At 33.5% G+C, this 57,671-nt stretch carries 51 protein-coding genes (2 of these 51 running past the window's edge); 31 read left to right on the top strand and 20 right to left on the bottom strand.

Annotation, left to right across the window (positions count from 1 at the left end):
• The 11 genes from ACFQ1K_RS03395 to ACFQ1K_RS03445 form a co-directional block, all read right to left on the bottom strand.
• Nucleotides 1–957, bottom strand: the 5' end (the start) of a protein-coding gene (locus ACFQ1K_RS03395) for a VWA domain-containing protein (RefSeq protein WP_320555001.1). Its footprint begins 1,077 nt before the window's first position; only the first 957 of its 2,034 coding nucleotides appear in the window; it begins with the start codon at nucleotides 955–957; its stop codon lies beyond the left edge, outside the window.
• 5 nt (nucleotides 958–962) lie between these two features.
• Nucleotides 963–1,496, bottom strand: coding sequence for a hypothetical protein (locus ACFQ1K_RS03400; protein ID WP_320555002.1), 534 nt, complete (start codon nucleotides 1,494–1,496; stop codon nucleotides 963–965).
• A gap of 42 nt (nucleotides 1,497–1,538) precedes the next feature.
• Entirely contained in the window at nucleotides 1,539–2,285 is a 747-nt protein-coding gene (gene fabG / locus ACFQ1K_RS03405) for a 3-oxoacyl-[acyl-carrier-protein] reductase (protein WP_320555003.1), read from the bottom strand.
• 125 nt (nucleotides 2,286–2,410) lie between these two features.
• A complete protein-coding gene (sucD, locus tag ACFQ1K_RS03410) occupies nucleotides 2,411–3,283 on the bottom strand; it encodes a succinate--CoA ligase subunit alpha (RefSeq protein WP_320555004.1) in 873 nt (290 codons plus the stop codon).
• Nucleotides 3,284–3,379: 96 nt separating this feature from the next.
• Nucleotides 3,380–4,315: a UDP-3-O-(3-hydroxymyristoyl)glucosamine N-acyltransferase gene (locus ACFQ1K_RS03415; RefSeq protein ID WP_320555005.1), complete on the bottom strand. Its 936-nt coding sequence runs from the start codon at nucleotides 4,313–4,315 to the stop codon at nucleotides 3,380–3,382.
• Complete coding sequence (locus ACFQ1K_RS03420; RefSeq protein WP_320555006.1) at nucleotides 4,312–4,920, bottom strand: hypothetical protein; 609 nt, start codon at nucleotides 4,918–4,920, stop codon at nucleotides 4,312–4,314. Before ACFQ1K_RS03420 ends, ACFQ1K_RS03415 begins: the two co-directional genes overlap by 4 nt.
• Before the next feature lie 4 nt (nucleotides 4,921–4,924).
• A complete protein-coding gene (gene efp, locus ACFQ1K_RS03425; RefSeq protein ID WP_320555007.1) occupies nucleotides 4,925–5,491 on the bottom strand; it encodes an elongation factor P in 567 nt (188 codons plus the stop codon).
• Between the two features lie 18 nt (nucleotides 5,492–5,509).
• Nucleotides 5,510–6,295 (bottom strand): acyl-ACP--UDP-N-acetylglucosamine O-acyltransferase, encoded by a 786-nt coding sequence (gene lpxA, locus ACFQ1K_RS03430; protein WP_320555008.1) that lies wholly within the window; start codon nucleotides 6,293–6,295, stop codon nucleotides 5,510–5,512.
• A 91-nt stretch (nucleotides 6,296–6,386) separates the two neighbouring features.
• Nucleotides 6,387–7,793: a bifunctional UDP-3-O-[3-hydroxymyristoyl] N-acetylglucosamine deacetylase/3-hydroxyacyl-ACP dehydratase gene (locus tag ACFQ1K_RS03435; RefSeq protein WP_320555009.1), complete on the bottom strand. Its 1,407-nt coding sequence runs from the start codon at nucleotides 7,791–7,793 to the stop codon at nucleotides 6,387–6,389.
• Nucleotides 7,780–8,808 carry a UDP-3-O-(3-hydroxymyristoyl)glucosamine N-acyltransferase gene (gene lpxD, locus ACFQ1K_RS03440; RefSeq protein ID WP_320555010.1) on the bottom strand — a complete coding sequence of 343 codons (1,029 nt, stop codon included), beginning with the start codon at nucleotides 8,806–8,808 and terminating at the stop codon, nucleotides 7,780–7,782. The genes ACFQ1K_RS03435 and lpxD overlap by 14 nt, the downstream gene beginning before the upstream one ends.
• 139 nt (nucleotides 8,809–8,947) lie before the next feature.
• A complete protein-coding gene (locus ACFQ1K_RS03445; RefSeq protein ID WP_320555011.1) occupies nucleotides 8,948–10,177 on the bottom strand; it encodes an HD domain-containing protein in 1,230 nt (409 codons plus the stop codon).
• Nucleotides 10,178–10,210: 33 nt separating this feature from the next.
• On the opposite strand from ACFQ1K_RS03445, the gene porX reads away from it, so the two are divergent.
• From porX to ACFQ1K_RS03505, 12 genes are all read left to right on the top strand, one after another.
• A complete protein-coding gene (gene porX, locus ACFQ1K_RS03450) occupies nucleotides 10,211–11,764 on the top strand; it encodes a T9SS response regulator signal transducer PorX (RefSeq protein ID WP_320555012.1) in 1,554 nt (517 codons plus the stop codon).
• A 101-nt stretch (nucleotides 11,765–11,865) separates the two neighbouring features.
• Entirely contained in the window at nucleotides 11,866–12,330 is a 465-nt protein-coding gene (gene tsaE / locus ACFQ1K_RS03455; protein ID WP_320555013.1) for a tRNA (adenosine(37)-N6)-threonylcarbamoyltransferase complex ATPase subunit type 1 TsaE, read from the top strand.
• A 156-nt stretch (nucleotides 12,331–12,486) separates the two neighbouring features.
• Nucleotides 12,487–12,630: a hypothetical protein gene (locus ACFQ1K_RS03460; RefSeq protein WP_386133828.1), complete on the top strand. Its 144-nt coding sequence runs from the start codon at nucleotides 12,487–12,489 to the stop codon at nucleotides 12,628–12,630.
• A complete protein-coding gene (locus ACFQ1K_RS03465) occupies nucleotides 12,593–13,126 on the top strand; it encodes a hypothetical protein (protein WP_386133831.1) in 534 nt (177 codons plus the stop codon). The genes ACFQ1K_RS03460 and ACFQ1K_RS03465 overlap by 38 nt, the downstream gene beginning before the upstream one ends.
• Nucleotides 13,127–13,238: 112 nt before the next feature.
• Nucleotides 13,239–14,438, top strand: coding sequence for an alanine dehydrogenase (locus ACFQ1K_RS03470; RefSeq protein WP_320555015.1), 1,200 nt, complete (start codon nucleotides 13,239–13,241; stop codon nucleotides 14,436–14,438).
• Between the two features lie 13 nt (nucleotides 14,439–14,451).
• Nucleotides 14,452–14,829 (top strand): hypothetical protein, encoded by a 378-nt coding sequence (locus tag ACFQ1K_RS03475; protein ID WP_320555016.1) that lies wholly within the window; start codon nucleotides 14,452–14,454, stop codon nucleotides 14,827–14,829.
• Nucleotides 14,830–14,909: 80 nt separating this feature from the next.
• A complete protein-coding gene (locus tag ACFQ1K_RS03480) occupies nucleotides 14,910–15,932 on the top strand; it encodes an NAD-dependent epimerase (RefSeq protein ID WP_320555017.1) in 1,023 nt (340 codons plus the stop codon).
• A gap of 159 nt (nucleotides 15,933–16,091) precedes the next feature.
• The gene (locus tag ACFQ1K_RS03485) at nucleotides 16,092–17,471 is read left to right on the top strand and encodes a nucleotide sugar dehydrogenase (protein WP_320555018.1); all 1,380 of its coding nucleotides are present in this window, start codon (nucleotides 16,092–16,094) and stop codon (nucleotides 17,469–17,471) included.
• Between the two features lie 59 nt (nucleotides 17,472–17,530).
• Entirely contained in the window at nucleotides 17,531–18,634 is a 1,104-nt protein-coding gene (locus ACFQ1K_RS03490) for a glycosyltransferase family 4 protein (RefSeq protein WP_320555019.1), read from the top strand.
• Nucleotides 18,635–19,609 carry a hypothetical protein gene (locus ACFQ1K_RS03495; protein WP_320555020.1) on the top strand — a complete coding sequence of 325 codons (975 nt, stop codon included), beginning with the start codon at nucleotides 18,635–18,637 and terminating at the stop codon, nucleotides 19,607–19,609.
• Nucleotides 19,610–19,617: 8 nt separating this feature from the next.
• Nucleotides 19,618–21,051 carry an MBOAT family O-acyltransferase gene (locus tag ACFQ1K_RS03500; protein WP_320555021.1) on the top strand — a complete coding sequence of 478 codons (1,434 nt, stop codon included), beginning with the start codon at nucleotides 19,618–19,620 and terminating at the stop codon, nucleotides 21,049–21,051.
• A gap of 48 nt (nucleotides 21,052–21,099) precedes the next feature.
• A complete protein-coding gene (locus ACFQ1K_RS03505; protein WP_320555022.1) occupies nucleotides 21,100–22,233 on the top strand; it encodes an O-antigen ligase family protein in 1,134 nt (377 codons plus the stop codon).
• A 55-nt stretch (nucleotides 22,234–22,288) separates the two neighbouring features.
• Here ACFQ1K_RS03505 and ACFQ1K_RS03510 read toward each other — a convergent pair whose 3' ends face one another.
• A complete protein-coding gene (locus ACFQ1K_RS03510) occupies nucleotides 22,289–25,585 on the bottom strand; it encodes an Ig-like domain-containing protein (RefSeq protein ID WP_320555023.1) in 3,297 nt (1,098 codons plus the stop codon).
• Between the two features lie 484 nt (nucleotides 25,586–26,069).
• Here ACFQ1K_RS03510 and ACFQ1K_RS03515 point away from each other — a divergent pair, with 484 nt between their 5' ends.
• The 13 genes from ACFQ1K_RS03515 to ACFQ1K_RS03575 all read left to right on the top strand — a co-directional run bounded on the left by ACFQ1K_RS03515 (nucleotide 26,070) and on the right by ACFQ1K_RS03575 (nucleotide 43,243).
• The gene (locus tag ACFQ1K_RS03515) at nucleotides 26,070–27,614 is read left to right on the top strand and encodes a lipopolysaccharide biosynthesis protein (RefSeq protein ID WP_320555024.1); all 1,545 of its coding nucleotides are present in this window, start codon (nucleotides 26,070–26,072) and stop codon (nucleotides 27,612–27,614) included.
• A 127-nt stretch (nucleotides 27,615–27,741) separates the two neighbouring features.
• Nucleotides 27,742–29,175: an MBOAT family O-acyltransferase gene (locus ACFQ1K_RS03520; protein ID WP_320555025.1), complete on the top strand. Its 1,434-nt coding sequence runs from the start codon at nucleotides 27,742–27,744 to the stop codon at nucleotides 29,173–29,175.
• A 5-nt stretch (nucleotides 29,176–29,180) separates the two neighbouring features.
• Nucleotides 29,181–30,113 carry a hypothetical protein gene (locus ACFQ1K_RS03525; protein WP_320555026.1) on the top strand — a complete coding sequence of 311 codons (933 nt, stop codon included), beginning with the start codon at nucleotides 29,181–29,183 and terminating at the stop codon, nucleotides 30,111–30,113.
• A 1-nt stretch (nucleotide 30,114) separates the two neighbouring features.
• Nucleotides 30,115–30,699, top strand: a complete 585-nt coding sequence (locus tag ACFQ1K_RS03530; protein ID WP_320555027.1) for a serine O-acetyltransferase — start codon at nucleotides 30,115–30,117, stop codon at nucleotides 30,697–30,699.
• A 31-nt stretch (nucleotides 30,700–30,730) separates the two neighbouring features.
• Nucleotides 30,731–31,804 (top strand): glycosyltransferase, encoded by a 1,074-nt coding sequence (locus tag ACFQ1K_RS03535; RefSeq protein ID WP_320555028.1) that lies wholly within the window; start codon nucleotides 30,731–30,733, stop codon nucleotides 31,802–31,804.
• Nucleotides 31,805–31,918: 114 nt separating this feature from the next.
• Nucleotides 31,919–33,070: a glycosyltransferase gene (locus ACFQ1K_RS03540; RefSeq protein ID WP_320555029.1), complete on the top strand. Its 1,152-nt coding sequence runs from the start codon at nucleotides 31,919–31,921 to the stop codon at nucleotides 33,068–33,070.
• Nucleotides 33,071–33,076: 6 nt separating this feature from the next.
• Nucleotides 33,077–34,981: an asparagine synthase (glutamine-hydrolyzing) gene (asnB, locus tag ACFQ1K_RS03545; RefSeq protein WP_320555030.1), complete on the top strand. Its 1,905-nt coding sequence runs from the start codon at nucleotides 33,077–33,079 to the stop codon at nucleotides 34,979–34,981.
• Between the two features lie 4 nt (nucleotides 34,982–34,985).
• Nucleotides 34,986–36,116, top strand: a complete 1,131-nt coding sequence (locus ACFQ1K_RS03550; protein WP_320555031.1) for a glycosyltransferase family 4 protein — start codon at nucleotides 34,986–34,988, stop codon at nucleotides 36,114–36,116.
• Nucleotides 36,117–36,165: 49 nt separating this feature from the next.
• On the top strand, nucleotides 36,166–36,786 hold the full coding sequence (locus ACFQ1K_RS03555; protein WP_320555032.1) for a sugar transferase: 621 nt from the start codon (nucleotides 36,166–36,168) through the stop codon (nucleotides 36,784–36,786).
• A 245-nt stretch (nucleotides 36,787–37,031) separates the two neighbouring features.
• Nucleotides 37,032–38,159, top strand: a complete 1,128-nt coding sequence (locus tag ACFQ1K_RS03560; RefSeq protein WP_320555033.1) for a DegT/DnrJ/EryC1/StrS family aminotransferase — start codon at nucleotides 37,032–37,034, stop codon at nucleotides 38,157–38,159.
• The gene (locus tag ACFQ1K_RS03565; protein ID WP_320555034.1) at nucleotides 38,153–40,051 is read left to right on the top strand and encodes a polysaccharide biosynthesis protein; all 1,899 of its coding nucleotides are present in this window, start codon (nucleotides 38,153–38,155) and stop codon (nucleotides 40,049–40,051) included. The genes ACFQ1K_RS03560 and ACFQ1K_RS03565 overlap by 7 nt, the downstream gene beginning before the upstream one ends.
• Before the next feature lie 34 nt (nucleotides 40,052–40,085).
• Complete coding sequence (locus ACFQ1K_RS03570) at nucleotides 40,086–40,865, top strand: polysaccharide biosynthesis/export family protein (protein WP_320555035.1); 780 nt, start codon at nucleotides 40,086–40,088, stop codon at nucleotides 40,863–40,865.
• A 17-nt stretch (nucleotides 40,866–40,882) separates the two neighbouring features.
• Nucleotides 40,883–43,243 carry a GumC family protein gene (locus tag ACFQ1K_RS03575; RefSeq protein ID WP_320555036.1) on the top strand — a complete coding sequence of 787 codons (2,361 nt, stop codon included), beginning with the start codon at nucleotides 40,883–40,885 and terminating at the stop codon, nucleotides 43,241–43,243.
• Between the two features lie 21 nt (nucleotides 43,244–43,264).
• Here ACFQ1K_RS03575 and ACFQ1K_RS03580 read toward each other — a convergent pair whose 3' ends face one another.
• A complete protein-coding gene (locus tag ACFQ1K_RS03580; RefSeq protein WP_320555037.1) occupies nucleotides 43,265–44,437 on the bottom strand; it encodes a proline dehydrogenase family protein in 1,173 nt (390 codons plus the stop codon).
• 99 nt (nucleotides 44,438–44,536) lie between these two features.
• On the opposite strand from ACFQ1K_RS03580, the gene aroB reads away from it, so the two are divergent.
• A complete protein-coding gene (gene aroB, locus ACFQ1K_RS03585; protein ID WP_320555038.1) occupies nucleotides 44,537–45,607 on the top strand; it encodes a 3-dehydroquinate synthase in 1,071 nt (356 codons plus the stop codon).
• A gap of 51 nt (nucleotides 45,608–45,658) precedes the next feature.
• On the opposite strand, the gene ACFQ1K_RS03590 is transcribed toward aroB, so the two are convergent.
• Complete coding sequence (locus tag ACFQ1K_RS03590; protein ID WP_320555039.1) at nucleotides 45,659–46,138, bottom strand: Lrp/AsnC family transcriptional regulator; 480 nt, start codon at nucleotides 46,136–46,138, stop codon at nucleotides 45,659–45,661.
• A 74-nt stretch (nucleotides 46,139–46,212) separates the two neighbouring features.
• Nucleotides 46,213–47,358, bottom strand: a complete 1,146-nt coding sequence (locus tag ACFQ1K_RS03595) for a M14 family metallopeptidase (protein ID WP_320555040.1) — start codon at nucleotides 47,356–47,358, stop codon at nucleotides 46,213–46,215.
• Between the two features lie 302 nt (nucleotides 47,359–47,660).
• Between ACFQ1K_RS03595 and ACFQ1K_RS03600 the strand changes: the two genes are divergently transcribed.
• The 3 genes from ACFQ1K_RS03600 to ACFQ1K_RS03610 are packed head-to-tail and all read left to right on the top strand — an operon-like array spanning nucleotide 47,661 to nucleotide 49,248.
• Nucleotides 47,661–48,029, top strand: coding sequence for a helix-turn-helix domain-containing protein (locus ACFQ1K_RS03600; protein ID WP_320555041.1), 369 nt, complete (start codon nucleotides 47,661–47,663; stop codon nucleotides 48,027–48,029).
• Between the two features lie 38 nt (nucleotides 48,030–48,067).
• Nucleotides 48,068–48,460, top strand: a complete 393-nt coding sequence (locus ACFQ1K_RS03605; RefSeq protein ID WP_320555042.1) for a hypothetical protein — start codon at nucleotides 48,068–48,070, stop codon at nucleotides 48,458–48,460.
• Nucleotides 48,461–48,462: 2 nt separating this feature from the next.
• Nucleotides 48,463–49,248, top strand: coding sequence for a TerC family protein (locus ACFQ1K_RS03610; protein WP_320555043.1), 786 nt, complete (start codon nucleotides 48,463–48,465; stop codon nucleotides 49,246–49,248).
• A 14-nt stretch (nucleotides 49,249–49,262) separates the two neighbouring features.
• On the opposite strand, the gene ACFQ1K_RS03615 is transcribed toward ACFQ1K_RS03610, so the two are convergent.
• From ACFQ1K_RS03615 to ACFQ1K_RS03635, 5 genes are all read right to left on the bottom strand, one after another.
• A complete protein-coding gene (locus tag ACFQ1K_RS03615; protein WP_320555044.1) occupies nucleotides 49,263–51,947 on the bottom strand; it encodes a DNA gyrase/topoisomerase IV subunit A in 2,685 nt (894 codons plus the stop codon).
• Nucleotides 51,948–52,421 carry a hypothetical protein gene (locus ACFQ1K_RS03620; RefSeq protein WP_320555045.1) on the bottom strand — a complete coding sequence of 158 codons (474 nt, stop codon included), beginning with the start codon at nucleotides 52,419–52,421 and terminating at the stop codon, nucleotides 51,948–51,950.
• Nucleotides 52,418–54,277: a DNA topoisomerase IV subunit B gene (locus ACFQ1K_RS03625; protein ID WP_320555046.1), complete on the bottom strand. Its 1,860-nt coding sequence runs from the start codon at nucleotides 54,275–54,277 to the stop codon at nucleotides 52,418–52,420. Before ACFQ1K_RS03625 ends, ACFQ1K_RS03620 begins: the two co-directional genes overlap by 4 nt.
• A gap of 167 nt (nucleotides 54,278–54,444) precedes the next feature.
• A complete protein-coding gene (ychF, locus tag ACFQ1K_RS03630) occupies nucleotides 54,445–55,539 on the bottom strand; it encodes a redox-regulated ATPase YchF (RefSeq protein WP_320555047.1) in 1,095 nt (364 codons plus the stop codon).
• A gap of 363 nt (nucleotides 55,540–55,902) precedes the next feature.
• Nucleotides 55,903–56,163, bottom strand: coding sequence for a hypothetical protein (locus tag ACFQ1K_RS03635; protein ID WP_320555048.1), 261 nt, complete (start codon nucleotides 56,161–56,163; stop codon nucleotides 55,903–55,905).
• Between the two features lie 329 nt (nucleotides 56,164–56,492).
• On the opposite strand from ACFQ1K_RS03635, the gene ACFQ1K_RS03640 reads away from it, so the two are divergent.
• Both ACFQ1K_RS03640 and ACFQ1K_RS03645 read left to right on the top strand, forming a co-directional pair.
• Nucleotides 56,493–57,263, top strand: coding sequence for a TIGR02757 family protein (locus tag ACFQ1K_RS03640; protein ID WP_320555049.1), 771 nt, complete (start codon nucleotides 56,493–56,495; stop codon nucleotides 57,261–57,263).
• Between the two features lie 40 nt (nucleotides 57,264–57,303).
• A protein-coding gene (locus tag ACFQ1K_RS03645) for a S10 family peptidase (protein ID WP_320555050.1) crosses the window boundary here: on the top strand, nucleotides 57,304–57,671 show its 5' portion. 1,120 nt of this gene lie beyond the right edge of the window; the window shows 368 of its 1,488 coding nt (coding positions 1–368); its start codon is at nucleotides 57,304–57,306; its stop codon lies beyond the right edge, outside the window.

The raw sequence follows: 57,671 nt of genomic DNA on the forward strand, positions 1-57,671 counted from the left end.
AGATCGTTGTTCATTACTTTCAATAGCTTTTTTTAATGTTCCTAAATCTGGATGAAGTATATCCGAAACTATGGCTATATTAGTTTTCTGGTCTATAACTTCAACACCAAAATTTTTAGAATTATTTACCGTATTCTTTTCAAGGTCTAAAGGTGTTAATTCAACACTGTAGGTTTTCACGCCAACTGCATTGGCGAGTAAGGTTGTTGTAATGATTTCAGATTTTTTAGTAGCATCAAACTTTAATGGTTTACTGTACACTACAGAGTTACCTGATAAAATTTTTAATTCTGTAGTTATGGCAGCAGCACCATTATAATTGGCTATAATTTCAACCGGAAATCTATTCTTTAAAAATGCATAGCGATTAACATTAAGCTGTTTTATGCTTAAATCTGTATAAACTGTCGTGTCACCCAAAATCAATGGGTATATTGGCTGTTTTACTGAGCTGGAAATAAAACTATAATCTGAACCATAGGTTTGATTTCCATCACTAAGTAATATAATTGGTGCTATTTGTTTGTTATACACTTCTCCTAACTGCTTAAGCGTTTCAGAAATATTGGATTGCTGTTCTGAAAAACTTAAAGAATCTAGAGGTTTTAGAGACTTCCCAAAACTGTAGGATTTGATATTAAATCGTTTCTGAATATCAGAATTTGTAGTGATTGTTGTTAAAACATTATTTAAATTTTGGTCTTGCTCTAAATAGGTGACTGATTCTGAATCATCTACTGCTATTACAAGTGTTGGCTTTTCGGTATAGAAAGTCTTAGTTTCAAATTTTGGATTAATGAGCAACAGAAGAATACCAAACAATGATAAGGTTCTCAAAACAGACAAAACAAACCTGAGCTTTCCTTTTATACTTGACTTATACACATATTGAAACAGCGCTAGAAAAAGCGCTGTTATAAATGCTAATGTGATATAAATCAAGGTGTACTCTGTCAAAGTTCTTATTGTTTTACATTAATTATATCAAATGAATCTAGAAAATAGTTAAGATTTTTTGTATTTACCTTACCCTCTTCTGCTATTACTTGGTTGACATACATAACATTATCTACTAAGTAAGCATTCATGAACAATTCCATACCTGGTGCATTAATCTTTATTTTTCTTCCAGGATATCCATTTAGATTGATGTTTTCATCAGACTCTAATGTACCCTGTACATTATTGACGGCACCATTTACAGCACCATCTAGAATCGATTTTATTTTTTCATCAGTCATATCTGTAAATTGTTCTTTCGGATAATCACTACGAACCACAGCGTAATATGCGTTATCACCAGTCTGTGATGATCCATATCCAACCAGGTGCATATCAAGTTCGCCAACAGCAGTTTGTATTTGCTGCACCGTTCTTTGTGGTTTACCTGGAAATTCTGTTATAAATGCAAGGTCTTCTGATTTATACTTTTCCCAATCTTGGGCTGTCAATAATACCGTGAATAGAACAAAAGCAGAGGTAATAAATAATTTCATTTGATAATAATTTGAATTTGAATAGTCATTTTATTTGATAGACTATGTTAACATGCCTCCGTCTACGTTCAATGTTTGACCGGTAACATAAGCACTCATGTCACTGGCTAAAAATACACAAGCATTAGCTATATCTTCTGGTGTACCACCTCGTTTTAATGGTATTGCAGCTCGCCATCCTTTGACCGTTTCCTCATCAAGCTTCGCTGTCATTTCGGTTTCAATAAAACCGGGAGCGATCACATTACTTCTAATGTTTCGAGATCCCAATTCCAAAGCAACAGATTTTGAGAACCCTATAATTCCCGCCTTAGATGCCGCATAATTGGTTTGTCCGGCATTACCTTTCACACCAACAACCGAACTCATATTAATAATTGAGCCTTTTCGTTGTTTTAACATGGTGCGTTGTACAGCTTTGGTCATATTAAACACAGATTTCAAATTCACTTCAATGACTTTGTCAAAGTCTTCCTCTCCCATTCGCATAAGAAGATTGTCCTTAGTAATTCCTGCATTATTAACTAATATGTCTATAGAACCAAACTCTTTTAAAACATCGTCTGCTAGTTTTTGTGCTTCTTCGAAACTAGCAGCATTACTTTGATATCCTTTAGCTTTTACTCCTTTATCGTTAAGTTCTTTTTCAAGTTCATTTGCAGCTTCAACAGAAGAACTGTAAGTGAATGCCACATTTGCTCCATGATCAGCGAAAATTTCAGCAATCCCTTTACCAATACCTCTACTAGCACCAGTAATAATTGCTGTTTTACCTTCTAATAATTTCATTTTTTATAGTTGATTAGTTACGTTTACGTTGTTTGATGTTCATCAAATATAATAATTACAAATTGCATCAAATAAAAAAACCTCACAACATTTTGTAAGGTTTTTAACAGTTTATGAGAAGAGGATTAGCCTAAAACTTCAGCTACTTTCTTCCCTATTTCAGCAGGAGAATCAACAACGTGAATTCCACATGCTCTCATAATTTTTTTCTTAGCTTGAGCTGTATCGTCACTACCACCTACAATCGCACCAGCATGACCCATTGTACGACCAGCAGGTGCAGTTTCACCAGCAATAAAACCTACAATTGGCTTTTTACTTCCACTTTGTTTATACCAGTTAGCAGCATCAGCTTCTAATTGACCCCCTATTTCACCGATCATAACTACAGCTTCAGTTTCTGGATCATTAATCAACAATTCTACAGCTTCCTTGGTTGTAGTACCAATGATTGGGTCACCACCGATACCAATAGCAGTTGTTATTCCTAAGCCTTGTTTTACAACTTGGTCTGCAGCCTCATAGGTTAGGGTTCCTGATTTAGAAACAATACCAACCTTTCCTGATTTGAAAACAAAACCTGGCATAATACCTACTTTTGCTTCACCAGGTGTGATAACACCAGGACAGTTAGGACCAACTAATCTACAGTCTTTATCTTTTATATAATCTGCAGCTTTTATCATATCAGCTACAGGAATTCCTTCAGTTATGGTAATAATCACTTTTATTCCGGCGTCAGCAGCCTCCATAATAGCATCTGCAGCAAATGCAGGTGGAACAAAAATAATGGTTGTATCTGCACCTACTTTTTCTACAGCTTCAGCAACCGTGTTAAACACAGGTTTTCCTAAGTGTTCTTGACCACCTTTTCCAGGTGTTACACCACCTACCACATTTGTGCCATATTCGATCATTTGACCGGCATGAAACGTACCTTCACTACCTGTAAAACCTTGAACAATGATGTTAGAATTTTTATTTACTAAAACGCTCATTTGATATTGTAAATTTTAATTTTTATGAATTTTGTTGTGCAAAAATAAGTCTTTTGAAACGTAAATACGAGCCCTTTTTATTTTTTCTATTCGGAATTACAAATCTTTTAGTTTCTGAAGAATCTCTGGAATTTTTTTGATTGAGGCAAGTTCCTTATACTTTGATCTAAAGTCATCAGCAGGTATACCAAAATAATTTTTATGACCTTCTAAGGACTTACTAACACCAGACTTAGCTGAAATAACTGCTTTGGTACCAATCGTAACACCACTAGTTATTCCCACTTGACCCCATATTGTGACTTCATCTTCTATGATAGTGCAGCCCGCAATCCCAACATGTGAGGCAATGAGACATTTTTTACCAACAACAGTATCATGACCTATTTGAACCTGATTATCGATTTTAGTACCCTCTTTTATAGTTGTATCTCCCGTTACACCTTTATCTATTGTACAACCGGCACCAATATCAACATTGTTTTCAATAACTACACGTCCACCAGAGAGCAATTGATCAAATCCTTCTGGTCGCTTTTTATAATAAAATGCACTTCCACCTAATACTGTGTTGGCATGAATTATTACGTTATCACCAATTACGGTATCATCATAAATACTGACATTAGAGTGGATAACACAGTTTTTTCCGATAGTAACATTATGTCCCACAAAACAATTCGGCTGAATTATAGTTCCTTCACCTATTTTGGCGTCTTCAGCCATTGAAATATTTGCTGATTTAAACGGCTTAAAGTGAAGAGTTAATTTGTTAAAATCCCTGAAAGGATCATCTGAAATCAATAGGGCTTTGTTTTCTGGACAAGCTACTTCCTTATTGATAAGAACAATTGTTGCTGAAGATTGAAGGGCTTTATCGTAATATTTGGGATGGTCTACAAATACAATATCACCAGGCTCTACAACATGTATTTCATTCATTCCTAAAACAGGAAAATCATCAGAGCCTACATGTTTAGCACCAATTAAATTGGCGATTTCTTTTAACGAAAATTGTCTAGGAAATTTCACTTTTTATTTTTTTTAGATATGTAGTTATCTGGACTTTTAAATGTACTATTGATATACTCGAAAGTGTCTTTAAAACGTTTAAATCGATTATCAATAGTCCAATTCATAATCATGTATATATTTTCATCTCCTTCAATAAAAGCAACTACATAAGAAATATCTAGCCCATCTACTTTTCCAAAAACTTTTATTTGTCTAGCATTATGCCCATTTATATTTGTTAATTCATAGTCTTCTGTTTTGATTGAAGCAATACTTTCAGCAAACAGTTTTTTCTGAACTTCCTTATAATTTTCAACTACAGACAAATTAGTATCATATTCATCAATTTCAGTAAAAACATCTATAAATTCCTCTTTGTCTTCATGAATCACAATTACGTACGCTTCCTTATAAATATTTGCATACTCAAGAGATGCCTCTGGATGTAATGATGGCATTTCCTTCATATATTTTGGCACATCTAATTGATACAGTTTCTCAACAGAGATGGTTTTAAAGTCTATACCAGAAATCGAGTCAGAAGAGTTATTGGATTTTTCAGGTAATTCAATACAACTGTTAAAGGCCATAAAAGAAAATCCAAGTAGAAAAATTTTTTTCATGTAGCTATTCCTTTATACGCTCTTTATAAGTGCCTTTTTCAGTTTCTATTTTGATTTTATCCCCTTCATTAATAAACAATGGCACATTGACTTCTGCACCAGTTTCTACAGTAGCAGGTTTTGTAGCATTAGTTGCTGTGTTTCCTTTAACTCCTGGTTCTGTATGTGTTACTTCCAAAATAACTGTCGCCGGCATATCAACAGACAGAGGCATATTATCTTCTGTATTAATTTGAATCGTAACGACCTCACCTTCTTTAAGCAGATCAGACCTGTCTAATGCAGATTCTAATAGTCGAATCTGTGTATAGTCTGCCTCGTTCATAAAGTGGTAAAATTCACCGTCGTTGTACAAATATTGAAATTTATGGGTTTCAACACGTACATCATCAATTTTATGACCAGCAGAAAAGGTATTGTCAATTACTTTTCCTGTAGTTACGCTTTTTAATTTTGTTCTAACAAATGCCGGTCCTTTACCTGGTTTTACGTGTAAAAATTCAACGATTTTATAAATATCATTATTATATCTAATGCATAATCCATTACGGATGTCTGAAGTACTAGCCATTCTTATTTAATTTCTTTATTAGTTTGATTTAAAATAACCTTTCATGATGCCACGATGAGAATTCTTAATGAATTGAAGGATTTCATCACGCTCTGGAGTCGCTTCCATTTCGGCTTCAATAATTTCGGAAGCTTGCGTGTTGTTGTAATTTTTTTGATAAAGAATTCTATATATGTCTTGAATTTCTCTAATTTTTTCGGTTGTAAAGCCTCTTCTTCTTAATCCCACAGAATTTATACCAACATAGGATAATGGTTCCCGAGCAGCTTTAACGTATGGAGGCACATCTTTTCTTACTAAAGACCCACCCGTTACAAAAGCATGATTACCGATAGAGCAAAACTGATGTACAGCCGTCATGCCAGCTAAAACAACATAATCACCAACGGTAATGTGCCCGGCAAGTGTACTATTATTGGAAAAAATACAGTTATTACCAACTATACAATCGTGAGCAATGTGGCAATATGCCATAATTAAACAGTTATTACCGATTACAGTCTTCATTTTGTCGGTAGTACCACGATTGATGGTAACACATTCTCTGATGGTGACGTTATCTCCAATTTCAACTGTTGTATCCTCATCATTGTATTTCAAATCCTGGGGTACAGCAGATATCACAGCACCAGGAAATATATTACAATTTTTACCTATCCTAGCTCCTTCCATAATAGTAACGTTACTTCCAATCCATGTACCCTCACCAATTTTAACGTTATTATGTATGGTTGTAAATGGCTCAATAACCACATTTTTTGCAATTTTTGCTCCAGGATGTACGTATGCTAAAGGTTGATTCATTTTCGGAATTTTATTTTTGATAAATAGGTGAAAATGTATTCGCCTATTAACAAATTATGAACGGTTTGAAAAATAATATTCGCTCGGTTCATTACTTAACTTTTGTTATTTGTGCCATTAATTCGGCTTCTGCACATAGCTTACCATTGGTATAGGCATAGCCTTGCATGTGACAGATACCACGTCTGATTGGTGTTATAAGTTCACACTTAAAGATAAGAGTATCACCAGGAACTACTTTTTGTTTGAACTTTACATTGTCCATTTTCATAAAGAACGTAAGGTAATTTTCAGGGTCTGGAACTGTACTTAAAACTAAAATTCCACCTGTTTGTGCCATAGCTTCTACAATCAGTACGCCTGGCATTACTGGTGCACCAGGAAAATGCCCTTGAAAGAACTCTTCGTTCATAGTGACATTTTTCATACCGATGACATAATTCTCTGTCAATTCATAGACCTTATCTAAAAGTAAAAATGGCTGTCTGTGCGGTAACATATTCATGATTTGATTTACATCCATTAATGGTGGTGAATTCAAATCTATTTGTGGTACATTATTGCGTCTCTCATTTTTAATGATTTTAGACATTTTCTTTGCGAACTGGGTGTTCACAAAATGCCCTGGCTTATTCGCAATGACCTTACCTCTAATTCGCGTACCAATAAGTGCTAAATCACCTACAACATCTAATAATTTATGGCGTGCTGCTTCGTTAGGATGATGCAAGGTTAAATTGTCTAAAATTCCGTTAGGTTTTACTGCAATATTTTCTTTATTAAAGGCCTTACGAAGTTTATCCATAGTGCCTTCAGATAGTTCTTTATCAACGTACACTATGGCATTATTAAGATCACCACCTTTAATCAAACCATGTTCAAGAAGCATTTCCAATTCATGTAAAAAACTAAACGTCCTTGAGTCAGAGATTTGATCTTTAAATTCAGAAACTGAATTCATTGTAGCGTTTTGAGTACCTAATACTTTAGTTCCAAAATCTACCATTGTAGTTACCTTATAAGTATCGGACGGCATTAGGATAATTTCGCTACCAGTAGATTCATCTGCGTAAGACACCACTTCTTTTACTTCATACTCCTCTCTAAAAGCATCTTGCTCTACTATGCCAGCTTTTTCTAAAGCTTCGACAAAAAACTTTGAAGAACCATCCATGATCGGTGGTTCAGAGGCATCAAGTTGAATTACAGCATTATCTATATCTAGGCCTACCAAAGCAGCTAATACATGCTCACACGTTTGAATGGTTACTCCATTTTTCTCTAAACAAGTACCGCGTTGCGTATTTGTCACATAATTTGCATCTGCTTCAATCTTTGGGTGCCCTTCAAGATCTATACGCTCAAATAAATAACCTGAATTTTCTGCACCAGGCTTAAAGACTAAGGTGACATCGGCACCGGTATGAAGACCAACCCCTTCGAGTTTTACTTCTTTTTCAATGGTCTTTTGTTTTATTTCCGTCTTAATTATTGCCATCTACTTTTTTTTCAATTTCATTTATACTTTTAACGATCTTCGGTAAATTTTTAAAGTACACATAAGACTTGTTATAATCACCATAGGTCAATGCAGGTGAACCTTGCAAGACCTCATTGTCCTTAACATGTCTTCCAATACCTGATTGAGCTTGAATCTTAACGTTATTACCAATGGTTATATGGCCTACAATCCCCACTTGCCCACCTATTTGGCAATTCTCACCAATTTTGGTAGATCCTGCGATTCCTGTTTGAGCAGCGATTACAGTATTTTTTCCAATTTCAACGTTATGAGCAATTTGAATTTGGTTATCGAGTTTAACACCTCTTCTAATAATCGTAGACCCCAAAGTGGCTCTATCAATTGTTGTACCTGCACCAATATCAACAAAATCTTCTAGAATAACATTACCTATTTGTGGTACCTTAGAATACTCACCTTTATCATTTGGCGCAAAACCAAAGCCGTCTGCACCTATAATGGCTCCAGAGTTAATAACACAATTAGCACCTATAATACAATCTGAGTAAACCTTTCCTCCAGAAAAAACAATAGTATTGTCACCAATAACTACATTGTCTCCGATATATGAATTAGGAAAAATCTTCACATTATTTCCCAATTTTACATTATCACCAATATAGGTAAAGGCGCCAATGTAAATGTCGTCACCAATTTTAGCTGTGTCTGGAACAAAACAAGGCTGTTCGATTCCTGATTTATTTAATTTAATTTGGTTATAATACTCCAAAAGCTTTGTGAACGCACCGTAAGCATCATCGACCTTAATTAAAGTGGTACTAAGTGAATGTTCTGGTTCAAAATCTGCATTAACAATAGTAATTGAAGACTTTGTTGTATATATATAAGGTTTATACTTTGGATTTGCAAGAAATGTTAATGACCCTTCTGTACCTTCTTCTATTTTTGCAAGTTTGGATACTTCAATACTAGGATCACCAATTACTGTTCCTTGTAAAATACCTGCGATTTGTTCTGCTGTAAATTTCATGTGTTTTTATCTATTTTTTTACAGGTCACATGGAACATTAAAGAAAGTCTGTATTCTTTAGAGTCAATTATTGGATATAAATGTTTCAAATAAATACCTTTAAATATTGATTGGTTTCCGCAAAAATAGAAAAAATGTCTCACATTTTCTTTTTAGGATAGCACATATAATATTTAGTAACTGGTTTACTTAATGCTTTTAAGTTTAATTGATCGGAAGCTTTAACTATATCTTTTATTTTACCGGACTTAAGTAGGATGTTAATATTCTCTTTTTTATTCTGATAGGCTACGTTTGTTATTTCACCAGTAAAGACAAAGTAATCTGCTTCTTCTTTTGAAATACCATACTTATCCATTAGGGCTTTATTATGGATGTTCAAATCTGAGTTTTTGATTATTTTATTTTTTATTTTAATTTTTAGTAAATCTCTATCAATAATCATCTCACACAAATTGCTAAGCACAAAATCTTCATGTTCTCTCCACAACTTCATAGCGGCAACAATATCATAATCGTCCAGCTTTGCAAAAACCTCTAAGGTTTCGGTGTCAAAACTCTTTAAATTGACTTCAGAAGTTAAAAAGAATTCTAATGGTTTACTGCAGTTTAGTTGCACCCCTTTTTGAACGAGCTCCTTTGCTCTTTTTAATGTCCTAGTTAACAATTGCTCTGCAACAATACCTGTTTTATGTAAATATACTTGCCAGTACATAAACCTCCTGGCTACCAAAAACTTTTCTACACTGTATATCCCCTTTTCTTCGACGACTAGATGATCATTTACTACATTTAACATGGTAATCAAACGTTCGCTATTAATATTACCTTCGGCGACACCGGTGTAAAAACTGTCGCGTTTAAGGTAGTCTGCCCTATCCATATCTAATTGACTAGATATAAGTTGACACATAAATCTTCGAGGGTATTCACCTCTAAAAATGGATATGGCTAACGTTAAACTTCCGTTAAACTCTCTATTGAGTTTTTCCATAAACTGCAATGAAATTTCTTCATGAGAAATGTTATTTACAATACTGTGCTCCATTGCATGTGAAAAAGGACCGTGACCAATATCATGCAATAAAATAGCAATTAAAAGTCCATTTTCTTCCTCTTCTGAGATTGTAACTCCTTTAAAACGAAGCACATTAATAGCCTTTTGCATTAAATGCATACTTCCCAAAGCATGATGGAATCGTGTATGATGCGCACCTGGATATACCAAATATGACAATCCCATTTGAGTAATACGACGTAATCTTTGGAAATATTTGTGCTGAATAAGGTCGAAAATTAACGAATTAGGAATCGTAATAAATCCGTAAATTGGATCGTTAAATATTTTGAGTTTATTATTAGACTTCAAACTAAATATTCATTAATTAGAAAACAAATATACATGAACAACATAAATATTCTCTGGGTAGATGATGAAATTGATTTATTAAAACCACATATTCTCTTTTTAGAACAAAAACAATATGAGGTAACCACTTGCAAAAGTGGTACAGAAGCGCTTGAGATTATTAATGATATTAACTTTGACATAGTTTTTTTAGACGAAAACATGCCAGGTCTTACTGGTCTGGAAACTCTGAATGAAATCAAGGAACGTCGTCCAAACCTTCCTGTGGTGATGATTACAAAGAGTGAGGAAGAATATATTATGGAAGAGGCGATAGGTAGAAAAATTGCTGATTATCTCATTAAGCCTGTAAACCCAAACCAAATATTATTAAGTTTAAAAAAGAATTTAGATAACTCTCGCCTAGTTTCCGAAAAGACCACATCCAATTATCAACAGGAATTTAGAAAAATTGCTTTGGATTTGTCCATGGTGAACTCATACGAAGAATGGGTAGAATTATACCAAAAACTAATCTATTGGGAGCTTCAACTAGAAGATATTGAAGATGTCGGGATGACAGATATTTTAGAATCTCAAAAAACAGAAGCCAATTTACAATTTGGAAAGTTTATTGAAAAAAATTACGAAAATTGGTTTCAACCTAGTGCAGACGCACCTATTATGTCGCATACGTTGTTTAAAGAAAAAATTGTGCCCGAATTGAGTGACAAACAACCTACATTACTTGTAGTTATTGACAATTTACGTTATGATCAATGGAAAGCCTTTGAGCCATTTGTAAATAATTATTACAAAAAAAATTCTGAAATCTCCTATTACAGTATTTTACCTACAGCTACGCAATATGCAAGAAATGCCATTTTTTCTGGACTAATGCCTGGTGATATGGAAAAGCTTTTTCCTCAATATTGGAAGAATGATGTGGATGAAGGTGGCAAAAATTTGCATGAAGAGGATTTTTTGAGAGAACAGTTAAAACGTTTAGGATTAAATCATATTAAATACGAATACCATAAAATCACCAATTTAAAGTCTGGTAAAAAGCTAGTTGAAAACTTTAGAAGCCTAAAGAATAATGATTTAAGTGTTGTTGTTTATAACTTTGTCGATATGCTTTCACATTCCAAAACAGAAATGGAAGTCGTTAAAGAGTTAGCATCCAATGATAAAGCTTACCGATCACTAACACAAAGTTGGTTTAAAAATTCACCATTATTGGAAATGATTCAATTATCACAACAATTAGGATTTAAACTAATATTAACAACTGATCATGGCACCATAAACGTTAAGGCACCAACCAAAGTTATTGGAGATAGAGATACTAGTCTTAACCTAAGATACAAAACAGGAAGAAGCCTTACCTATCAAGATAAGGATGTTATGGCCGTTAAAAATCCCAAATCCATACATTTACCTGCATTGACCATGAGTAGTTCCTTTATTTTTGCAAAAGGCGATCTATTTTTAGCATATCCAAACAACTTCAATCATTACGTAAGTTACTACAGAAATACCTATCAGCACGGAGGGGTTTCATTGGAAGAAATGATTATTCCATTTGTAGTTTTAGACCCTAAATAAATCCTTTAAAAGCATAAATATCCGATGAAATGCACTTTTTCCTAGGATTTTCAATATTTTATTGCTAACATTGTAGCCTAAATTGTAAATATAGGATTTAGGTGTATAAATATGAATTAACATATCGTTTAGAAGACATAGACAAGGTTGCCAAGCACATCCTTAATCAATTTGATGTTAAGACCATATTGTTTGAAGGTGAAATGGGTGCTGGTAAAACAACGTTTATCAATGCACTACTGAAAGCTATGCAAAGTAATGATACAGCTACCAGTCCTACGTTTTCAATTGTTAATGAATATAATGTACCGAATGACAAGGTCTTCCACTTCGATTTTTACAGAATTGAAAGTATTGAAGAAGCCTATAATTTTGGTATTGAAGACTATCTGTATAGTAACCACTGGTTATTTATTGAATGGGCAGACCGTATTGAAGAAATACTTCCTGAGAACACCCAAACCATAATTATAGAAAAAGCAGATAACACAGAAAGATCCCTCAAATTAACTATAAATAAGAAACTTTTAACCGAAAATAACGCTATGACAGAACCGAAATTTTAGACAATTTCAACTAACATTCTATCCCAAGAGTTATGGAATTACGGAAAAACCGTAATCTCACACTAGTAATTTATTGGATTTTAACATTTATTCATTTTCAGAGGCTTCAAATGCACTGTAAATTTGTAGTAATTAATTAATTAAATCCCTTAAATTATGAAAGCTAAAAAACTAGTACTAGCAATTGCCATCTTTGGAGGAGTGTTATTTACTGTACAAGCAACTAACATCATTGACTTAGATGGACAAATTACAACACAAGTTGACAAAAGAAAACTTAAAGTTCCGCCAGCTGGATAAAAAATCGTATAATCGAAAAATTTTTTTAGGGAGTTTAGTTGCTACATTAGTTGCTGCTACTCCCTTTTTGTTTTACCTATATGAATTTGTTCCAGATACTCAAAAATGGGATACAATTCTTGGGACTTATGAAAGTACTGAATATGGAAGTGCCAATGTTGCTTTTTGGGTACTTTCAATGAAGATCATACCATTATTACTATCAATAATTTGGTTTTTCACATGTAGACACTGGTGGTACCACGCCTTATTAGTCCCTATAACCATGTTTACATATCAATTTGTAGTTGCGCTAAATTTTGACGCAAGATATCTAGATGTAGCAGATATTGTATGGTTACTTCCTATAATGGCGATCATCTTTCCTTCAATTTATTTAATTAGAGCGAAAATGTTTAATAAAATAAATGACCATGATAAAACCATGGAGGAACTCGAAGAAGAGTTTATGATTAAACCCAAAACCTTCTGGGGCAAAGTGAAGCAGTATTTTTAAAAAATTTACTTTCATTTCAATTTTATTCGTAACTTAAAAGTTAGTTCATTTAATTTTATGTTGCGAGATTGTGTTTTATTATCTTGCAGACACTAGTCAATTTCTAACTTTAATGAGTAAATCTTTATCACCATTTACAAAGGCCCAATTATTACCGCAAGAAGAAACCTTAGAAATCTTTAAACAAAAAGGCGAACTATACATTGGTATTCCAAAAGAAACCCATTTTCAGGAAAGCCGTGTTTGTTTAACTCCCGATGCAGTCTCTGCTCTAACGGCAAATGGTCATAGAGTTTTGTTTGAGTCTGGTGCTGGTGAGGGTGCAAATTTTAAGGACAAAGATTATAGTGAAGCTGGTGCCGAGGTTACTAAAGACAAGGCAAAAGTTTACTCTTGTCCTATGGTTTTAAAAGTTGAACCTCCATCTTTAGATGAAATATCTCTTATCAACCCTCAAACTATTCTTATTTCGGCCCTTCAAATCAAAACACAAAAAAAAACCTATTTTGAAGCTCTGGCCAAAAAGCGCATAACGGCTTTGGCTTTCGAATACATTAAAGACGAAGATGGAGCATATCCTGCAGTAAGATCGCTTAGTGAAATTGCCGGAACAGCATCTATTTTGATTGCTTCAGAATTATTGTCTAATGTTAATGGTGGTAATGGATTAATGCTAGGAAATATAAATGGTGTACCACCAACAGAGGTTTTAATACTTGGTGCTGGTACTGTTGGAGAATTTGCTGCTAAATCGGCAATAGGACTTGGTGCCAACATAAAAATATTTGATAGTTCTATTTCGAGATTGCGTTGTATTCAAAACAGTTTGGGAAGATCTGTATACACCTCTACAATGCAACCCAAAAATTTATTAAAAGCTTTAAAGCGTTGTGATGTGGCTATCGGTGCCGTGAGAGGAACCAATCGTTCACCAGTAGTAGTAACTCAAACCATGGTTGAGCACATGAAACCTGGATCAGTAGTTATCGATGTAAGTATTGATATGGGAGGTTGTTTTGAAACTAGTGAAGTTACTACTCATGATCATCCCACATTCGAATACAATGGTGTTATACATTATTGTGTACCCAACATTCCTGCGAGATATTCTAGAACTGCGTCCGTATCCATAAGTAATATTTTTACCCCTTACCTACTTCAAATTGGGGAACATGGCGGTTTAGAAAATGCTTTACGTTTTGATAGAGGATTAAAGAATGGATTGTATTTTTACCACGGCATTTTAACTAATAAATCTGTTGCAGATTGGTTTGGTTTGGATTATAATGATGCCAACTTATTAATTTTCTAAATTTATATCATACATGAAATTTACACAGCGCTTAGCCTATTATCTTAGTGGCTTTGCTATAGGTCTTATTATATTGATGTTTTTTCTAAATGGTAAAAATGCGTCTTGTGATTACGGTCCAAACGCCAGAACGGTGAAAAACATAAGTTCTAAACCCATCATATATTCTAATGATGTTTCAAATTTTATAACGATTAATGCTATAGATTCTACAACTGTAGTCAACCTCATAAAATTTGGAAATGTAGACTTTTCTAAAAGTAAAACAAATTTAGACTCTTGTAAGGTTTATTATATTGACAATATATACAAAGATAAAGAGATACTATTACATGTTGAAAATTGTGACTCGATAGCTAAAATATTAGTTATGAGTTACATTAACGAGTAATTTCATAGTTTCATAGTATAAATATTTATTCTAAGAATTTAATTTCAATATTTGAATCCTAAACTTAAATCTACTTATAAATGAAAATTCTTGTAACTGGTGCTGCCGGATTCATTGGCTTTTTTACATCTAAAGTTTTACTTGAAAAAGGACATGTAGTTGTAGGCCTAGATAATATTAATGACTACTACGATGTTAATCTTAAATTTTCAAGACTAGAAGAATTAGGTATCAAAAGAAACGATGCCGTAACCTTCAATAGCTTATGTAAAAGTACAAATGATAAATTTTCCTTTGTACGCATGAATCTTGAAGACCGAGAAGCGCTACCAAAACTTTTCGAACAAGAAAAATTTGATGTTGTTTGTAACCTTGCTGCTCAAGCTGGTGTTAGATATAGCCTTGAAAATCCTGAAACTTATATAGATTCTAACTTAGTCGGCTTTTTAAACATTCTTGAATGTTGCAGGCATAACAACATAAAACATCTAGTCTATGCCAGTAGCTCAAGTGTTTATGGACTAAATAAAAAGATACCATTTTCAACGGATGACAATGTAGATCACCCTATCAGCTTATATGCTGCCACTAAAAAGAGTAACGAATTAATGGCACATACGTATAGCCATTTATTCAATATCCCAACTACAGGTCTGAGATTCTTTACAGTATACGGTCCTTGGGGACGACCGGACATGGCAATGTTCTTATTTACCGATGCCATCGTAAACGATAGGCCAATTAAGGTTTTTAACCATGGAAAAATGGAACGTGATTTCACTTATATAGATGATATTGTTGAAGGGGTTGTTCGTATATGCGAAAAACCTACTGACGAACGTTTGAATACAAAAACCTTATATAAAGTTTATAACATTGGTAATAACAACTCTGTAAAACTGCTAGATTTCATAAAAGAAATAGAATTAAATCTAGGTAAAGAAGCCGACAAAAATATGATGGACATACAACCAGGTGATGTTGAAAAAACATGGGCGGATGTAGATCAACTTATCAAAGATTACGACTATAGACCTAACACCTCTATAAAAGAGGGAGTTAAGTCGTTTGTAAACTGGTACAAATCATATTACAATAAATAATATTATGTTTTATAAGGATATAATAAATCCTTCTATACAAATTGAATGAAGTTTATCGTAAAAAGCAGTAGTTGATATATTAATTTGTAGTTACTTAAATAATTCCTACACTTTTGTGAAATTAAATAAATTAACCCAAGTCAAACACATAAATTTAAAATGAAAATTTCAAAAATTTGCTGTATTGGAGCTGGCTATGTAGGGGGACCTACAATGGCTGTAATTGCTAAAATGAATCCTAACATTCAAGTTACTATTGTAGATATTAATCAAGAGCGTATTGATGCTTGGAATGATAAAGATGTATCTAAGTTACCAATATATGAGCCTGGTTTAGCCGAAATTGTTGCAGAAACAAGAGGAAAGAACTTATATTTTTCAACAGAAATAGATAAGGCTATCGATGAATCTGAAATGATTTTTATTTCAGTTAATACTCCAACCAAAACTTATGGTAAAGGAAAAGGAATGGCTGCCGATTTAAAATATGTAGAGCTTTGTGCAAGAAACATTGCAGATGTTGCAAAAACAGATAAAATTGTAGTTGAGAAATCTACCTTACCAGTAAGAACGGCTCAAGCAATTAAAAGTATACTACACAATACTGGAAGTAATGTTAAGTTCGACATATTATCAAACCCTGAGTTTTTGGCTGAAGGTACAGCAATTCAAGATCTATTAAACCCAGATAGAGTTCTTATTGGTGGGGAATCTGAAGAAGCAATTGAAGCTTTAGCAAATATTTATGGTAGTTGGGTACCACAAGACCAAATTTTAAGAACTAATGTTTGGTCATCAGAGTTATCAAAATTAACTGCAAATGCATTTTTAGCACAGCGTATTTCTTCTATTAATGCTATTTCTGAGCTTTGTGAGAGAACCGAAGCGGATGTTAGTGAAGTTGCAAGAGCGATTGGCATGGACTCTAGAATTGGTTCTAAATTCTTAAATGCTTCTATTGGCTTTGGTGGTTCTTGTTTCCAAAAGGACATTCTAAACTTAGTTTATATTGCAAGAAGTTATGGATTAAATGAAGTTGCTGATTACTGGGAACAAGTGATAATACTAAACGATCACCAAAAAAGAAGATTTTCTGATAATTTAATCAGTACCCTTTATAATACTGTATCTGGTAAGAAAATTGCCATGCTAGGCTGGGCATTCAAAAAGGACACAAATGATACTCGAGAATCTGCGGCAATTTATGTTGCTGATCATTTGTTGAGTGAGCAAGCCAATATTGCAGTATATGATCCCAAAGTACCTAGTAAAAAAGTGTATGTAGATCTTAACTATTTACAAACACGTTCGGAGGATGAAAATAAAGCCTTAGTTGAAACTTTTGATGATCCTTATGAGGCAGTCAAAGATGCACATGCAATCGCCATAATGACTGAATGGGATGAGTTTAAAACTTACGATTGGAAAAAGATTTTCAATCTTATGAAAAAACCAGCTTTCATTTTTGATGGTAGAAATATACTTAATAAAGATGAGATGACTGAAATAGGATTTGAATACTCCTCTATTGGAAAGTAAGGCTTTGGGTTAGCTAAAAGCTAATGCTAACTTACAATTAAACTTGTAATTATTTAATTTTGAATACCAAGAAAAAACACATAGCCTTTGTTATTGGTGCTCTAAGTCCTGGTGGTGCTGAACGTGTTATATCCAATTTAAGTAATGGTCTAGTAAAAGATTACAAGGTTACAATAATTACTTTTATTGAGTCTGACCCCTTTTATACTTTAAATGAATCTGTAAATGTTGTCTCTTGTTTTAAAAAATTAACGAATCCAAAGTCTTTTTTGGGTTCATTAAAACTGAATTACGCTATTTTAAAAAAAGTGAGTAAAATTACTAAACAAGAGAAAATTGATTTACTTATTGGGTTTATCACACAGGCAAATATAAAAGCAGTAATTGCAGCTAAGCTTAATCGAATCCCGTGTCTGATAAGTGAACGTAATGATCCTTTGAAGAACGATATACCAAAATTTTGGACAATATTGCGAAAATATATTTATCCTAGAGCTAACTGTTTAATTGTGCAAACTGAAAAAGTAAAGCAGGTATATGAACATATGATAAGGACAAAGGATATGGTGGTTTTACCTAACCCTATTTCTTCAGAACTTTCAAAACTACGTAAAGAATACAGTACTGATAGAGAAAATATTATATTATCTGTTGGGACTTTTAATAATGACAAAAGACAGGAAAGGATCATTGCAGCTTTTCATCAACTTCAATTGAATGATTGGAAATTAATACTACTTGGTGAAGGACCTAATGAAACTAAATTAAAAGCGCTTATTAAGGAATTGAACCTTTCAGACAAAGTTGAAATTTTACCTAAGGTTAAAAATGTCCATGACTATTATAACAAAGCGTCTGTTTTTGCATTTGCATCGAAAGCAGAAGGGTTCCCTAATGTATTATTAGAAGCTATGCACTTTGGCGTACCTTCATTATCAACCGATTGTAATTATGGTCCCTCTGAGTTAATCATAAATGGTGAAAACGGTTTTCTGGCCCCAGTAGATGATCAAGCTATGTTTGTAGAATATTTACAAAAATTAGTCAAAAATGAAGATTTGAGATTATCGTTTTCTAAGGAGTCACAAAAAACCACCGAAAAGTTTTTAGATACACATGTAACATCAAGTTGGAAAGATTTAATATCACAACACTTGTCTTAAATGAAAAAATTTTTAAAACATATATCTTATGGTCTCTTGATATTCGTAATTATCAACTTACTAATAGTTTTAAAGTATGAATTACCTGCTCATGAAGCTATTAAAAACAAAACTCATAAAAACTACTTAAAATGGAATAGTATTCATAATAATCTGAATACTTATGATTTAATTATTTTGGGTTCAAGTAGAGCTTATACATCTTTAAATCCTAAAGTTATTGATTCAGGTTTAAACCTGATATCTTTTAACATGGGTACATCTTCACAAGACATTACTGAATCATACTATACACTTAAGGAAATCTTAGATTATCAAAAGCCAAAATATCTTGTTTTAGAAACATATCTCGGATCTTGTGATGATTTTATAAATTATTATCAAGTATATTCAAATGCTTCTTTTTTTAAATCTTCGGAACACAAATTTGAATTAGTTGTTAAAGGCTATGGAAGTAAGGGCACAGTAAATTATCTCATTCCATTAATGAAGTTTAATAACTACATTAAGCAAGATATTAAATCCATTTTTTCAAAAAGTAATTCTAAAGCACCCAAAAAAAATTGGTATAAAGGGTTTCATTATGATACAACCGTAGTTACGAAAAATGATATTAAGAACTTTGAACCTATTCCAAATTTCGAGAACAAGAATTTTAATAAAGATCGATTCAAATTTTATTTTGATAAAATCCATAAACTCACCAAAGCAAATAAAATTAAGCTCATAGTGTTAAGAACACCTTATCCCCCTTCAAGATTAATGTTGGGTTCTAATAATGATGAAAATGATTTTTATAAAAAATACTTTCGTGAATATAAAGATGTGGGATACTATGATTTAAACAGTTATAAATCAAATACATTCAACTTTACAGACAATGACTTCTCTGATTTTCATCATGCAAATGGTAAAGGTGCCCTAAAAATAAGCCAACAACTAGTCAGTATTATAAAATCAGAGCAACTCAATTAAAAACGAACATGCTTTTTAATTCTCTAGAATTTTTCATTTTTTTACCGATAGTTTTTTCTCTTTACTGGCTTATTGGCAATAAGCGTATTAAACAGCAAAATCTATTGATTGCGTTTTCTAGCTATGTTTTCTACGGTTGGTGGGATTGGCGTTTTTTGTTTTTGATACTGTTTAGCTCATTGGTTGATTACACTATTGGCCAGAAGCTTAATGCTGAAGACAAGCCATCTAAGCGCAAAGTGCTTCTTTGGACAAGTATCTGCGTAAACCTTGGATTTCTGGGTTTTTTTAAATATTACAATTTCTTTGTAGATAGTCTAGTGGACTCGTTTACCTTTTTTGGTGGACAACTCAGCATCAATACACTTAACATCATCCTCCCCGTCGGTATAAGCTTCTACACCTTTCAAACCTTAAGCTACACAATAGACGTATACAACAGAAAGTTAGAGCCTACAAAGGATTTCTTGGCTTTTATGGCATTTGTTAGCTTTTTTCCACAGCTGGTTGCAGGACCGATCGAAAGAGCCACTAACCTTTTGCCACAGTTCCATGAAAAAAGAGAGTTTGTTTATAAAAATGCGGTGGATGGATTAAGGCAAGCACTTTGGGGATTGTTCAAAAAAGTGGTCATTGCCGATAATTGTGCTACATATGCCAATATGATTTTCAACAACCAATACGAATATTCAGGAAGTACACTTTTACTTGGAGCCTTTTTCTTTGCCTTTCAGATTTACGGTGATTTTTCTGGTTATTCTGATATTGCCATTGGTATCTCGCGTTTATTTGGCTTTAACCTAAAACGAAATTTTGCTTTCCCATACTTCTCAAGAGATATTGCTGAGTTTTGGAGGCGATGGCATATATCTTTGTCTACCTGGTTTAGAGATTACTTATACATTCCATTAGGTGGCAGCAGAGGTGGCACAAAGATGAAGATTAGAAACACTTTTATAATTTTTATTGTCAGCGGATTTTGGCATGGAGCCAACTGGACATTCGTTGTTTGGGGTGTTTTGAACGCCATATACTTTCTACCCTTGCTTCTTCTAAAAAAGAACAGGGTTAATACCAATTTGGTAGCAGAAGGAAGATACTTACCTACCATGAAGGAATTTTTTCAAATGTTGTTTACCTTTTTCATAACACTTGTTGCATGGGTATTTTTCAGGGCCGACAACGTAACGAACGCTTTCGTTTATGTAAGGGACATGCTTTCTGGTTCTCTTTTTACCAAACCCGAAATTGTGCCCATAACAGTTCTGGGTTTGGTAGCCATATTTATAACTGTTGAGTGGCTTGGAAGGTCTGGTGAGTACGCTATTCAAAAAATTGATTTTATAAATAAACCGTTAAGGTGGGGCTTTTATATGTTACTGATTATTCTAATGTTTGTCTACACAGGTGAACAACAAGAATTTATTTATTTCCAGTTTTAATTTTGAATTCTATATTTTTAACCTACTAAATTTTCTAATGCAGAGTAAATGAGAATCCTAAAGTACATATGTTTCGCCTTAGTTGTGCTAAACCTTCCTTCTGTGGCATTATCTGCCTATGGTGGTGGTGTTGGTAGTTTACTGAGCTACCTAACTATTCTATTTCTCACACTATATTATTTCTTTGGTAAAAAAACACGCCCAAATTGGTGGCTTATTATTATATCTATTTTATTCTTTATGATTGGTGGATTTCAATTTATTGGATTAACCTCAGGGTTTATTTATGACACCATAAAGTATTTTATTTATCTCATTTGTGCTTATGAAATGGTAAAAAATATAAGCGTCTCTGAATATAATTTTTTTCTAGTAATTGGCTCTGCCACCATAATATTAGAGGCAGTTATGTTTACAAGTGATTTTGGTAGATACAGTGGGTTTTATTTAGCTCCTAACGAAGCTGGTTTTATATGTATTACAGGTTATGCCACAACTTATGGACTAAAAAATGCAGGGATTAAATTAACTGCACAGTTTATATGTACTCTAGCAGGATTGTTAACCTTTTCTAGAACATTTATTTTGATTTGGCTTCTAATCAATATTATTTCTCTAAAAATTAGTATTAAAAATATTAGAATATTTGGTCTTGGATTTCTTATAATAAGTACACTTTTTTTTATTGATGAAATGGTCGGTCTAAATAATCCAAGATTTGAGCAATTAAAAAGTATCATCAGTAATGATGGTGGGGTTACATCAGAAGAATTGAGTGAGGATTCAAGGGAAGATACATGGGCTAAATTTTATGACAAAATATTAGATTCACCATTTATTGGTAATGGTTATGGATCCTTTTCAGGAAAAGAAGGTCACGGCAAAGGAGTTCACAATTCATTTCTTACTGTAATTGGTGAGGCGGGTATATTGCCTTTTATTTTGTTTGTTGCATATATAGGATACCTCAATGTAATGAGTATTGTCTACTTCAACAAAAAACCTAATTTGATAATGCAAATTATTGCTTTATCACTATTTTTAATGGCTAACCACAACTTCTTCACATTTTATTATGTTTCATTTGCTGCAATGTGGATTCAATATCAAATTGAAGTAGCAAAAAATGAGGATGAAGTTAATGAAATAGAAGTAAGAAAGAACGCTTTGACTTCATCATGAAAAATAGCCAAGTAAAACTTGGCTATAACATAACACATTACCTAAAGAAATAAATTTATCTTACAATTAATCTTTTATAGAGTTCTCTTTGTATATCAGCTAGTTTAACCAGATAAATACCGGGTCGTAAACTACTGACATCAATCCGCGTAGTAGTAGATATATTTTGATTGTCATTTTCCACCTTCTTTTGATAAATAAGTTTGCCTGTCAAATCGTATAAATAAAGCCCTGTTAAATAATCACTACCTGATAGTTTTATGTCAACATATTCATTAGCAGGATTAGGAAAGACCGAAAAACTAAAATCTATACTCTCACCATCAATAGGATCTTCTATGGGATCTTCTACAATCGTGCCATCATTACAATTAGAATCAACGAAGACAGTAACCGTATCTTCATCAAAGTCTAAGGCATTAAAAACAGTGACAGTATATTCAGTAGTTTCATTAGGTGATACTTGGATAGACTGTGTGGTCTCACCCGTATTCCATACATATTCATCACCACCAGTTGCTGTTAACGTAACAACTTCACCCAAACAAATTTCTTGATCTTCACCAGCGTCTGCCTCTACCTCTGGAATAACATTTACTGTAACCTGTTTTTCATCATAACAGTCTCCTATGTATCCTCTAACTTCGTAAGTTGTAGTTTGAGATGGACTAACGGCTATGTTTGGTTGTGTTGCACCATTATTCCACTCATACGTATTAGCACCAGAAGCGGAAAGGGTAACAAAATCCCCACTCATAATATCAACACTTTCTCCATTTAAGATAACGACCTCTGGATTTGGATTTACATATACAGTAACATCATCAGAATCTTGCTGTATACCAGATGTAACAGTCACTGTGTATGTGGTTGTTGACAAAGGGCTTACAACGATACTTTGCGTTGTTTCTCCTGTACTCCACAAATAACTATCACCTGGTGTAGCCGTTAAAACAATTTCATAGCTATCATCTTGGCACACTTGCTCATCTGCCCCAGCAGAAACTACTAACAGCGCTTCAACGGTTACAGTTACTTGAGTCTGAGATGAACACATTCCTGTGGTACCTGTAACGGTATATGTTGTAGTTTCACTAGGGGAAACTGTAATTATATTATTGGTTTCTCCTGTACTCCACTCATAATTAGACGCACCTGTCACTGAAAGTTGAATACTATCTCCCTCTACTATTGTAACATCATCAGTTACCGTCAAATTTGGCGAGGCATTTACAAATACAGTTACATCATCAAAACTTGTACAACCATTTGATATTACTTCGACTGTATATATTGTGTCTGAACTTGGATTGACCTCAATTGAAGGTGTTGTTTCACCCGTACTCCAAATATAGTCCGTACCCCCACTTGCTGTTAGCGTTATAGTATCACCTTCACATATTGTTTGATCGTTGCCTGCATCAGCTATGGGTAATTCATATACGGTTACAGTAACACTGTCAGTATCGGTATTACCTAAATCATCACTTACAGTAACTATATATGTGGTTGTAACAGTTGGACTAACTTCAATTGATGCTGTAGTCTCTCCATTACTCCACAAATAGGTTGTTCCACCAGATGCTGATAGTACAACGGACTCCCCTTGGCAGATAGTTTGGTCCGTTCCTGCGTTCGCTTGGAACGCTTCCGGAAAAACCGTGATATCGGATGAATCAAAATGTTCACCATTGCCATCGTTAGCTGTGAACGTAATGGTTACATTACCAGGAGAAACAGGTGTTACAATACCGTTATTATCCACGGTAGCTATAGTATCATCGCTACTTGTCCATTCACCAGACTGATCAGTGGCGTTACTAGGTGTTATAGTAGCTGTTAATGTAATCGTTTCTGGTATTGTAATATCTAAAGTATCTGGTGTTACATCAACACCTGTGACTTCAATCACAGGAACTGGAGCTATATTGTCAACTTGATTTAAGTATTCTTCTAATAATGTATAACCACTAGGCTGAAATTGATTATGAATGGTAGGGTTACCTGTAATCCCTCTTGAAGCTAAATATGCCTCTGGTATATGTGGATTAGATTGATAAAAATCAGCTGGTCTTAAATTACTAGAAATAGGAGATACATTATATTGAGCACTTGTTAATGGAGTTGTATAATTTCCCAAATTGATTTGATTTAAATAATTTGCATCCTCAATATCTAAATTTAAATCAAAAGTTCCATCTGCGTTTAACCTAGCATTACACCCTACATTTTCTCTAACTTCATTGAAAGCGTCATCTGCTGTTAATATTGTTATAGGGCTACCTAACAATGGGTGCTGCGTATTAGTAAAATATTCAGCTTCCAATTGATCACCCTTATTTCTTAAACCTTGTGGTGTAATTGTACCGTCTATGAAATGCTTCCATGAAAGTTTATTATCAGTATTCATTTGAGATATAGTGGAAGATAATGGAGTTGTTGCTACTGGAGCAACTATCTTATTTCCATTAGTATAAATATTAGGATAGCCATTTTCATAACTAAACGCATTAATTCTATCGTCATTAATACCTCTGTTATTATAATGATAATAATTACCGATATGATTTAAATTCTGTCCATTCCCATTTACTCTTATTAATCTACTACCAACACCCCATACCACATTATTTATAACCTCAATATTTGCATTATCGCCTGAAGTATTTGGAAATCTATGGCTGTTATTATAGAATAAATTTTGTAAAAAACTTATATCTCCTGTGGGTGTAGAACCAGATTTTCCACCAACTATAGAGCCTTTGGAATTTTCAGCAAACAAACATCTTTGTACAGTTAAATTATTTACAAAGTAGCTACTTTGTGTTTCATACCAACTCGCCCCTTCATCATCACCAAATGCAAAGGAACAATGATCCCAAATTTGATTTGTAACATCATTCCTGACTGTTAAACTATCATTATTAGCATCTATTCCTCCTTTAAATCTTATGTGGCGAACAATAAGATTATCAATACCGCCAACAAAGACTCGCTCACCATCAATAGTAATTCCCCCGGCAGGAGCAGTTTGTCCTGCAATAGTTAGATTATCAGTAAAACCAAGAACATTGTTTAAAACAATAACACCGCTTACATCGAAGACAATTGTTCCTCCACCATTGTTATTTACAACACTTATTGCATTTCTTAAACTACCATCACCACTATCATTTAAATTAGTTACATGCACTACAATACCTCCACGACCACCTGAAGCATATGCACCAGCACCAACTGCGGATGGAAATGCAAGCTGCTGACTATATAAAGTACTAAAGGAAATCGTTATAAAAAGTAGAGTTAGTACAAAGACTTTTTTACAAATAAGTAGGTTATTCAAAATTTTCATTGTCATTCTTCTATTAATCAATTGTTTGGGGTGGGCTAATTTATAAATTTAATAATTGTACAACGTTTAATTACTATATTATTCGATAAAAAGAAATATTTTGTAAGTATTTATTTACAATAAAATTAAATCCATCAAACGCTATTAAATACGTTGAAATGCATAAAAATGGATTATATAATTTCTTTTTTAACATAACAAATATTTTTCTTACATATAAGTATTGTTTATCGATAAAATGCGAAAATAGAAAACAATTTTAAGTTATTTGGCCTGAAATGAACCTGTTATAAATAAGTTATAACAATCTTATTAACAATAAAATATGATTTAAAACCATTATTAAAAACATAGATGCATGATGCTAAACCATAATAAAAGAAATCAATAATTTGTGCGTTGGACGTCTTTTAAGGTAAATAATCATAAAAATTAACGATTATGTTAATCATTTTTTAATATTGCCACTATTAACAATGCATAAATGTCTAGAGTCTCCAAATCTTTAAAAAATGCAAAAGTTGGTGTATTTTTCTTTATACTATCAATTTTTGTGCAGTTCTTTTCTAGAAAGATTTTTTTAGATAATCTTGGCGACGAATTTATTGGTTTAGAAACTACACTAAGAAGTATACTAAGTTTTCTGAATTTGGCCGAATTAGGAATTGGAACAGCAATAGGGTTTACGTTATACAAACCGATCTTCGATGAAAACCATGATGAAATAAATAAGATTATAGCGCTTCTTGGTGTACTTTATAGAAAAATTGGTTATGCCATTTTTAGTATTGGGTTTGTTATTTCACTTTTCTTTCCACTAATTTTTGAAGGGACTCCCTTCCCTACCTTGCTCATATACTATGTATTTTATTCATTATTAATTTCAGTACTTCTCAGTTATTTTGTCAACTATCATATAAGTTTATTAGGTGCAGATCAAAAAGGATACATCGTTCAGCAATACTTTCAGACTTTCAATATTGCTCGTGTAATTCTTCAGGTTGTTGTTGCTTTATATCTTAAAAACTTTTACCTCTATATCACTTTAGAACTAATATTTAGCATTATCTATAGTATCGTTGTTCGCTATAAAATAAAGCAAGAATATCCGTGGTTAATTATTAATTCTTCTCAGAAAACCGAAATAATTAAAGAATATCCAGGGATAATTGTAAAGATTAAACAGGTTTTTTTTCATAAGATGAGTGCTTTTGTAAAAAATGGGACAGACAACTTATTAATATATGCATTAGTAAATCTTCAAAGTGTTGCGTTTTTTGGAAACTATCAATTAATTTTCATGAAGTTAATTGGTCTTGTAAAAATGGCTTTTGCTGGTACAGGTTCTGCTGTAGGTAATTTAATTGCTGAAAATGATGAAAAAAATATCAAAAAAGTCCTTTGGGAACTTATATCCATTCAATTTTTCATTGCTGGTTTCTTTAGTATGATCATTTATCATACTATGGACGCCTTTATATTATTGTGGCTTGGTGAAAAATACATCTTATCGGATACAATATTATTATTGATGATTGCTAATTTCTTTATGATACAAATTAGCTCACCAATAGAGCGTTTTAAAAACGCTTACGGGCTATATTCGGATACATGGGCCGCAATAACCGAAGCCCTTATCAATTTGATTATATCATTTGTTTTTGGAAGATTATTTGGTATTACTGGCATTGTCTTGGGTACGGTAGTAAGTATGTTCTTAATTGTTATAATGTGGAAACCTTATTTCTTATACAAAAATGGCTTTAAGAAAAATGTTTTTTTCTATTGGAAAGGTTTATTACCTATGATGCTAGTTTTTGTAGTATCAGCATTCATCATCAATTTTGTCAAAGATTACTTTCTTTTCGATTATGAAAATATAACTCTTATTGATTGGGTTATATACGCGATTCAAGTTACTATAGCGGTTACTATTGTATATAGTATTCTGCTTTACTTGTTTGTGCCTGGATTTAAAGTCTTTTGCAACAGAGTGTTAACTTTAGTAGTGAAACAAAACTCACAATAGCAAAATGCAATAACGTTTATAATAGTCAATAAATGGTATTTTAAAGAATAATTTTGCCAAATACATTTAGTTGAAACATTTTTACTAAAAATAAATCGATACACCATAGAAGCTAATATTTTAATTTATGCTATTTAATTCAATAGAATTTTTCATCTTCTTACCTATAGTGTTTACAATATATTGGCTCATAGGTAGTAAGCGCATTAAACAACAAAACCTTTTGATTGCCATAGCAAGCTATGTTTTCTATGGTTGGTGGGATTGGAGATTTTTGTTTTTGATTTTGTTTAGCTCTTTAGTAGATTACACTATAGGTTTAAAGCTTAAATCTGAGGATAAACCATCCAAACGTAAGGCCTTATTATGGGTTAGTATTTGTGTAAATCTAGGTTTCCTTGGTTTCTTTAAGTACTACAACTTCTTTGTTGATAGTCTTGTTGACTCCTTCACCTTTTTTGGTAGAGAGCTAAGCATTAACACATTAAACATTATTCTTCCAGTAGGTATTAGTTTTTATACCTTTCAAACCTTAAGCTATACCATAGATGTGTACAATAAAAAATTAGAGCCAACCAAAGATTTTCTGGCTTTTATGGCCTTTGTTAGTTTTTTCCCTCAGTTAGTTGCCGGACCCATTGAAAGAGCCACTAACCTATTACCTCAATTTCATGTAAAAAGAGAATTTGTTTATAAGGATGCTGTTGATGGTTTACGTCAAGCACTTTGGGGGTTATTCAAAAAAGTTGTAATTGCTGATAATTGTGCAACTTATGCCAATATGATTTTCAATAATCAAGAGGATTATTCTGGTAGTACGCTTCTCATGGGAGCATTTTTCTTTGCTTTTCAAATTTATGGTGATTTTTCCGGGTATTCAGATATAGCTATTGGTATTTCACGGCTATTTGGTTTTAACCTAAAAAGAAACTTTGCTTTCCCTTACTTTTCAAGGGATATTGCAGAATTTTGGAGACGCTGGCACATATCCTTGTCAACATGGTTTAGAGATTACTTATACATTCCGTTAGGCGGAAGTAGAGGTGGCACGAAGATGAAGGTAAGAAATACCTTCATAATTTTTATTGTAAGTGGATTTTGGCATGGTGCCAATTGGACGTTTGTAGTTTGGGGTGCATTAAATGCAATATACTTCTTACCACTCCTTCTTTTAAATAAGAATAGAGTAAATACTAATTTGGTTGCAGAAGGTAAATATTTACCAACAATAAGGGAGGTTTTCCAAATGGCTACAACATTTTTTATAACCTTGATTGCATGGATATTTTTTAGAGCTGATAATGTAACAAATGCATTTGTATATATTAAAGACATGTTTACATCATCATTATTTATTAAACCTGAAATTTTCCCATTAACAATATTAGGCTTGGTAACTTTCTTTGCATTTATAGAATGGTTAGGGAGATCTGGTGAGTATGCTATTGAGAAAATTGATTTTATGAAACGTCCTGTTCGATGGTGCTTCTATTTCTTGCTAGTTGTATTAATATTTAGCTTTACTGGCGAACAGCAAGAATTCATATACTTCCAATTCTAAGCTTGATGAAAAAGTTTATTAAAAACAGTATTTTATTTATTCTATTATTATTAATAGTAGGCGAATTTGTGGTAAGGTTTACCCATGCCGTTTCAGATATTCCTAGAAGAACAATAGATAATACGGGAATTCAAAAATACATTATTAATCAAACTGGATATTGGAAAGGTGGTGACCATAAATGGAAGATTAACGACTTAGGATGGCCAGGAGACTTACCCACATCTTTTGACAATTTAATAACGATTATTGGCGATTCTTATATCGAAAATTTTATGAATCCTAATGAGTGTCATCAAGGCCCACTTTTAAAGAAAAGAATGTCAGATTATAATTTTATGGAAGCAGGAAGGTCTGGTGTGTCTTTTATTGAGGCAATGGAAATCAGCAAACATTTAGACACATTACAACCTGTGCAAACCTTAATCTATGTTAATGATAATGATTTCTATGAGAGTATCACCGAGATAAAAAAAATGAGAGATATTACTCAGATTAACTTAGAAAAGAATCAGATAATATATGGTGAAATGAAATCACCAGGATTAAAAAAAGTTCTGTACAATTGGAAATTACTCTACTACTTTTATAACAGATATCCGATTAATTTTTCAAACAAGAACAAAGAAAATGAAATAAAAAAACCAGATTTTGATAAAGTGTTAAAGTTAAAAGATAAAATTTCAGAACTGTTTAAGTTCATTAAAATTAATTATAACACATCAAACAAGACTTTAGTTTTTCACCCCAGAACTAACAAGTATTTTATAAAATTAGCCGAAGAACATGGATTTAAGACTATCGTATTAGACTCAAGTAAGGATAATAAATCATGGACATTTGATTACGATTCTCATTGGACATGTTATGGACATGAACAAGTAGCCAATCAAGTTACAATTGGATTAATTGAATACTTAAAAGGGAAAGGCCATTAACATGATTAAATCAAAATCTGATTATAATGACTATATTAATAAAGATAAAGTTGCTCTAGGAGTCAAATCCTCTAGTCTTGAGAGTAAGCTAATTAATTTTATCTCGCCAAATCCAATATGGACGTTTCAAAAATCACTGAGAAAATTAGAATATTATACAAATTGCAAAAACACAGGAATTAATAAAATCTATTGTTATTATTTAAGGTACAAATTCAAAAAAATATCTATAAAACTTGGCTTTTCAATTCCTATTAATGTTTTTGGACCAGGACTTTCAATTGTACATTACGGTACTATAGTCGTCAATTCTGCATCATCAATAGGTGCAAATTGTCGTATGCATGCTGGTGTAAATATTGGTGCGTCTGGTGGTAAAAAAGAAGCTCCGCAGTTAGGTGACAATATATATATAGCACCCGGAGCAAAAATTTATGGTAACATAAAAATTGCAAATAACTGTGCTATTGGTGCCAATGCAGTTGTTCATAAATCTTTTGAAGAAGAAGGTATTATGATTGCAGGAAATCCTGCGAAAAAAATAAAAGCTATTGACATACGAAAAATCATAAAACATATTCAATAGTTTTATAAGTCTTCCTAAATCCAAACCAAAAATGAAACCTAACAAAAAAACAAAAATTCTATTCGTTTTGCCTTCATTAGTACCAGGTGGTGCAGAACGTGTAATTTCATTTGTTGCAAATAATGTAGATAGAAAAATATTTGAACCTGTTCTGGTAATAGCAGGTTTTGATAAGGATATTGCTTACGACGTTAGCAATACAAACACCATCTATTTAAAAAAATCTAGAATCCTTACTGCTATACCCTCTATAATTACAACAATTTTACGCTTAAAACCTGATATTGTGGTTAGCTCCATATCTCATGTTAACACAGCCATGTCAATTATTTCTCCGCTGTTTAGAAAAACAAAGTTTATTGGAAGAGAATCTACAGTTTTGAGCAAACGCAAAAATGAAAAAAAATCTAGAAAATGGTCTCCTGCATATTTTTTACCTGACGGTTTCAAAAATTTAGATAAACTTATTTGTCAATCTCAAGATATGGCAGAGGATATGATAAAAAACTATAACGTACCAAAGGAAAAAACATGTGTTATTAATAATCCTATCTCTAGCTTACCTGAAGTAAAAGAAAATAAACCAAAGGCCAACGAGAAAAAATACATAACAGTAGGAAGATTAACGGAAGTAAAAGGTTATGAGCGTATTTTAGAAATACTTTCAAAACTAAAAACACCTTTTGTTTATACTATTATTGGTAATGGTAGTCTCAAAGAGCAAATATTCAGCAAAGCCAAAGAACTAGGTATAGAGAAAAACATTATTCACATTGAGTTTTCAAATGAGCTAAGTAAACTTTTTTCAGAAAACGATGTATTCCTACAAGGATCTTATGTCGAGGGTTTTCCTAATGCAGCGCTGGAAAGTTGCGTAGTTGGTACTCCGGTAATAGCTTTTAATGCTCCAGGAGGCACTAAGGAAATTATCACTAACGGTGTTAATGGATACATTGTGGACAATGAGGATGAGTTCCTAGAAAAGCTGAATGAAGACACAGTATGGGACCCTAAAATTGTAAGGGAGACTGTTTACAAAAAATTTAATAGCGAAAAGATTTTAAAAGAGTACGAAAATCTTTTTATGGAAGTTATAAAAAAATAACTCAATTTCCTTTTAAACACAGAAAACTTACTATTATCGAGAAAATAAGCATAGTATATTAATTGTTGTTATGTTTGGCACTAATATGCATAATATCAATAAGATATTTATTTTATGACCCCAAATCAGAAAAAAAATATTGCCATCTTAAGCATATCACTAGCAAGTGGTGGTGCAGAAAAGGTCATTAGCTTACTCTTAAAAGAACTAAGACACGATTACAACGTTACATTAGTCTTATTTCATAAGGTTTTACATTTTCCGGTTCCTGAAGGTATAGAAATTTTCGCAATGAGTGATAAACATGCTGATAGACCATTCTATAAAAAATTCTTTGACTCTATTTGCTTTATTTTTAGGTATTACCGTTTCGTCAAAAAGAACAAGATAGAAATCTCTATTTCATTTTTAGCATTTCCTAATTTAATAAATGGCATTGTAGCGACTTTTAATAAAGATGTAAAAACCATTATTAGCGAAAGAGGTTTCCCTTCAGACAATGTAACCAGTAAACTCTCCTTTTACATTTCAAAGGTCTTCTACCCTATTTTATATAATAAATGTGATAAGTTGTTTTCTAATTCAGTTTACATTAACGATGATTTAAAAGATAATTTTGGTGTAAAGATTCCTATGGAAGTTATCTATAACCCAATAGAATTACCAAGTAAAACAATAAAACCTGAAAGCCTGAATACTAAAACGGATAAGTTAAAGCTTATTACAGCAGGTACCATTAACAAAAGAAAAAATCAAATCATGGTCGTTAGAGCCATAAAGGAATCTAAATTAGATTATGATTTTTCTATTCTTGGTGATGGCGATTTAAGAGCATATTTGACCGAAGAGATAGTGAATCTGAAATTAGAAGACCAGGTTACACTAAAAGGACGAGTGAAAAAAGTAAACGAATACCTTATAGATAATCAATGTTTTGTGCTTTCATCGTTTACAGAAGGTTTCCCAAATGCATTAATTGAAGCCATGGCTATTGGCTTACCAAGTGTGTCAACTAATTGTTTATCTGGGCCATTGGAGCTGCTAAATGAAAACGAACCTATTAACATTAAAAATGGTGAATTCCATATTGGTAAGTATGGTTTGTTAGTTAACAATGATGATCATATTGGGTTAAGTAAAGCTTTAGATTATTATCATCAAAATCCAACTGAGAGAGAACGCTTTAGCCGTCTTAGTTTAGAACGTGCAAAAGCTTATGAACTAAAGTCAATTTATAGCCAATTCAATCAATTTATTAAAAGCTGAAAGTATATGTGCGGAATTAACGGACTTATCGATAAAACCAAGATGAGCGAAGGCAAGATGTCTTCTGTACTCAATGCTATGAACGACCTTATCATTCATAGAGGTCCTGATGAAGATGGTGTTTTTGCAGAAAAGAATGAAAAATGTACTGTTGGAATGGCCATGCGTCGTTTGTCCATTATAGATTTATCTTCAGGGAAACAACCTATTTTTTCAGATGACAAGCAAATTGTCATAGTCTTTAATGGTGAAATCTATAACTACAGAACTATAAAATCTAGATTAGTGTCTGAAGGGATTACTTTTCATACCACTAGTGATACGGAAGTTATTTTAAAAGCCTACGAGAAATATGGCGTAGAATCCTTTCAGTGGTTAGATGGCATGTATGGTTTTAGTATCTATGACAAAAACATTAAAAAACTATTTATTGCTAGGGATTTCTTTGGTGAAAAACCATTGTACTACACACAAAATGACAATCAGTTTTTATGGGCTTCAGAATTAAAGTCTATCATAAAAACCATTGATTACAAGCCTAATATCTCAAAAAAAGGATTGAATCTTTATTTTAGATTAACCTATATTCCTGCACCATATACTATTTATGAAGGGATTCACAAGCTGGAAGCCAATCACTATTTGGAGTATAATCTTAACACGTTTGAATACAATATTCATAAAATCAACCATGAACCTGCACCAAAAACAGCTGATATCTCTTTCGAAGATGCTAAAGCAAAAACAAGAGAATTAGTTTACAATAGCGTAGATAGCAGATCTATTGCCGATGTAGGTTTAGGAACGTTTTTGTCTGGTGGTGTAGATTCATCTATTGTGTCCCTCTGTTTATCACAAGCTACCGACAAAAGAATTGATACCTTTTCCATCGGTTTTAAAAAGGCATCCTATGACGAAACAGACAAATCCCGTGTGGTTGCTAAAATTCTGAATAGCAATCATCATGAATTCATAATAGATGAAGATGATTTAAAACATAACATTCATGAGATTCTCGTTAATTTTGATGAGCCATTCTCTGATACAGCAGCTTTACCTACGCATCTACTTTCAGAAAAAACCAGAGAGCACGTTACTGTTGCTTTAACTGGCGATGGTGGTGACGAAGTGTTTGGCGGTTACAATAAGTATTACATAGGCAAAATGAACAAGAGGTACACAAGTGTTGTACCTAAAGCACTTCATAAAACTATTGCCAAGCTGAGCAACAAATACCTAATCAATAAAGATGATACGCGTGGAAAAAGATTTCAAATTAATAAGTTATTAAATGCTATCAATTACGAAGGAGATTTTTATTGGGACATCATTTCATTAGCCAATACCAGTAAACTTCTATCGGAAATAATGAACGACGATTATTACGATCCTGATTTATTTCAAGAATACAAAGAGGTTTTAGGCAAACAAAAGGTTGAAAGTCTTACTGATTTCAGGCTTGTAGACAAGATCTTGAGTCTTGAAGGAGGTATGTTAGCAAAGGTTGACAGAACCAGTATGTTAACATCCTTAGAATGTAGAGCGCCATTTTTAAATAAATCGATTTGGGAGTTTACAAATACACTACCTGAAAGCTACTTAATGAAAGGCTGGAATAAAAAATACATTTTAAAGGAAGCGTTTAGAGATCAATTTCCTCAAGACTTTTTAGAAAAAGGAAAAAGCGGATTCGGCTCACCTACTGGAGATTGGCTAAGACAGAGCCTTAGAAAAGAGTTAGAAAGTTATATTGAACCAGAAATGTTAAAAAAACAAGGTATTTTTAAAGTAGACGTTATAACCAAATTGGTTCAAGATCATCTCGACAGCAAGAAAGATAGTACGTTTAGAGTTTGGTCGTACTACTGTTTCCAAAAGTGGTATAAATTTAATTTTCTTAATGAAAACTAATACAATGCAAAAGAGAGTACTTATTATAGCATCCTTTGCCGGTTCTTTAATTCGATTTAGAGGTGATTTTATCAAAAGCTTAGTAGCTAATGGATTTGAGGTTTTTACAGCTTCACCTAGCTATACTGAAGAGGACCTACAATTAGTAAAAGAACGAGGAGCACATCCAATAGAGTTTAACCTACAACGTACAGGTTTAAACCCTTTTAAAGATTTTAAATCTATATTAGAATTGAAATCTATCATGAAAGACAATAAGATTGATTTAGTCTTTCCATATACTGTAAAGCCTGTAATCTATGGCTCTCTAGCAGCAAACATGATTAAAGTTCCAGTAATTTCATTAATTACAGGATTAGGTTTTGCATTTACTGGTCTAACGCGTAAGGCAAGAATTTTACAACGCTTTAATGAAACTCTATATAAATTATCCATAAGAAAAAATAAGTTTATTGTTTTTCAAAATAAAGATGATTACAAGCTCTTTTTAGATCGAAAAGTGATATCCAAAAAACAACCTGTAGCTTTTGTCAGTGGCTCTGGTGTTAATCTAAACGAGTTCACGTTCAAAGAGAAAAACCCAACAGATAAGGTCAGTTTTTTGCTTATTGCCAGATTAATCAAAGAAAAGGGTATTGCATTATACATGGATGCTGCGAGAGTTTTGAAACCAAAATATCCTAATGCTGAATTTCATGTGATTGGTGCTTTAGAAACTTCGCCTAGTGCTATAAGTGAAGATGAGCTACATGAATTACATGAAAAAAATATTATTGTTTTTCATGGCAGACAAATGGATGTAGATAAACATCTTCACCAAAGAGATGTTTTTGTATTACCGAGCTATTATAGAGAAGGTATACCAAGAACAACTTTAGAAGCTCTTGCGTGTGGAAACCCAATAATAACAACAGATTCCGTAGGTTGTAGGGAGTCTGTTAGAGATGGTATTAATGGAAAATTGATAGAACCTCAAAATTTAGAAGCTTTAATTGATGTGATGGAGTTCTTCATAACAAATCCCGATAAAATAAAGGAAATGGGAATTAATAGTCGTAAATATGCTGAAGATCGTTTTGATGTAAATATTATTAATAAGGATCTAATAGCGCTTATCAACAAATCACTGAAATAAATCACAATATTTATATTAAATAAATTAATCATTTTAAAATCAATCAAATATGTATAAGTTATTTTTTAAGAGACTCATTGATTTTATGATTGCTTTGATTGGACTATTAATTCTTTTCCCAATCATAATTACTATTATAATTTTATTGGCCATAGCAAACAATGGCAAGCCTTTCTTCTATCAACAAAGAACAGGAAAACATGGAAAAATTTTCACTATTGTAAAATTGAAAACCATGAACGACAAAAAAGACGCTGATGGTAACCTCTTGCCTGACCACATAAGGATTACTAAAGTTGGTGATATTTGCAGACGTTATTCATTAGATGAGATCCCTCAGTTGTTTAATATGTTAAAAGGAGACATGAGCTTAATTGGCCCTCGTCCTCTACTCCCAAAATACTTGCCACGATATACCAAGGAGCAGTTTAGAAGACATAATGTTGTTCCTGGAATAACAGGTTGGGCACAGGTCAATGGTCGAAATGCCATAAGTTGGGATGAAAAATTTAAGTTAGACACCTACTATGTGGATAATCAATCCTTTAGTTTGGACCTGAAAATTTTCTTTAAGACTATTCAAAATGTCATCGTAAAAAAGGACATCAACTCATCTTCCAATCAACCCATGCCCGAGTTTATGGGTACTGAAAGGAAAACTGAACAGTAAGCTCTAAAATCTTATTTATATCAAGTTTCTATATTTTTATTATTGTCAACAAAGACTCTTAAATATTTAAAATATAAACCTTTGAGTCCAAAATTTAACAACGTAAATATTTACCTTTTATCGTCTTTATTTGGGATAAGCCACAATAATAATGCATCTTTAATCCGATTTTAGATCGTGTCCCAAATCCCTCTAAGACATGGAATTGATATAGTAATTATTAATTACTTAAACAATTTTTACTTATGAAACCGAAAATATGGTTGTCGTCACCTCATATGAGTGGCAATGAACAGACATACATTAAAGAAGCTTTTGATACCAATTGGGTGGCGCCTCTAGGACCTAATGTTAATGGATTTGAAAAAGACTTAGAATCATACCTTAAGGAAGATAGACATGTTGCTGCATTAGCTTCAGGTACTTCCGCCCTTCATTTGAGTTTAATATTACTTGGAGTTACAAATGGTGATGAAGTTATTTGCCAAAGCAAAACCTTTTCAGCTTCTGCAAATCCAATAGTTTATCAAGGTGCAACACCAGTGTTTATCGATAGTGAAGCAGAAACCTGGAATATTTGCCCTACACAATTAGAAATTGCTATAAAAGACAGAATATCCAAGGGCAAAAAACCTAAAGCCGTTATTGCTGTGCATCTCTATGGAATGCCCTATAAAGTAGAAGAAGTTAACGATGTTGCTAAAAAGTATGAGATCCCTGTAATTGAAGATAGTGCAGAATCCCTTGGGAGCCATTATAGAAATCAAAAATGTGGTACATTCGGAGACATATCAATACTTTCGTTTAATGGTAATAAAATAATAACAACTTCTGGAGGTGGTGCTATGGTAACAAGATCAGAGGACCATAAAAAACAAGCGGTCTTTTTAGCAACTCAAGCCAGGGACAATGCACCTCATTATCAACATTCACAAATCGGCTATAACTATAGAATGTCCAATATCGTTGCTGGTATAGGTAGAGGACAAATGTCCATACTAGATAGTCATGTTGAAAAACGTCGTTCTAATCATGAATTATATTTTAATTCATTTAAAAATATTGATCAAATAACTTTTTTAAGTGAACCCGAAGGTCATTTTTCTAATCGTTGGCTATCATGTATTCTACTAGACTCTTTAGAAACAAGAGAAGGATTAAGACTGGCTCTAGAAAAAGAAAATATTGAATCTAGACCTCTATGGAAGCCAATGCACCAACAGCCTATATTTAGAAATTCACCAAATTACTTAAATGGTGTTTCAGATGAGTTGTTTGATAGAGGCTTATGTTTGCCTAGTGGATCAAACTTGAGCAAAGAAGAATTAGATAGAGTAATTTCAGCTATAAATATGTATTTTGCAGTATGTTAGAAAATTTTCTAAATAGAATATCGAAGCGATATGCCTCAAAATGGCTTGTGCTGCTATTTGATACAATAGTTGTAGCTACCACTTTTTTTCTAGCCTATTTGATCAGGTATAACTTTATACTAGATTTTGATTTTTCGACGCTTCTAAAGCAGATACCATATGTTATGTTGGTCGCCGCTGTTAGTCTCATTGCAGTAGGTACATACAAAGGTGTTGTAAGGTTTACTGGTTTTAAGGATATTATCAACGTTGTTATTGGAGCTAATATATTAGCGACCATACTTATTTGCTGTACATTTTTAAGCAGAAAATTTTTAAATGATGATAGTGTTTTCAATATTTCAGGCTCTATCATTTATATTCATTTATTATTGAATATTCTGTTTTTAATTGGCGCAAAACTTTTCATTAAATCGCTTTATAATCAGATTACTCAAGACGTTCACAAAACAACTAACGTACTCATTTTTGGTGCAGGTAATTCTGGGATGTTAACGTATGACGCGATCCAAAATGATACTAAAAATGGATTTGAAGTTGTTGGTTTTATTGATGATGATGAAAGAAAAATAGGTAAGAAAATAAACTTGATTACAGTTTACGGGCTTTCGGATATTGACGAAGGATTCATCAAAAAGAACAAAGTTGAAGATGTAATTATCTCAATTCAGAATATTGACCCTACAAGATTGCTTCAAATTACAGGAAGCCTATTCAATCTAGGTCTAAAAGTAAAAATAGTACCACCAGTACAAAGCTGGATAGATGGCGATTTAAGTGTTGGTCAAATTAAGGAAGTTAAAATCGAAGATTTATTAGGAAGAGACCCCATTAACATCAAAAATCCGGATCTTGAAGAGCAGTACGATAATAAAGTGATTCTTATAACAGGTGCTGCAGGATCAATAGGAAGTGAAATATGTAGAAAAGTGAGTCTCTACAACTACAAAAAACTTGTATTAGTAGATAATGCAGAATCAGCACTTTATGATATTCAACAAGAATTTATTCAGCAAGGTTTAGAAAATATAGACGCTGTAATTGCAGATGTTAGAAACAAGACTAGGATTGACCAAATTTTTAATCATTATAAACCAAAAGTAGTTTTCCACGCGGCAGCATACAAGCATGTACCATTAATGGAAAACAACCCTTATGAAGCAGTCAGTGTTAATATTGGTGGTACGAAAAATGTAGTTGATGTAGCTGTTAAGCATAGTATTGATAAATTCGTTTTAATATCTACAGACAAAGCAGTGAACCCAACCAACGTCATGGGTGCAACGAAACGCATCGCAGAACTATACGTATCATGTTTAAAAGGCAAAGGACACACAAAATTTATTACAACCAGATTTGGAAATGTTTTAGGATCTAACGGTTCCGTAATACCTTTGTTTAAAAGACAAATTGAAAAAGGTGGACCTTTGACCGTTACGCATAAAGAGATCACTCGATATTTTATGACCATACCTGAGGCCTGTCAACTCGTACTAGAAGCAGCAGCTATGGGCCACGGAGGTGAGATTTTTGTGTTTGATATGGGAGAACCTGTAAAGATTTTTAACCTAGCTAAAAACATGATTATACTATCTGGTTTACGCTATCCAGAAGATATCGATATTAAAATTACTGGTTTAAGACCAGGTGAGAAAATATATGAAGAGCTTTTAGCAGACGGTGAAAATACTAAAAAGACTTACCATGAAAAGATTATGATCGCCAAGTCTAGGTATGTTGATATTGAAGACGTGGAGAAGCAAATAATCAAATTAGCGAGTTTAAACTCATTAATACAACCATTGGAAATTGTTTCTTATATTAAAGCATTAATTCCGGAATATATTTCCAATAATTCCACTTATGAAGTTTTGGATTCAAAAAAACAATAAGACAATAGCAAAAACTACTCCTAAAACCAAAATAATGAAAACACGCAACTTTATAATTCAATTAATAGCCATATTAGTATTGACCTCTTGTGGATCTAGGAAGAATCTTGTCTATTTTCAAGATGAACCAATAGAGGACGGTGTTTTAGTATCAGAACCAAAACCAATAATATATAAACCTGACGATATTCTAACCATAAACGTATCAGCTTTAGATCCAGATACCGTAAGGCCTTTTAATCTTCAGGTTGTTTCCAATAATGATTCAAATTTATTAAATGCAAATGGGCGTCAACAATTCCAATCTTATTTAATTGACTATGATGGTAACATTGATTTTCCAGTTTTAGGAAAATTAAAAGTAGCCGGATTGAATCGCACACAATTAACAGCGATGTTAGTTGAAAAAATAAGCGAATATGCTACGAACCCTATTGTAAATGTTAGGTTGTCCAACTTTACAATTACAATTTTAGGTGAAGTAAGAAATCCCGGGACATTTACAATACAGGACGAAAGAATAACTTTGCTAGAGGCACTGGGGCTTGCTGATGATCTTACTATATTTGGAAAGCGAAAGAATGTTTTACTCATTAGAGAAGTAGACGGCAAAAAGAAATTTGCTAAAATAGATTTAACCTCAGTTAATGCTGTAAATTCACCAGTATATTATCTCCAGCAAAATGATGTAATCTATGTAGAGCCTAATAATGCCAGAATTAGATCATCAACTTACAATCAAAATAATAGTGTATTAATCTCCGCTATAGGAACGTTAACAACTATTATTGCAGTTTTCTTAGTAAGAAATTAAGAAGGTAATTACAATTTATGAAAACCAAAACACCCACTGTAGATTTAAAACAAACTTTAGAATTGTTCCTTTCATACTGGAAATGGATCCTTCTTTGTGTGATTATAGCTATAACTCTTGGGTTTGTTCATCTTCGTTATGCCGATTATGAATATAAAGCAAATGCAACCATAAAAATTAGAGATGAAGAACAATCTCAAAAGTTGCCAAGTCTTGATGATGTAAAGGCCAATGGTTTGTTTTCAGGTGGTGCAGATAAAATAAAAGATGAGATTAGAGTCATTAGATCTCGCGAGATTGCCGAAAATATAATTAAGAAGTTAGACCTTAACATTAGGTATTATGCTGATGGTAAAATAAAGGAAAAAGAATATTATAAGGATGCACCGATCAAAATAAATTTCTATGGTAGCGATTCTATCATAGACAGAATAGGCCGTAACTTATTTATTAAAATAAAATCGCCTACACAATATATACTTTTCGATGAAAAAGAACAATCACTTTTTGATGACAGAGAAGATATTGAAGGGAAACTTTATGATTTTGGCGAAAAAGTGGATACCCCTTATGGAGGTTTTTATATTGTGCCAAATGACGGTAAGTATGCGCCTAAGGTCGGAACAAGTATAAAAATTGCTATAATTCCAGTAAGGAAATTGATCAACTCATATTCCAAAAATTTAACCATTACTACCGAAAAAGGCTCAAGTGTTTTGGGGTTAGAACTAAAGGAAACTGTTGCTAAAAGAGCGGTAGATTATTTAGACCACCTCATCAAAGAGTATAATAATGATGTACTCAAAGACAAAGAAGAAGTTGTTAAAATAACTTCTGATTTTATTACGAATAGACTACAAAGAGTGTCTAAAGAATTGGAAGAGGTCGATTACACAGCCGAAGAACTTCAAAAAAGAAATAATCTTACTGCCCTAGGTGCCCAGGCAGATCTCAACCTTCAAGCAAATAAGCAATTAGAACAGGAAATAGCTAGTACTGCTACAAACATTCAATTAATTTCATACTTACAAGAAGAAATTCAAACTGAAAACAAAAGTAGCGATATGTTACCTGCAGATGTCGGTATTGGTGATGCTTCAACCGCCCAAATGATAGCAAGCCATAACGAGCTAGTTGCAGAAAGAGACAGAATATTAAAGAACTCGACACCTAAAAACCCTGTAGTAATCAATCTTAATGATCAGATTAATGCTTTAAAAGCTAACTTAGAACGGTCATTAAGCAACATGAAGCAAACTTCGGAATTAACCTTGAATAACTTAAACAAGGAAAACTCTAGAATTCGTGGTCAACTTTATGCAGCACCTACTAAAGCGAGACAATTTAGAGATATTAAAAGACAACAGGACATTAAAGAGTCTCTCTACCTTTATCTTTTAGAAAAGCGTGAAGAATCTGCGATTAGGCTCGGTATGTATACTCCAAATGCAAAAATCATTGAAAATGCTTATTCTTCCAATTTGCCTATTGCGCCAAAACCTGCAATTATTTATTTGGCATCGCTTATTCTAGGCCTCATGATTCCTATTGGTATAATTTATCTTATAGATCTTTTAGACTCTAAAATTCATACTAAGAATGATTTAACCAATATTTTGGATATACCTTATTTGGGAGATATACCAAAAACCTCAAAAAAACAGAAACTTATTAAACGTGTGGATTATTCTCCTAAAGCAGAAGCTTTTAGAATTGTGAGATCTAATATTGATTTTATTCTTAGAGATTTAAAGCACCAGCAAAAGAGGCTATTTGTAACGTCTACCAAAGCTCAAGAGGGAAAATCCCACACCAGTACAAACCTTGCAAGTTCCATTTCCTTTTCCGAAAAATCAGTGTTGTTAATTGAAATGGATATTCGTGTCCCAAAAATTTTGGATTATTTAGATATCAAGGAAAAGCCAAATAAAGGTTTATCAGACTATATAGCGGACACTTCTATTAAACCTCAAGATGTGGTTATAAAACATCCCGAAAATAAATTCATAGATATTATACCCTCTGGTACTATTCCACCAAATCCATCAGAATTATTGATGAGCCCAAGAATTGCAGAACTTTTTAAATATTTTGAAAAAAAGTATGATTACATTGTGGCTGATACTTCTGCCGTAGGTTTAGTTAGTGATACACTGCTAATTTCAGAATTTGCAGATATGTTCATATACGTCGTCAGTGTGGATAATGTAGATAAGCGAAAACTTGCAAATATTATACAACCACTTTATGACGACCATCGTCTGCCTAGAATGACTATGCTCCTAAACGGTGTTAAACAAGGTAAAAAAGGCTATGGATATGGCTACGGTTATGGAAACAATCCAAATAAAAAGAAGAAATGGTTTAGCTTTTCATAGATTTGCCATGTGAAAAGAAGATTATAATTTCCGTCGTTTTCTTTCAGTATTCAACAAGGTTAACTCTCTATTTGTTTGGCCCGCAACGGAAGTGTTCTCTTCTGCTCTTCTAATTAGATATGGCATGACATCTTTTACTGGTCCAAAAGGAATGTATTTAGCTACATTGTAACCCTCTGCAGCGAGATTATAACTTATATGATCACTCATACCATACAGTTGACCAAACCAAACATAATTATCCTCTTTTTCAATACCATATTTTTCCATTAATTCCATGGCCAAATAACAACTTAACTCATTATGTGTTCCAATAAAAACGGCAAGGTCATTTAAATTTTCTAAAATATATTGAAGTGTATTGTTGAAGGTATCGTCTGTTGCTTTTTTATTTTCGCAAATAGGAGAATCATAGCCTTTTTCTTCTGCTCGTTTACGTTCCTTTTCCATGTATGCACCACGAACAATTTTCATTCCTATTTTAAAACCTTCCGATTTGCCTCTCTCATGAAGTGCTTTAAGATAATCTAAGCGGTCCCATCGATAACATTGTAAAGTATTGTAAACAATGGGTTTTTCATTATTGTATTTGCGCATCATTTCTTCTACCAAATCATCTGCAGCGTCTTGCATCCAACTTTCCTCGGCGTCAATTAAAACTTCTACGTCTTTTTCTTTAGCCAATTTACACACAGCATCATATCGGTCAACAATTCTTTGCCATTCTTCTTTTTCATTGAGAGTCAACTCTTTCCCTTCTGTTTTCTTCTGATATAATAAAAACCTACCAAACCCTGTGGGCTTAAAAACTACAATAGGCATTGCTTCTCTATCGTCACAAAATTGAATGATTTTTAAAATCTTCTTTACCGCATTGTCAAACTCTTCTTCAACTTCCTTCCCTTCTACAGAATAGTCCAAAACAGAACTCACACCTTTAGTATATAGCTTGTCAATTACATTCAAGCAATCTTCTTCGTTTACTCCTCCACAAAAATGATCAAAAACTGTAGATCTAATCAATCCCTCAACCGGCAAGTTCGCCTTTAATGCAAAGTTTGTGGCCGCAGTTCCTATTCGAACTAAGGGTTGTGAAGAAATCATTTTAAAAAGGAAATAGGCGCGCTCTAATTCGGAGTCAGATTTTAGAGCAAATGCAGTAGCAGTGTTTTCGAAAAGAGAACGGTTAATCATAGTTTGCAAAATAAATATTACAAATATATTTAATCCTTTGCTTATTTTTTTCTAAAAAAAGGGAGTATTTTCACATCAAAAATTGATGATTTGCTAAAAATGAAATCCATAAAGACTAAAAGCGCTATAGTTCATTTTAACGATTCTGTCTACAGTGAACTTAATGCATATATAAAAGCCAATAATCCTTCTAAGATATTTGTCCTTGTAGACACCAACACACACGATGCTTGTCTTCCTAAGTTTTTATCAAAAGTAGATTCAGGTGAAGTCGTTATAGAGGTAATGGAAATGCCTGAGGGAGAAGACCATAAAACCATAGACATTTGCACTGGTGTATGGGAAGCCATGTCAGAATATAACGCTGACCGTAAAAGTCTAATGATCAATTTAGGCGGCGGAGTTGTAACAGATCTTGGGGGTTTTGTAGCGAGTACATACATGCGAGGTATAGATTATATTAATGTTCCTACGTCATTACTTGCCATGGTAGATGCTTCCGTTGGAGGAAAAACAGGAGTGGATCTTGGTAATTTAAAAAATCAAATTGGTGTTATTAGTGAGGGGAGTATGGTATTAATAGATACTTCGTTTTTAGAAACCTTGCCACATAATCATATGATTTCAGGTTATGCCGAAATGTTAAAACACGGTTTAATTTACGACAAATCATATTGGAATATGCTTGTCAATTTTGAAAATCTAGAAGCTTCGGCACTTGATAATATGATTTATGACTCCGTTGTTATAAAAAATAATATTGTTACTGAAGATCCAACAGAAAAAGGACTTAGAAAAGTATTGAATTTTGGTCACACATTAGGGCATGCTATTGAAAGTTATTTTTTAGGTAATGGTGACAAAATCCCTTTATTACATGGTGAGGCCATTGCTATAGGAATGTTATTAGAGGCGTATATTTCAACAAAAACTATTGGATTATCTACAGAGGAATTTAAGGAAATCGAAAAAGGCATATTAAAAACATTTTCAAAAATTGAAATAAACGAAAATGACCAAAAGGCGATTATAGACTTATTGAAGTACGATAAAAAAAATAGCCATGGCAAAATTAATTTCGTACTTCTTGAAGCCATTGGTAAACCAAAAATAGATTGTGAAGCCAATAACGACCTTATAATTGAAGCATTTGAATACTATAACAAATAAAAAAAGTCTCGATTAAGGTCGAGACTTTTTTTATTACATAGGCTTCTATACCTACAATTCATTAAAAATCGTATGCATTAAACGCTTTTTATCATTAATGCTCTCTTCCAATGATATCATGGTTTCCGTTCGGTAAACTCCTTCAATATCATCTATTTTAAATATGATTTCTTTTGCATGTGTAGTGTTTTTAGCTCTAATCTTGCAGAAAATATTAAATTTTCCTGTGGTGATATGAGCCACCGTGACATATGGTATAGTTTCTATTCGCTCAAGCACAAATTTTGTTTGAGATGTATTCTGAAGAAAAACACCCACATAGGCAATGAACGAATACCCTAATTTTTTATAGTCTAATGTTAAAGAAGATCCTTTAATGATTCCAGCCTCTTCCATTTTCTTTACTCTTACATGAACTGTCCCGGCAGAAATCAATAATTTTTTTGCTATATCTGTAAAAGGAATACGCGTATTATCGATGAGCATATCCAATATTTGGTGGTCAACTTCGTCTAATTTAAACTTTGGCATAATTGAATTATCTTTAAACTTTATGCAAAAATAAAGTATTTTTATTATCAATTACTCATTAGAAAAGAGTTTTTTTAAGGTTTTAGTGAGATTTTTTCATTATTTATTAATACGAAATCGTTTTCGTTAGCAACTTTCAAGGTTGTGCCGTCTTGACCTTTAACTAATTTCTGTTTAGCATCAATTTCCTTGTGACCATAAAAATTATTTAGAATTGAAATGACCTCAACTTTTGGTATAAAATCAACCTTATGGTTAATCAATGTTTCTTGATATTGAATTCCTATATCCATGACCTGAGTTGATTCTTCTTCTAATCGTGCATTTCTTATTATGATATCATAAAACTGTTTGGCATTTTCAGGGATTTTAAAATAATCCTTATAATCCCTAGTATCAATACCATTAGTAATAGACCCTAAAGCCTTTAAAATTGCTATAAACATAAAATGGCGCACCTCTTCCCTATTGTAATCATTAGGGTAATGCCCTGCCTCAAATAAAATAGTTGGCACTCCTAAGTATTGAAATGTATCACCTACACAATTAATATTAAACCCATCATCATATCTCGCGACGCCATTTGGAATAAAGACTTGCAAAGCTTCAGCTATCGACGCTATAATGCTCATTGCAACTTTTCTGTTTGTCGTAAGTTTACGATCTTTATCTTGGGCAGGAGATAAAAATGACAAGACAGAAGAGTTGGCGGTCCCACTCACATTATAAATAGTGCGCTGTCCATGCAAATTAAAACAGTAATCCGGTTTAAAGTCATTAAAAAGGTCTCTTAGTATTTTGCTTTCTGGTTGTGATAATTCCTGAGCATCTCTATTTAAATCAACGGAATTGGCATTCAGACGTGTATATCGCTCTGCTCCATCAGGATTTAGAATTGGTATGGCTAAAATTGTACACGACTCTGAAATTGATTTGGCGAGGATATCATCAGAAAAAAACAGATTGAAACAATCAAACAGCGCTTTAGTGGTTGTAGATTCATTACCATGCATTTGAGACCATAATAAAACCTTTCTCTTACCAGAACCAAATTTTAATGCATATACGGATCGATCTTCTACAGAAGAACCAATTACCGAATATGAAGCATCTGAATATTTATTAAGACATTTTTCAATATCAAAGTTGGTAATATATCTTCCTTTTAACTCTGGACTTTTATATAAGGAATGTAAACGTTTGAGCTGTTTTAAATTCATGGGAGATTTTATAGATTACAAATGTAACTATTTGACTTTTTACAAATGTAAACACCTTAATTTTTAATTATTGTTACAAATGTATACATCGTATCGTTTCAATAAAATGAGTCAGACCAAGATTATTGAAAATAATTCAATTAATATATTATTTTATCTCTATAAATATTATTATCAGTTTTTTATATACTTTATATAATGTTATACTTTAATTATAATATTGATATTTACAACTATTTTTTGAACAGGCTCTGGTAATTGTTTACATTTGTATCATAGAAAACTTCGAATTAAAATTTACAATGATAAACTCTTCTGAATTTACCACTCGACTACAAAAAGTCATTGATTATTATGATGAAACCGCCTCTAGTTTTGCTGAAAAAATTGGTGTACAACGTTCAAGTATCTCCCATATTCTTACCGGAAGAAATAAACCAAGTTTAGATTTTGTAATGAAAATACTTCACTCCTATCCTGAAGTGGAGTTGTATTGGCTTTTGAACGGTAAAGGAGAATTCCCTTCAAATCAAATTAAAACCTCAACCAATATAAGTTCAGAGTCAGAACTAAAACCTGATATTAAAAGTAAAATAGCTGACACGAATTCTGAAATTGAAAAAATAGTCATCTTTTATAAAGATGGGACTTTTAAAAGTTATACTCCTTAATTTAATTTTACTGAGTTATCTTTGTACAAACACATTAAATGAAGAATTTCTATTGGCTTTGTGCATTTTTATTGTTAACCAGTTGTTTTGAGGTCGAACGCAATTGTTCTGACTTTAAAACAGGTGAATTTGAATTTAATTATACCATAGACGGTGTACAGAAAACAGGTCGGTTTGTACGCACCGATACCCTCAATATAGATTATTACGAAGAGCAAATAGATACGTCTACCGTGCGTTGGATAAACGATTGTGAGTTTATTTTAAAAAAACTAAACCCAACCACAAATGCTGAAAAGGAAGAGATCCACATGAAAATTTTGACGACAGAGGGATCAACATCATACACTTTTGAATATAAACTTGCGGTAAAGAAACCAAATAGACCTCTAAGGATTGAGAGAGGGACTGCTTACAGAATTAAAAAATAGAAATGCTAGAATTTTTATTGACATCAGATGCTATAATGGCATTGCTTACATTAACGTTTTTAGAAATTATTTTAGGAATAGATAACATCGTATTTATTTCTATCGCAGCTAACAAACTCCCAGAAGGCCAAAGAAGCAAAGCAACCAATATTGGTTTGCTCCTAGCAATGGCTCAACGTGTTCTTTTATTATTCTTTGTGACCTTTCTGATAGGTCTAAGCGAACCTTTTTTTACATACAACTCTGAATGGCTTAAGATATCTTTGAGCTGGCAAGCTATTATTCTTTTTGCAGGTGGACTTTTTCTGATATACAAAAGTACTTCTGAAATAAGGGAAAAAGTCGAAGACCCTGGTCATGACGAAAAAGGCTTAAAATCCAAGGTCATTAAATCCTTATCACAAGCTATTGTACAAATTCTAATCCTAGATTTCATTTTTTCAGTGGACTCTATTTTAACCGCTGTAGGAATGACAAACGGTTTACACCCAAATGGGAATTATACACTTGTTCTAATGATTATAGCTGTAATGATATCCATTGCCGTTATGATAGGGTTTGCAAATCCAATCCGAAAGTTCATTGATCGAAATCCTAGTATGCAAATTCTTGGATTAGCATTTCTGATTCTTATCGGTTTTATGCTGATAACCGAGGCTGCACATCTCTCACATACAGAGTTCTTTGGTAAAACCGTCGGAGCTATTCCTAAAGGGTATCTGTACTTTGCAATTGCATTTTCTTTATTTGTAGAATTTCTCAACTTTAAAACAAAAAGAAAGGCTTAAATCATAAGGTGATTTTAAAAAAGTGTAACCTGACCCTTATCATCAATATCTAAATCCTTATCGTCTTCGGTTTTATTTGAGGGATTACCATTTGCGTCTTTTGATTTATCCTTGTTTTCATCAACCTTCGCATCAACAGATACTTGCTCTTCATCCACCACCTCTAAGTCATCAGCATGAACTTCCTCAGGAGCTTCAAATGGCAATGGGTCTAATAAATTAATCTGGTTTATTTTTTCTCTAGTTAATTGGTTACCTAGAGCATTAATCCCTTTTACTGCAATAAATTGTTCAAGATCAACTTCCATATTAGGTTTACGATCCTTACCACGCTCTTTGGTAAATTCAACTTCAGCCATAGGTCTCCAATCGGTCGACACAATCTCTAATTGTGAGTTTGGATGATTGGATATAAACGATTCTTCCTTTCCTTCTTGCTCTATCAAGAAACGCTTAACATAATACCGCTCTTTTTCACCATCAAAATAGATAGCAGATATAGGTTTTTTAGGCATCCACTTCTCCAGTACAATCATATCGCTATCAAAATGTGTCGTTAATTCAGGAGTAATCGTCTTAGCAATTCCTGATTGTGTAATCACTAACAACCGGTCTTCACCCCTGAACTCACCGATAAGCTCTCCTCTTTCATCAACATTTAGGCGCTGTACGGTATCATCAAACCAAATTTTTCGTGGCTTTAAAGTAGAAACACCTTTCTCTTTAAGCTCTATACGTTTAACGGCATATTTTGTTACGAGATTTCCTTTAGACGAACGTCCTTTAATTAAAATCTCAGCAAAGTCTAAATCCCACTTTAATTTCTTGATACTACCAACTTGTCTTAGCATGACGGTGACGACCTCAGCCTCACCATTAGGATTTGCAGAAAAATACCATACCACAGAGCCTTTGTTACCATTGGTCAAATCGTATTCCCTATCTCTGGTAATACTTGTAACCGCGAATCGCTTAACGTAAGAAGGTCCTTTCTTGCCATCTCTATATATCATATTGTAAATGGTACGCTTGTCCTTTTTCTTAAATACAGCAACATGTATGATATTTTTACCAACAAAGGTTTTTGAATCTACTTTGGTCACCATCATTTTACCCTCTTGGGTAAAAACAATGATATCATCTATATCACTACAATCACAAACATACTCATCACGTTTAAGTGAAGTTCCTACAAAGCCTTCTTCCCTATTGACATAGAGCTTAGTATTTCTTATAACAACTTTGGTTGCATCGACATCCTCAAATACACGAAGTTCGGTTTTGCGCTCTTTTCCTTCTCCATAATCCTTTTTAAGCCTTTCGAAATAGGCTATCGCATAGTCAATAAGATTTGATAAGTGGTGTTTTACTTCTGCAATTTGATCTTCAAGAGCATCTATTTTCTGTTGTGCTTTATCAATATCGAACTTCGAAATACGCTTGATTCTAATTTCAGTCAATCGAACAATATCCTCTTCGGTAATGGCACGCTTTAGATGTTTGATATGAGGCTGAAGGCCTTTATCAATGGCTTGTATAACACCTTCCCAGGTTTCTTCTTCCTCAATATCACGATAAATTCTATTTTCAATAAAAATGCGCTCTAATGATGCAAAATGCCACTGTTCTTCAAATTCACCTAGTTTAATCTCCAATTCTTGCTTTAGAAGCTGTACCGTATTATCCGTAGAACGCCTCAACATTTCGGTAACCCCTACAAACAAAGGCTTATTATCCTCAATAACGCAACCTAAGGGCGAAATGGAAGTTTCACAAGCTGTAAAGGCATATAGTGCGTCAATCGTTTTATCTGGTGATAATCCAGAAGGTAAATGAATTAAAATTTCAACTTCAGCTGCCGTATTATCCTCAATACGTTTAATTTTTATCTTACCCTTATCGTTTGCTTTTAATACAGAATCAATCACGCTAGAGGTAGTTGTACCAAAAGGGATTTCAGTTATGACCAATGTGTTTTTGTCCAATTGGGATATTCTGGCACGGACCCTTACTTTGCCTCCGCGCATACCATCATTATAATTGCTAATGTCTGCAATACCAGCCGTTGGAAAATCTGGATAGATGGTGAAACGCTTACCTTTTAAATGCTTTACGGAAGCGTCAATAAGCTCTATAAAGTTATGAGGTAATATCTTAGTTGATAAGCCTACGGCGATACCTTCACCTCCCTGTGCTAACAATAATGGAAACATCACAGGTAGGTTGATAGGTTCTTTACGTCTGCCATCATAAGAGGCTTGCCATTCGGTAATTTTTGGATTGTAAACAACATCCAAAGCAAATTTTGATAAACGTGCTTCAATGTAACGCGAAGCTGCAGCGCTATCCCCTGTTAATATATTTCCCCAGTTTCCTTGAGTGTCTATTAACAAATCCTTTTGACCGATTTGCACCATGGCATCTGCAATACTCGCATCACCATGCGGATGGTATTGCATGGTATGACCTACAATATTGGCCACTTTATTATAACGTCCATCATCCAGATCTTTCATAGAATGCATGATACGACGTTGTACAGGTTTAAAGCCATCCTCTATGGCTGGGACAGCACGCTCTAAAATAACATATGAGGCGTAGTCCAGAAACCAATCTTTGTACATTCCGGTGACTTTGGTAATCGTTTCCTGATTACCATTCTCATCATTTAACAAATCGTCTTGTTGTTCTTCTGCCATTTATCCTTGTTTAAGCTTTCTATTTGCTTTTACTGTTTTACTTAATGATTGCTTTACGTACTTTAACTTTTTTGGTTTTAAAAGTGTCACGTTAAAGCGTTCCTTTGCTTTTCGTCCATCATAAGTCTTGTAAAGAATCACCAAGGACTTGTAAATAATATAATCATTGATTTTAAAACCTACGAGTTCCGATCTTGCAATCTCTATTTTATTTTCACGATAATTGATATACTCCGTTAATATTAGTCCCTTATTTAAAATTATGATTTTGGCACCATCACTATCATATTCAAAATAGCCAGCTATCGAATGAAACAATACCAAAACAATAAATAACCCTAGAAAAACGAAAAACGTACTATCTACAAAAAATTCAAGTGAATTAAATACTGTTGCCAGTAATATACCAAAGATAATTAGTATAAAGTAGATAGAAACAACGGTGTTCTTTACTTTTCTATTGTCCGTTCTCATACGTTTTCCTCAACAATATCAAGTTCTACTTTTAGATTTTCGATAATAAATTCTTGACGTGAAGGTGTATTTTTCCCCATGTAAAAAGACAATAATTCCTCAATGGACATATCCTTATCCAGCATTACAGGATCTAAACGCATATCGTCACCAATAAAATGCTTAAACTCGTCTGGTGAGATTTCACCCAACCCCTTGAATCGTGTAATTTCTGGTTTTGGTTTTAATTTTTCAATGGCGTTTTTGCGTTCTTCCTCCGAGTAACAATAAATGGTTTCTTTTTTATTACGAACCCTAAACAACGGAGTCTGCAAGATATATAAATGCCCTTCCTTAATCACTTCTGGAAAAAATTGCAGGAAAAACGTTATGAGCAACAATCTAATGTGCATACCATCCACATCCGCATCCGTAGCAATGACAATATTGTTATATCGTAGATCTTCAATGGATTCCTCAATATTTAAGGCAGCTTGTAAAAGGTTGAATTCTTCATTTTCATACACAATCTTCTTGCTTAGACCATAAGAATTCAAAGGCTTTCCTTTTAAGCTAAATACTGCTTGAGTATTAACATCCCTTGACTTTGTAATACTTCCGGATGCCGAATCACCCTCAGTGATAAACAAAGTCGTATCTAAATACCCGTCTTTTTTGGTATCTCCAAAATGAATACGACAGTCGCGTAATTTCTTATTATGCAAACTCGCCTTTTTGGCACGCTCTTTCGCTAATTTTCTAATACCCGATAATTCCTTACGTTCACGTTCGGCTTGAAGAATCTTACGCTGAATCTTTTCTGCAGTATCAGGATTTTTATGCAGATAATTATCAAGTTGTGTTTTTACAAAGTCATTGATATAGGTTCTAACCGTTGGCAAATCCCCTCCCATATCGGTAGACCCTAATTTGGTTTTGGTCTGACTTTCAAATACAGGTTCCATCACTTTTATAGCAATAGCCGCAACAACGGATTTTCTAACGTCGGAAGCATCATAATTTTTACCATAAAATTCACGGATTGTTTTTACAATCCCTTCCCTAAACGCTGCTAAATGGGTACCTCCTTGCGTAGTATTCTGTCCGTTTACAAACGAGTGATATTCTTCGCTATACTGCGTTTTACTGTGTGTTATAGCTACTTCAATATCATCACCTCTCAAGTGAATAATAGGATACAACCTGTCACTTTCATTGATGTTTTCAGAAAGCAAGTCTTTTAATCCATTTTCACTATAGTACTTTTCGCCATTAAACACTATGGTCAACCCAGGATTCAGGTACACATAGTTCTTTAGCATTTTTATGACATACTCATTTCTAAATTTGTAGTTCTTAAAAATACTGTCATCAGGCACAAAAGTGACCTTAGTTCCTTTTCGGCGTGAGGTATCTTCTAAAAATTCCTCATCCTTCAACTCCCCTAATTCAAACTCCGCCGAGGCAGATTTTCCATCTCTGGTGGATTCTACCCTAAAATAAGTAGATAAGGCATTTACTGCTTTGGTACCTACACCATTTAATCCTACAGACTTTTTAAAGGCTTTGGTATCGTACTTACCACCTGTATTCATCTTAGACACCACATCTACGACTTTTCCTAAGGGGATACCACGACCATAATCGCGCACAATAACGCGCTCGCCCTGTATAGAAATTTCTATGGTTTTACCAGCACCCATGACAAACTCATCAATAGAGTTATCGAGTACTTCTTTAAGTAGAATGTAAATACCATCATCTGGAGAGGATCCGTCTCCTAATTTTCCGATATACATACCAGGACGCATCCTGATGTGTTCCTTCCAATCAAGTGAGCGAATATTTTCTTCAGTATAGTTAGATTGTTCTGCCATAGACCTTAGGACCAAATTAATGATAGAACGCTAATATAAGACTATACCTTAAAAAATGAAACAGGGTTTTGGTAAAGTAATTAACAATAAAACGTGATTATTGTTGAGAACCTTAGACAAATTTATGGCTTAAAATTCAGTGATGGGAGTTTTTTAAAAACACTATTCTATACGTTGAACAAGAAGTGCATCACATCACCATCCTTAACGATGTAATTTTTACCTTCCACACGCATTTTACCAGCTTCCTTAACTTTAGCTTCACTACCGTAATTGACATAGTCGTTATAAGCGATAACCTCCGCTCTAATAAAACCTTTTTCAAAATCGGTATGAATGACTCCAGCAGCTTGAGGCGCCGTTGCACCAATAGTTACCGTCCAAGCCCTTACTTCCTTAACACCAGCGGTAAAATAGGTTTGTTGTTTTAACAGTTTATAGGCAGCTCTAATTAATTTTGCAGAACCTGGCTCATCTAGACCAATATCCTCTAAGAACATTTGGCGTTCTTCGTAGTCTTCCAATTCGTTGATATCGGCTTCTGTACCCACAGCTAACACCAACACTTCTGCATGCTCATCCTTTACGGCTTCCCTCACCTGCTCTACATAGGCATTACCTGTATTGGCAGCAGCTTCATCCACGTTGCAGACATACATCACAGGCTTATCCGTAATAAATTGCAATGGTTTTACATAATCGGTATAATCCTCTTCAGAAAACTCCAAAGCTCTTACGGACACACCAGACTCTAAACCATCCTTTATTTTTAAAAGCACAGCTTCTTCTGCTTGGGCTTCCTTATTACCTGTTTTTGCCGCACGCTTTACCTTATCCAGCTTCTTTTCAGTCGTTTCTAAATCTTTAAGCTGAAGTTCTATGTCAATGGTTTCCTTATCCCTAATCGGATTTACAGAACCATCCACATGGACAATATTATCGTTGTCAAAACAACGCAACACGTGCAGAATGGCGTCGGTTTCTCTGATGTTGGCCAAGAATTGGTTCCCCAAACCTTCTCCTTTACTCGCACCCTTTACCAAACCCGCGATATCCACAATCTCAACAGTGGCTGGTACCACACGCTCTGGTTTTACCAATTCCTCTAGTTTGGCCAATCTTGGGTCGGGCACATTAACCACACCAATATTGGGTTCTATGGTACAAAACGGAAAGTTGGCACTTTGCGCTTTGGCATTAGATAAACAGTTAAATAAGGTTGATTTCCCTACGTTTGGTAATCCTACAATTCCAGCTTTCATGTCGAGTTAATTTTGCGAGTGCAAATGTAATTAATTACTTGAATTGTTTTACCTAAAGTGTTTTGAAAAGTTTGAGGACTATTTTTAGGTGACGCTTATCGGCTCGCGGCTATGAATTGTTGCGGTGGACGGTTGCGTGTAAGCTTGCTTACAAACGCAAGAGTAGTCCAAAGAGCAACAATCAAAAAGAAAACCTATTGCGTCGCAATAATTTATAGCCATTGTTGTCCGCAGTAATTTTAACCGCAAACCAGCTTTTTTATCGGTTAGAAACAAAGATTGAATTAAAAATGAATATTAATGATAAATAAATAATAATGGAAGCAATTATATTTTTAATAGGTGGTATTGTGTTGGGCTTTGTTACTTGCTTGTTATGGTACAAAGATAATTTTGATTAGATATTATTTGAAGCAAAAAACCTAAAACCAATAACCCAAGTGCAAAGCGTGACCAAAAATTATATTTTTTCCATTTTCTGATATCGTCATAATTAGTTTCTTCTAGTGCTAATCCAACAGTTCCATCTTTAGAAACATCCGTAGGAAGCCCATACTTAAACAACATTATAACTCCAATTATATCAAGAATTAATCCGATGCTGTTTAATAAATTACAATCCATATATAAAATTTTAAGTCGCCTGCAACGCAGGTGCAAGGTTTTATTTTTGATAGCCGCGAGCCGTTGTCCGCAATTAGCCGTCACAGCTCAAACGGAATGCAATGAGTTTGGTGACGCGTATTCCGAAACAAGCACCGAAACCACGAGCAACGCGAGTTTGGGTTGAGGTGCGATGTTGAGGTTATTGCGGACAACGTTAAGGATATGAATTCGTTTTAATAATTTATATCCACCGATAAGCGAAGTTCGGATTTTTAAACCACTATGTCAATACGTAACATTACGTATTTTTTACAAAGGCTTATTTTTGCAGTCTAAATTATAGCTTTTTGAAACTCAAACGTACAGAACTTAAACCCTTTTTAGACGAGAAAGTCCACCTCTACAATAACCCAAAATTTATTGAAAGCGACCCTATACAAGTACCGCATCAGTTTTCTAAAAAAGAGGATATTGAGATTGCTGGGTTTTTAACCTCTACCATTGCTTGGGGAAACCGCAAGAGCATTATAAACAATGCCAATAAAATGATGGAACTGTTAGACCATGCACCTTATGAGTTTGTGACGCAACATCAAGACGCTGATTTAAAGGCTTTGCAATCCTTTGTGCATCGCACCTTTAATGGTGATGATTTTATACAGTTTATCAAAAGCTTACAGCATATCTACAAAGTTCATCATGATTTAGAAGCTGTATTTGCAAAACATGCTAAGTCTAATTCTTTACAACAAAGCATCCACCAGTTTAAAAAACTATTTTTTGAAATTCCACACCTAGAGCGCACCAAAAAGCATGTGAGCGATCCCTTAAAAAACTCGGCAGCCAAACGCATTAATATGTATCTGCGTTGGATGGTACGCAAGGACAATGCTGGCGTCGATTTTGGGATTTGGGACAGCCTCTCTCCTGCGCAGCTCAGCTGTCCGTTGGACGTACATTCTGGGAACGTGGCACGACAATTAGGCTTATTAAAGCGCAAACAGAATGATGCTAAAGCCTTAGCCGAACTGGATAAGAACCTCCGCAAATTAGACCCAGACGACCCGGTAAAGTATGATTTTGCATTATTTGGCTTGGGAGTGTTTGAAGGGTTTTAAGTTGGATTGGTTATCTTTAGAACCAATAAAACCAATCCTCATGAAATTAAAGTTATTAGTTCTATGCTTAGTCTGTTTTAGCCTAGGTACTGCACAAGATTTAAAAATCCCTGTCGATACGACTTACGTCACTACCAATTCCGTGACTATCAAAGGGCAACAGGTTAATTACCAAGCAGAAACTGGTTTTCAGCCGGTTTGGGACTATAGTGGCACAATGATAGCCTCGTTGTACTACACTTACTACAAACGCACTAACGATGCTAAAGGTAACAAACGCCCTATTATTTATTCCTTTAATGGTGGTCCTGGTTCGGCTTCCGTTTGGATGCATATTGCCTATACTGGTCCAAAAATTCTAAAAATTGATGATGAAGGTTATCCGATTCAGCCCTATGGTATCAAAGA

It is taken from the genome of Winogradskyella aquimaris (assembly GCF_042676105.1).
GTDB lineage: Bacteria > Bacteroidota > Bacteroidia > Flavobacteriales > Flavobacteriaceae > Winogradskyella > Winogradskyella aquimaris.

Excerpts from the sequence above, each read along its gene's own strand:
- ACFQ1K_RS03510 (WP_320555023.1), bottom strand. The coding sequence starts at position 25,585 with ATGAAAATTTTGAATAACCTACTTATTTGTAAAAAAGTCTTTGTACTA.
- ACFQ1K_RS03590 (WP_320555039.1), bottom strand. The coding sequence starts at position 46,138 with ATGCCAAAGTTTAAATTAGACGAAGTTGACCACCAAATATTGGATATG.
- ACFQ1K_RS03625 (WP_320555046.1), bottom strand. The coding sequence starts at position 54,277 with ATGGCAGAACAATCTAACTATACTGAAGAAAATATTCGCTCACTTGAT.
- lpxD (WP_320555010.1), bottom strand. The coding sequence starts at position 8,808 with ATGAAATTTACAGCAGAACAAATCGCAGGTATTTTACAAGGAACAGTA.
- ACFQ1K_RS03435 (WP_320555009.1), bottom strand. The coding sequence starts at position 7,793 with ATGGCAATAATTAAGACGGAAATAAAACAAAAGACCATTGAAAAAGAA.
- ACFQ1K_RS03575 (WP_320555036.1), top strand. The coding sequence starts at position 40,883 with ATGAAAACCAAAACACCCACTGTAGATTTAAAACAAACTTTAGAATTG.
- efp (WP_320555007.1), bottom strand. The coding sequence starts at position 5,491 with ATGGCTAGTACTTCAGACATCCGTAATGGATTATGCATTAGATATAAT.
- ACFQ1K_RS03550 (WP_320555031.1), top strand. The coding sequence starts at position 34,986 with ATGCAAAAGAGAGTACTTATTATAGCATCCTTTGCCGGTTCTTTAATT.
- ACFQ1K_RS03600 (WP_320555041.1), top strand. The coding sequence starts at position 47,661 with ATGATAAACTCTTCTGAATTTACCACTCGACTACAAAAAGTCATTGAT.
- ACFQ1K_RS03420 (WP_320555006.1), bottom strand. The coding sequence starts at position 4,920 with ATGAAAAAAATTTTTCTACTTGGATTTTCTTTTATGGCCTTTAACAGT.
- ACFQ1K_RS03615 (WP_320555044.1), bottom strand. The coding sequence starts at position 51,947 with ATGGCAGAAGAACAACAAGACGATTTGTTAAATGATGAGAATGGTAAT.
- ACFQ1K_RS03460 (WP_386133828.1), top strand. The coding sequence starts at position 12,487 with ATGAAAGCTAAAAAACTAGTACTAGCAATTGCCATCTTTGGAGGAGTG.
- ACFQ1K_RS03605 (WP_320555042.1), top strand. The coding sequence starts at position 48,068 with ATGAAGAATTTCTATTGGCTTTGTGCATTTTTATTGTTAACCAGTTGT.
- ACFQ1K_RS03635 (WP_320555048.1), bottom strand. The coding sequence starts at position 56,163 with ATGGATTGTAATTTATTAAACAGCATCGGATTAATTCTTGATATAATT.
- ACFQ1K_RS03530 (WP_320555027.1), top strand. The coding sequence starts at position 30,115 with ATGATTAAATCAAAATCTGATTATAATGACTATATTAATAAAGATAAA.
- ACFQ1K_RS03505 (WP_320555022.1), top strand. The coding sequence starts at position 21,100 with ATGAGAATCCTAAAGTACATATGTTTCGCCTTAGTTGTGCTAAACCTT.
- ACFQ1K_RS03475 (WP_320555016.1), top strand. The coding sequence starts at position 14,452 with ATGAAATTTACACAGCGCTTAGCCTATTATCTTAGTGGCTTTGCTATA.
- ACFQ1K_RS03565 (WP_320555034.1), top strand. The coding sequence starts at position 38,153 with ATGTTAGAAAATTTTCTAAATAGAATATCGAAGCGATATGCCTCAAAA.
- ACFQ1K_RS03540 (WP_320555029.1), top strand. The coding sequence starts at position 31,919 with ATGACCCCAAATCAGAAAAAAAATATTGCCATCTTAAGCATATCACTA.
- ychF (WP_320555047.1), bottom strand. The coding sequence starts at position 55,539 with ATGAAAGCTGGAATTGTAGGATTACCAAACGTAGGGAAATCAACCTTA.
- sucD (WP_320555004.1), bottom strand. The coding sequence starts at position 3,283 with ATGAGCGTTTTAGTAAATAAAAATTCTAACATCATTGTTCAAGGTTTT.
- ACFQ1K_RS03570 (WP_320555035.1), top strand. The coding sequence starts at position 40,086 with ATGAAAACACGCAACTTTATAATTCAATTAATAGCCATATTAGTATTG.
- ACFQ1K_RS03480 (WP_320555017.1), top strand. The coding sequence starts at position 14,910 with ATGAAAATTCTTGTAACTGGTGCTGCCGGATTCATTGGCTTTTTTACA.
- asnB (WP_320555030.1), top strand. The coding sequence starts at position 33,077 with ATGTGCGGAATTAACGGACTTATCGATAAAACCAAGATGAGCGAAGGC.
- ACFQ1K_RS03400 (WP_320555002.1), bottom strand. The coding sequence starts at position 1,496 with ATGAAATTATTTATTACCTCTGCTTTTGTTCTATTCACGGTATTATTG.
- ACFQ1K_RS03610 (WP_320555043.1), top strand. The coding sequence starts at position 48,463 with ATGCTAGAATTTTTATTGACATCAGATGCTATAATGGCATTGCTTACA.
- ACFQ1K_RS03500 (WP_320555021.1), top strand. The coding sequence starts at position 19,618 with ATGCTTTTTAATTCTCTAGAATTTTTCATTTTTTTACCGATAGTTTTT.
- ACFQ1K_RS03520 (WP_320555025.1), top strand. The coding sequence starts at position 27,742 with ATGCTATTTAATTCAATAGAATTTTTCATCTTCTTACCTATAGTGTTT.
- ACFQ1K_RS03555 (WP_320555032.1), top strand. The coding sequence starts at position 36,166 with ATGTATAAGTTATTTTTTAAGAGACTCATTGATTTTATGATTGCTTTG.
- aroB (WP_320555038.1), top strand. The coding sequence starts at position 44,537 with ATGAAATCCATAAAGACTAAAAGCGCTATAGTTCATTTTAACGATTCT.
- fabG (WP_320555003.1), bottom strand. The coding sequence starts at position 2,285 with ATGAAATTATTAGAAGGTAAAACAGCAATTATTACTGGTGCTAGTAGA.
- ACFQ1K_RS03595 (WP_320555040.1), bottom strand. The coding sequence starts at position 47,358 with ATGAATTTAAAACAGCTCAAACGTTTACATTCCTTATATAAAAGTCCA.
- ACFQ1K_RS03560 (WP_320555033.1), top strand. The coding sequence starts at position 37,032 with ATGAAACCGAAAATATGGTTGTCGTCACCTCATATGAGTGGCAATGAA.
- ACFQ1K_RS03620 (WP_320555045.1), bottom strand. The coding sequence starts at position 52,421 with ATGAGAACGGACAATAGAAAAGTAAAGAACACCGTTGTTTCTATCTAC.
- ACFQ1K_RS03470 (WP_320555015.1), top strand. The coding sequence starts at position 13,239 with ATGAGTAAATCTTTATCACCATTTACAAAGGCCCAATTATTACCGCAA.
- porX (WP_320555012.1), top strand. The coding sequence starts at position 10,211 with ATGAACAACATAAATATTCTCTGGGTAGATGATGAAATTGATTTATTA.
- ACFQ1K_RS03525 (WP_320555026.1), top strand. The coding sequence starts at position 29,181 with ATGAAAAAGTTTATTAAAAACAGTATTTTATTTATTCTATTATTATTA.
- ACFQ1K_RS03495 (WP_320555020.1), top strand. The coding sequence starts at position 18,635 with ATGAAAAAATTTTTAAAACATATATCTTATGGTCTCTTGATATTCGTA.
- ACFQ1K_RS03535 (WP_320555028.1), top strand. The coding sequence starts at position 30,731 with ATGAAACCTAACAAAAAAACAAAAATTCTATTCGTTTTGCCTTCATTA.
- ACFQ1K_RS03580 (WP_320555037.1), bottom strand. The coding sequence starts at position 44,437 with ATGATTAACCGTTCTCTTTTCGAAAACACTGCTACTGCATTTGCTCTA.
- lpxA (WP_320555008.1), bottom strand. The coding sequence starts at position 6,295 with ATGAATCAACCTTTAGCATACGTACATCCTGGAGCAAAAATTGCAAAA.
- ACFQ1K_RS03485 (WP_320555018.1), top strand. The coding sequence starts at position 16,092 with ATGAAAATTTCAAAAATTTGCTGTATTGGAGCTGGCTATGTAGGGGGA.
- ACFQ1K_RS03515 (WP_320555024.1), top strand. The coding sequence starts at position 26,070 with ATGTCTAGAGTCTCCAAATCTTTAAAAAATGCAAAAGTTGGTGTATTT.